This is a genomic window from Pacificibacter marinus, assembly GCF_018860665.1.
GTDB lineage: Bacteria > Pseudomonadota > Alphaproteobacteria > Rhodobacterales > Rhodobacteraceae > Celeribacter > Celeribacter marinus_A.
The window spans coordinates 115,071-171,431 of the sequence record NZ_JAHKPK010000017.1 but is presented as its reverse complement, the minus strand read 5'-3'; the positions used below and the strand labels follow the sequence as shown (position 1 = coordinate 171,431).

Below are 56,361 nucleotides of genomic sequence, written 5' to 3'. Positions count from 1 at the left end.
ATCCTGAGATCGTGCCGATGATCACATCCGCAAATTTGCGACCGCCATCGCTGATCGAAAACTTTTTGCCAGACAGCAAAACCAGCGCCAACAGAGTGATCGGAATACCTATGGTCAACATAATTGCATCATGAGACATCGCAGAGACCAATTGTGCGGTGATCACAATAACCACCAGTAACGTCCCGATGTAGAGCTTATACCGACTTGCCACAGTGACTGCCGCACCGACGCCCCCGCCGCGCAGAGCTTGCCAGACGTTCGACACCACAGTCGGCACAATCAATGCTGCGATTGCAACATCAGGGGGTAAAACTGTGGCCAACCCAGAGACCATGATCATCGGCAAAGCGAACCCCGTGGCCCCTTTTACAAAGCCCGCAAGCAGCGTGATACCAATCGCGAAAACAATCGCCATTGTTGAAAGGTTGTTGAAAATAAGGTCCATTTGCCATTCCCTGTGCCTTGGTTTGGGGCAAACTACTGCGCTCGAATGAAATCCGCACGACAAAAATCGTCGCGACATTTTAATTCGTATCTATGCTATTAGTTGAATTTTTGTTGCGCTGCGAATGCAAAGCGATTATAGCTACACCTGCCCCAGAGAGTAGGAGAGTCCCGATGGCCCTTGACGGACATGAAATGCAAACGAAACCCGCAGTTTTACCTGACCTGATGACATTGACCGCGACAGTCGTTCCCAAAATGGCGGCGCTCTATGATCGCGCCCGCGCGGCATTACGCGCCGAATTTCTAGTCGAAGGTCAGATTTCTAGTACAAAAATCGAAGCCAATCAAACCGCAGCGCATGGTCTTGCTTGGCTCGCCACCTATGTCGAGGCACTGCGCCAAATGCAGGCTTGGGCGGACAAACTGACCGAAGCCGGCACCTTTGGCGAAATGGAACAATTGATCCACCAAATCGCATTCGGCGAATACATCAGTCAGATTTATGGTGGCATTCCGATGAACCAGGGCGAGATGGCACGTCTATCAGACCTTGGGCTTGGACTGGTCCAACCCAGTCACCCAGAAGCGGCCAAACTGATGCTTGAGGGCAATACCGTTGCCGCCCGCACACGCCTTGTTGAACTGATGCAAGGCAACACTGGCCATGCGACTTTTGGCAACACTGGCCTTGATGACGACTTGGAAATGATCCGTGATCAGTTCCGCCGTTTCGCAGATGAACGTGTCGCCCCCTTTGCCCATGAGTGGCACCTTAAGGACGAGCTGATCCCGATGTCGATCATTGATGAGCTTGCTGAACTTGGCGTCTTTGGATTGACCATTCCCGAAGAATTCGGCGGCTTTGGCTTCTCGAAAGCGGCGATGGTTGTGGTGTCCGAAGAATTGTCACGCGGCTATATCGGCGTTGGATCGCTTGGAACGCGTTCTGAAATCGCGGCTGAGTTGATACTGTGTGGCGGCACGCAAGAACAAAAAGAACATTGGCTTCCGAAAATTTCCAGCGCAGAGGTTCTGCCTACAGCTGTGTTCACTGAACCGAACACAGGCTCCGATCTCGGCTCCTTGCGCACCCGTGGCATCAAAGACGGCGAAACCTACACGATTACGGGCAACAAAACGTGGATCACCCATGCGGCGCGCGCCAATGTGATGACCCTGCTCGCACGCACGGACCCGAACACGACAGATTACAAAGGTCTGTCGATGTTCTTGGCCGAAAAGGCGCCAAGTGATGACACCAATGATTTTCCAACGGCTGGCATATCTGGCGGCGAAATCGAAGTACTTGGTTACCGTGGCATGAAAGAATATGAGTTGGGCTTTGACGCTTTCAAAGTGGACGCTGCAAATCTTTTGGGTGGCATTGAGGGCCAAGGCTTTAAACAGCTGATGCAGACGTTTGAATCCGCACGCATCCAAACGGCCGCGCGTGCCATCGGTGTTGCACAGAACGCATTAGAAGTCGGCATGCAATACGCGATTGATCGCAAGCAGTTCAACAAATCACTCATCGACTTTCCCCGTGTGGCGGGCAAACTTGCCATGATGGCCGTTGAAATTATGGTGGCCCGTCAGCTCACATATTTCTCGGCTTGGGAAAAAGACAATGGGCGGCGCTGCGACGTGGAAGCGGGCATGGCCAAGCTGCTAGGCGCACGGGTGGCTTGGGCGGCAGCCGATAACGCCTTACAAATACACGGCGGCAACGGATTTGCGCTTGAATATCAGATCAGTCGCATTCTGTGTGATGCACGTATTCTCAATATCTTTGAGGGCGCGGGCGAAATTCAAGCACAGGTGATCACGCGTCGCTTGCTCAGCTAGCCTTCGAAACGTGGCGGTTCAAGCACTGCGGATTTTTGCAAACGATCCAAAAAACGATCCCGGGCGACAGGCACAGGCTTGTCGCCCATCTCATTCGCAAAGCGTGTCAAAAAATGCCCCGTCGTTGTAAGCCCACGCAGGACTTCACGATATTCCAGCGGCGCTTGCCCCAGCAAACATTGCGGCAATGGCAACATACGATCTGCCCATTCGCCTGCACCTTTGCGGCTGACTGCGCGACCAGATTTGGGTGACACATAAATCAAATCATCATGGGTGCCGGTGACTGCGCAAGACGACAAATCCAACCCGAACCCCAGCTCTTCAAGCATCGACAATTCCCATTGAAGATAATCCAAAGGCCAATTGGGATCGTTACCAAGCTTATCGAGCAGGCTCATACTGTCGACATATAAATACCCATGCGTTTCGCGTTCTGGCAGGGCAAAGGCCAGCATGGCAGTGATCGAATTAAGCGCCGACAGCGCCATCGGGTCGTTCATAACGGCGGCAGCGCGGCTTTTGATTGGCTCAAAAGTGAAACTGCCAAGTTGATCTTCAAGGCGCGCCTTCCACGTCAGTGACACCTGACTACCGGGTTGCAAATGCGGTGTCATTTTGCGCGAGATACCACCACGCACAACCCCTGCGTGACGCCCGTGATGTTCGGTGAATACATCGACGATTACAGAGGTTTCGCCGTATTTACGGACGGCCAAGACGGCACCTTGATCACGCCATTCAATCACGCGCGGCTTCCCTTTTTGGTTTGTCGTCTGAAGTCAATTTACTTAGGCTATCGTGCCTCGACGTTATCACAGCGTCAATCCGACAGGCCGACTTCGTCCAAAAGCGTGCGACCATCACGGTCTTCAACCTCAACAATCCACAGATCAGGGTCATAGCCGCGTTGCTTGTTTAGGGCCGCATCGACATCGCGCTCTGCTCCGCGGGCCAGTTCGACCCATTCGCGGCGATCTGCCATCAAATCGAATTGACGTTGATAGGCGACAGCTTGGCCATCCAGCGTGTTGAGCTTGATCATCACAGCACCAGCAGTCGCATCGCCTTTTTTGACGACAAAAACGGGGATATCCGCCAAACGCAGACGCGTCAAATAGGCGGACACCCAGATATCGGCAGTAAGCCGCGCCAAGTGCGCTTAGTTCCCGTCTTTAAAATCGAGACCCATTTCGCCATAGCGCTCAGATTCTTCCAACCAATTTGGACGCACTTTGACCTGCAAAAACAAGTGAACTTTGCGGTCCAAAAAGGTGTTGAGTTCTTCACGGGAGGCACGTGAAATGCGTTTGATCGTCTCGCCTTTGTGACCCAGCAAGATACCTTTGTGACCGTCACGGGCCACATAGATCACCTGATCAATACGCGCGGAGCCGTCTTTACGCTCTTCCCAGTTTTCGGTTTCAACCGTCAACTGATAAGGCAGTTCTTGGTGCAATTGCAGGGTCAATTTTTCACGCGTAATTTCAGCGGCGATCATACGCAGCGGCAGATCGGCGATTTGATCTTCGGGGTAAAGCCACGGCCCCACAGGCACTTCATCCGCCAACCATTCGCGCAGGTCGTCCACGCCGTGCCCTTTTTCCGCCGAGATCAAAAACGTCTTATTAAAGTTGAAACGTTCGTTCATTTTGCTGGTCAGTTCCAACAGAACATCGACAGGTACGCGGTCGATTTTGTTGATGGCCAACGAAATATTGCGCGTGTCTGTGCGCTCGGACAAGGCTTCCAAAATGGCCTCAACCCCTTTGGTCATGCCGCGATGCGCCTCGATCAACAGCACCACAACATCCGCATCCGCAGCACCACCCCAAGCCGCCGCCACCATGGCGCGGTCCAAGCGACGGGTCGGTTTAAAGATGCCCGGCGTGTCAACAAATACCAACTGGCTATCGCCCTCAATCGCCACACCACGAATACGCGCACGCGTGGTTTGAACCTTATGCGTCACGATAGAAACCTTGGCCCCCACCATGCGATTCAAAAGAGTGGACTTGCCCGCGTTGGGCTCACCGATAAGGGCGACAAAGCCCGCGCGTGTCGTCTTTTCGTCGGTCATTGTCCGCTCTCCAATTGATCTAAAAGCGCCTTGGCGGCGGCTTGCTCAGCGTTGCGTTTTGATGTTGCCTCGGCGCGCATGGTTTGCCCGCTTTGCAATTGTACTTCGATGGTAAAGACTGGCGCGTGATCGGGGCCAGAACGCTTTACCTCTTTGTATTTCGGTGGCTGCTGTTTGCGCGCCTGCGCCCATTCTTGCAGCGCCGTTTTCGGGTCGCGGCTGTCAGCGTCGACTGTTTTAATCCGCTTGCCCCAGAGCCTAAGCACAACGTCCTTGGCCACATCAAATCCAGCATCTTTGTAAACGGCAGCGATCACAGCTTCCATCGCATCGGCCAGCAGCGCCTCTTTACGACGACCACCCGACAACATTTCAGAGCGCCCAAGTTTCAAAACGGCCCCCAAATCAATATCGCGGGCGATGTCTGCGCAGGTCTCTTTGCGTACCAGCGCATTGAAACGCGGTGCCAACTGGCCCTCGGATGCGTCGGTATCAGCCTCGAACAGTGCTTCAGCCATGCTCAACCCCAAGACGCGGTCGCCTAAAAACTCAAGACGTTGGTTGTCAGGGCGTGTCGCAGACGAAAACGAGCTGTGCGTCACTGCGCGTGTCAGATGCTCTGGGTTTTTAAAGCTGTGGCCAAGGCGCGCTTCAAAGGCTTTGAGTTCGGCAGCTATTTTCACACGATTTCCTTAAAGAAACGGTCCAAACGCCATGTCCAAAAGTAAAACAGTCTTTTGCCAGCTGCCGAGAACATCACACGGTCGACACGGCCAAGCAAGAATTTCTCAGGCACAAAACCAACACCTGTTGGCTGTGCAATGCGACTGTCAGCGGAATTGTCACGATTGTCGCCCATAAAGAAATACTGCGCGTCGGGCACTGTAAACACAGGCGTGTCATCCACGCGCGATTGTCCGATGTTTAGAATGTGATGGCTTTCGCCATTCGGAAAAGTTTCGATAAAGCGTTCTTTAACACATTCGCCACCCAAACCAACGGCTTGGTTAGAACAGCGCGGCGTATTGCCTGCGGCCCCTTGTGGGGCGAATGTTTCGGAAAATACGCCATCAGGAGTTTGAACAGCTTCTTCACCATTGATGAACAAAACACCGTTTTTCATTTGGATTTTATCACCAGGCAACCCGATCAAACGCTTCACAAAAGCGCGGTGCTGTGTCGGGTGTTCAAACACGACAACGTCGCCGCGTTCAGGTGCGGACGCCAATATGCGGCCAGAGATCGGACAAAGGAACCGTACGAGGCTTGGGCAAGAATATTCAGAAAAGCCATAGCTCATCTTATTGACGAACAAAAAGTCGCCAACCAGAAGGGTGCTTTTCATCGAGCTGGACGGAATAAAGAAGGGCTGGAAAAACAAAGACCGAAAAATACCTGCAATGAGCAGAGCATAGACAACGGTTTTAACCGTTTCGGTTACAGAATCTTTTGCTTTGCTCATATCTTAATCTCACCTTTATCGGACATATGCGGGTTTGTGCCAAACCTGTTGGGGGTTTCATGCTCAGCGGCGCGGGTGCTGTCAAGCGCATCACGCAAAACACCGTGGTTTCGGCAAGAATTATGGGCTCTCACGGCTATTTCACGACAAAGGGCGCGCCTCGATCACCACAAAGGCCTGCGCCCAAGGATGATCATCAGTCAAGGTGACATGTATAACAGCCTCATGCCCTTCAGGCGTCATTGCTGCAAGCCGATCTTTGGCCCAACCTGTCACCTGCATTGTCGGCTGGCCGGTGTCCATATTTGTCACCGCCATATCTTTCCAAGAAATGCCCATGGCCAAGCCCGTGCCCAAAGCTTTGGAACAAGCCTCTTTCGCGGCCCAACGTTTTGCGTAGGTCCCTGCCACGTCTTTGCGGCTTTCGGCTTTGCTCCGCTCAAGCTCTGTGAACACACGGGTTTTGAACCGATCGCCAAAACGTTCAAGTGTGCCGGATATGCGTTCGATATTTGCGAGATCAGTGCCAATGCCTAGTATCATGTATATCTCAAACCAATTTTGATGTGACCACTTTAAGTGCCGCATAGCCAAAGAGTGTCGCGAAAGCGCCATCAAAGAGACGATGCATCCGCAGATATCCGTTTGAAATGATCCGTGTTGAGAACAGCAAAGCCATAAAAGACATCACCACAAGCGAGGTCAGCAAACACGACACAGCCACCTGCGCCACGGCAATCGGTGCCGCACCTTGCGGAATCACAACCGCGAAAAGTGCGCCCCAAAAAAAGGCTGCTTTCGGGTTCATAACGTGGATCAAAAATCCGCGTTGCCACGCCTTTTGCGTCGTGTCAGTGCTAGTTGCGATATGATCAATACCGCTGCGTAGCGCTGACTTTGCCGATTTAAAAGCGAGGTATAACAGATAGCCTGCACCAAGATAACGAAGCGTCTCGAACACCCATGTATTGGACACCATAACAGCCCCAAAACCAAGGGCGGCGATGCAGGCCCAAATCATCGAACCATTCCAGACACCGAACGCCAAAGCCAACCCGTTTTTTCGCCCAGACCCCATCGACGCGCCTGCGATGGCCAACACAGCCGGCCCCGGAGACCCCACCGCAATCGCCCATCCCAACAGAATGGGCCAAAGGTCGGAAAAGGGAATCACCCGCGCGCCTCATCCATCAAACGCCGCATCTCATGGATGGCAGGTTTGAGGCCGCGAAAAATAGATTCGCCAATTAAAAAGTGCCCGATGTTCAACTCAACGACCTGAGGTAAAGCCGCAATCGGTTGAACCGTGTCATAAGTCAAGCCATGGCCCGCATGCACTTCAAGCCCAAGATGATTGGCGAAATCCGCCATTTCAGTCAGGCGTTTTAATTCATCATCGCGTGCATCGAATTGCCCTTCGGCATGCAAATCGCAATAAGCGCCTGTGTGCAATTCGACCACAGCAGCACCAATGCGATGCGCCGCTTCAATTTGGGCACGGTCTGCAGCAATAAAAATCGACACGCGACTGCCCGCTTCACGCAGAGGAGCGATAAAATGCGCCAAGCTGTTTTCTTCACGTGCAACCTCTAAGCCGCCTTCCGTGGTGCGTTCTTCGCGCTTTTCGGGCACGATGCACACGGCATGCGGCTTATGACGCAGCGCAATCGCTTGCATCTCAGGCGTCGCTGCCATTTCAAAGTTCAAAGGCACACTTAGGTGTTCGACAAGGGCATCGATATCGGCGTCTGTGATATGGCGGCGATCTTCGCGCAGGTGCGCGGTAATGCCATCTGCGCCGGCCTCTTCGGCCAGTTTGGCAGCGCGTACGGGATCAGGATAGGCCGATCCGCGTGCATTGCGCACAGTCGCCACATGGTCGATGTTCATGCCCAAACGTAAAGGGTGTAATACAGTCATAGGATGCCTTTCTTACTGCGCCGCGTGAAGGCCATTCCACCGCAAACGCTCTGCTCTCTCTGAGTGCAAAATAGACGGACTGCTTCAAAAGGGAACCGACTATTTTTGATCGCCCCTATCAATAAAATTGTCACTGCTTATTGTTAGGTTTAAATGTTCCAGTCTTACGCCGCAGTTCTTCTAGTTTGGTTTTAATTCGCCCGCGCCGACGTTTTTGAAATGCAGTGATCATTGGTAAGCTCACATAATACGCGACACCGCCAACCAAGGTGCCAAGTACCACACCGCCAATCAAATAGGGATAGAACACATCGCTTGCAAACCGCAGAACTCCATCCCAATTCGCCACATCATGTGTTACAAGCGCCTTGAGATTATGTAGTAAATCATGGCTTGCATCATAGAACTTTCCGACGAATGACCGCTCACTATAGGTGTCAAATTCGGACCCCAGTATAAAGTGTCCCATTTTCAGCGAGATAACCGCAATGGGCACATAAGTCAGCGGGTTGCCTGCAAATGTCGCCAGTATGGCCGCCAAGACATTGCCACGCATTAATTTTGCAAGAATAGCAGCGATGACGAAATGCGCGCCAAAAAACGGTGTAAAAGCTGTAAACACTCCGACAAAGACACCACGTGCGATACTGTCGGGGGTTCCAGGTAAACGGTTGAGGCGTAGTTTCATATAACGCACAGCGCGGGACCAGCCCCCACGAGGCCAAACCCACTGCTGCACCCATTTGATGGGCGACAGCTTATCTCGGCGTTTGAAAACCACGTTTTCCCTCAAAGGCCCTTTTAGGGCTTTCTGTTCAAGTCTCTGTAGCGGCGCACACGCGCCACATCGCTTTCAGCCTCAAGTGCAAGCATCACAGCATGAAGATGCTCAATATCCCTCACATCTGCGTCGATGATCACTCTAAAGAAATCAGGTTTTCGATCGATGAATGTGAGATCGGAAATATTGGCTTTTTGCTCGCCAATCAAAGTACAAATACGCCCCAAAACACCGGTGTCATTAGAAATCGTGATATCCAAAGACACCGCATGGATCGCCCCATGCGGCCCTGAATGCCACTGCAGATCGACCCAACGATCTGTTTCAGCTTCAAGTTCTTCAAGTGCGGGACAATCAATTGCGTGCAGCATAACGCCTTTGCCGCGATAGGTGATCCCGACGATGCGTTCCCCCGGCACAGCTTGGCAGCATTGGGCACGGTTGTAGGTTTGATCTTCACTCAAGCCCAACACGGCACGTTTGGCATCCACATTGCCAGACGCACGCACCAATTCTGGGTAGACGGCCTTTATCACATCCGTCGCCGTCAACTCAGCAGATCCCATTCGGGACAGCAGTTCTTCGGTTGAGGACAAAGACAATTGTTTTGCCGCCGTTGCCAGTGCTTTTTCAGACGCTTTTTTGCCCACATGTTCAAAGGCCAATCGCGCCAATTCACGCCCCAATTTGACAAAGCGCTCGCGATCTTCTTCGCGCAACGATTTACGAATAGCCGCTTTCGCCCGCCCTGTGACAACGATATCCAGCCATGTCCCTTGAGGGCGCTGGCCTTCCGCTGTCAAAATTTCAACGGACTGACCATTCTTCAACCGCGTCCAAAGCGGCACACGAATGCCATCGACTTTGGCACCAACGCAGCTGTCACCAATACGGGTGTGAATGGAATAGGCGTAATCAAGCGGGGTCGCCCCTTTGGGTAATTTGATCACTTCCCCTTTGGGTGTGAAGCAAAACACCTGATCGGAATACATTTCCAACTTTACGTGTTCCAAAAACTCGCTGTGATCATCAGAGTTTTCGAACCGCTCTGTGAGCTTTGCCAACCACTTGGCTGGATCAACCGCAAATGGGTTATTGGCACGCACACCATCGCGATACGACCAATGTGCAGCCACACCACCTTCAGCGACCTCATGCATCTGGCGGGTGCGAATCTGCACTTCAACACGCTTGCCATCGCGCCCTGACACCGTGGTGTGGATCGAGCGATAGCCGTTGGTTTTAGGTTGCGAAATATAATCTTTGAAACGCGTTGGGACTGCCCGCCACCTTTGGTGGATCACGCCTAAGGTGCGGTAACAATCACCTTCAGACGTGGTGATGATTCGAAAGCCGTAAATATCGGACAGGCGTGAAAAGCTTTGCTGCTTTTCTTCCATTTTACGCCAGATAGAATAGGGCTTTTTGGCCCGTCCAAAAACATCCGCCTCGATGCCTTCGCGTTCCAACTCGGCACGGATGTCATTGGTGATTTTATGGATCACATCGCCCGTTTCGCGTTGCAGCATGATAAAGCGGCGGATGATCGAATGACGCGCCTCAGGGTTGATCACACGAAAGCTGAGATCCTCAAGCTCCTCGCGCATCCATTGCATCCCCATACGGCCTGCAAGTGGGGCAAAGATATCCATGGTTTCACGGGCTTTTTGCAACTGTTTTTCAGGGCGCATGGATTTGATCGTGCGCATATTATGCAGCCGATCCGCCAGCTTAACCAAAATCACCCGCAGATCTTTGGACATCGCCATAAACAGCTTGCGAAAATTCTCGGCCTGCTTGGTCTCAGAACTGGACAGCTGCAAATTGGTCAGCTTAGTAACGCCATCCACAAGCTCAGCCACATCCGTGCCAAACTTGCGCTCGACCTCTTTGTAAGTCGATTTCGTGTCTTCGATGGTGTCATGCAACAGAGCCGTGATGATGGTCGCATCATCAAGGGCTTGTTCGGTCAAAATCGCAGCGACTGCGATCGGGTGAGAAAAATACGGCTCACCAGAATGACGGAACTGCCCCTCATGCATTTCCTTTCCGTAAGCATAGGCTTCACGGATCAAATCTGCATTGGTTTTAGGATTGTAGTTGCGGACCAAGGCGATCAGGTCTTCGACGTCGATCATTCGGTCCGCACTCTTCTTACACTGGCCAGAACTAGGGGCTCGTGACGCAAAATTATTGTTGCCCTTGGGCTTCCATCAACGCCCGCAGAAGTTTTTCTTCGGACATGTCATCTTCAACAGGTTGATCTGTTTCTTGCCCCATAAGAAGCGCCATTTGGTCTTCTTCGGGTTCATCAACTTCGATCTGTGTCTGGTTGGACTCGATTTGACGCTCACGCAATGCGGAGGCCAATTGAGTTTCATCAGCGATCTCGCGCAGAGCAACAACAGGGTTTTTGTCGTTGTCACGGTCTACGGTCAAAGTTGACCCAGCCGAAATTTCGCGAGCGCGGTGCGATGCAAGCATTACAAGTTCGAAACGATTCGGAACTTTATCAACGCAATCTTCTACTGTGACGCGAGCCATGAGATCTCCAATTCCAACTTAGCGAGGGATACAAGCGACCTATTTAGGCGCTTGCCTTGCAATTGACAAGGCACCTTTGGCTGTCAAACCACGCCTTTTTCACTGTTTCACAAAGGTTTTATCCCCCTAGTTTCACTTATTGGCAAGCTATCGCAAAGCATCTGCGCTGTTTTACCTGAAACAGGGTGTGTCCATTCTGGCCAAACGTCGCACAAGGGAATCAGTACAAACCCCCTATCTTGGATACGTGGATGCGGCAGTATGAGGTTTTGAGGTGCCTCTTTCATTTGCACATCTAACGGCAAATCCACCCAATGCTGATAGGTGTCCAAATCCGGAATTATCAGGTTTTCATATGATAATATGTCTACATCTAGTGTGCGCCCTGCCCATCGACTGTCGCGTGCCCGTCCAAATTTCGCTTCAATCTCATGCAAGCGCTCCAACAGCGCCTTGGGGCTATGTGAGGTTGAGGTCACAGCAACCAAATTCACATAATCCGGCCCCGCCCCTGCGGGAAAACATGGCGTTTGGAAAAAGCGACTCTGATCAATCACCTCAACGCCATGCGTTCGCAACTCATCGAAAGCAGCAGAAATTGTCTCATTTACAGAGCCAATTTCTGACGGAAGATTTCCACCAAACGCAAAAACTGCGCGATTTCTCGCGAATGGCAAACATTTGTCTCGCAGCAATATCTTATCCCTATATATTTAGACATGTTCCACTCAGCTCGAAATCATACTACCCCTTGCAGGACCATACCATGCGCTTTTAACTTTTCGGGATGCGCACCCCAACTAAAAAAGGACCAATCGAATGTTCTATAGAGATGAACGTCTCGCTCTGTTCATCGACGGATCGAACCTCTACGCTGCGGCCAAAGCCCTCGGGTTTGATATCGATTATAAGTTGCTTCGCCAGGAATTCATGCGCCGCGGAAAACTTCTGCGTGCGTTTTACTACACTGCGTTGCTCGAGAATGATGACTATTCACCGATCCGCCCTCTGGTCGATTGGCTCAATTATAACGGCTTCACCATGGTGACCAAGCCCGCCAAAGAATTCACAGATTCCATGGGGCGCCGTAAAATTAAAGGCAACATGGACATCGAGTTGACCGTCAATGCGATGGAGCTGGCCCCACATGTGGACCACATTGTGATCTTCTCAGGCGACGGTGACTTTAGACCTTTGGTTGAAAGCTTGCAGCGCCAAGGTGTGCGCGTTTCGGTTGTGTCTACAATCCGGTCACAGCCTCCGATGATCGCAGATGAGTTGCGCCGCCAAGCGGATAACTTTATCGAACTGGAAGAACTCAAAGATGTTTTGGGACGTCCCTCTCGCGAACCCTATGAGCCGCCAGAGGCGCCTTTCACGCCAGAATAATTCGTTAAAATTTTTCTAGTTTTTAGCCCCCTTCGCTTAACCTGCGCGGGGGGCGATTCTATTTGTGCCATAATTCTTGTACCGCACCCATGGACGCGCCGCTGTAGGCAGCTTAGATATTGATCAAAGAATGGATGGGCCGATGATGCACACTTTGACCAAACCAGACCTCACGTTATATCTTGCTGCGCCGCGTGGTTTTTGCGCGGGCGTAGATCGCGCAATCAAAATTGTAGAACTCGCCATCGAAAAATGGGGCGCACCCGTTTATGTGCGCCACGAGATCGTACACAATAAATTTGTGGTGGATTCTCTGCGCGACAAAGGTGCCGTGTTTGTCGAAGAACTGGACGAGTGCCCCGATGATCGCCCTGTCATTTTTTCTGCGCATGGCGTGCCAAAAGCCATACCTGCAGAAGCCGCCAAGCGTGAAATGGTCTATGTCGATGCCACCTGCCCGCTTGTGTCCAAAGTCCATATTGAAGCCGAACGTCATTCTGAAGCGGGATTGCAGATGGTGATGATTGGCCACGCAGGACACCCCGAAACCATAGGCACCATGGGTCAACTGCCCGACGGCGAAGTGCTTTTGGTCGAGACCCCCGCAGACGTTGCAGACCTATCGGTGCGTGATCCAAATAAATTGGCCTTTATCACGCAAACCACGCTGTCGGTTGATGACACCATCGATATCATTGACGCGTTACGCACGCGCTTCCCAACCATCGTTGGGCCTCATAAAGAAGACATTTGTTACGCCACCACCAACCGCCAAGCTGCGGTCAAAGCCATCTCGAGCAAAATTGACGGACTTTTGGTGATCGGCGCGCCGAATTCATCCAACTCCAAACGCCTAGTTGAGGTCGGTTCCGCCAACGGCTGCGCCTATGCGCAATTGGTGCAGCGCGCGACAGATATCGATTGGCGTGCATTGACTGGCATCTCGTCCATCGGCATCACGGCTGGCGCGTCCGCCCCTGAGGTTTTGGTCAACGAGGTGATCGATGCCTTCCGTGCGCGTTTTGACGTGACGGTCGAATTGGTCGAAACCGCACAAGAAAACATCGAATTTAAAGTCCCACGCGTGTTGCGCGTGCCTGCATAACCCGTACAGAATTAACCCCTACAGAAAGTGACAGACATGCCCGAAATTCACGCTTGGACTGATGGTGCTTGCTCTGGAAATCCTGGCCCTGGCGGGTGGGGCGTTTTGATGCGCGCGATGGATGGCGCTGTTGTGTTGAAAGAACGCGAACTTAAAGGCGGCGAAGCGGACACCACCAACAACCGGATGGAGCTTTTGGCCGCGATCAGTGCGTTGGAAACTCTGACACGCTCGACAGACATCACCATCACCACCGACAGCGCCTATGTGAAAAACGGCGTAACAAATTGGATTCACGGCTGGAAACGCAACGGTTGGAAGACATCTAACAAAAAGCCCGTCAAAAACGTTGATCTTTGGCAGCGCATTGATGCGGCCCAAGCCACACATAAAGTGACGTGGAAATGGATCAAAGGCCATGCAGGCCACGCGGAAAACGAGCACGCTGATGAATTGGCGCGCGCGGGCATGGCCCCATATAAAAAGACACGCGCATGAGCCCTCTGGCGCTTTTGGATTATGCCTCCGTTTTGGTGTTCGCCCTGTCCGGCGCGCTGGTGGCATCGCGTCAACAGCTTGATCTGATCGGGTTTGCGTTTATCGCCTGCTTGACCGCCGTGGGCGGCGGGACCATTCGCGATGTTCTGCTCAATCGGGATGCCGTGTTTTGGATCGCGGAGCCCACATATATCATTGTGGCCGTCATAACCTCAGTGATTGTATTTCTAACCGCACACCGATTGGAAAGTCGGCTGAAAGCCGTTGTTTGGGCCGATGCAATCGCGCTTGCAGTGGCCGTTTCTGCTGGCTCAGGGGTTGCCTTAAAGCTCGGTCACTCCCCCGTTATCGTTGTTTTGATGGGAGTTGCGACAGGCAGTTTTGGTGGCTTGATGCGCGATGTTGTGTGCAACGAGGTGCCTTTGATTTTAAAGCAAGGCGAACTTTACGCGACAGCCGCTTTTGCCGGATCTGTGGCGATGGTTGTCGGATCACATTTTGAGCTACCAGCAGTTTACACCTATCTGGCTTGCGGCGTTTTGACCTTTGCATTGCGGGCAGGCAGCATTTTGCTGGGTTGGGCCTTGCCTACATACAAATCCCGTCCGCCACGCGCGTAAAAACCTAAAGATACCACGTGGCCGCAATGCCAAGACAGCAGACGACAAACCATCCACCGGGGCGAAACATCAGCCAGATGCACAGGCTGATGAGAATGCGCAGGGCCATGCCGGGGATTGCCATCAGTGAAAACATTTAGCGTCGGTCTTTCAGCGTCTTCCAAGCCCAGATCAAAATCAATGCCCCCAAAACTGCGCCGACAAACCCGCCCAAGGCACCCGCTAGAACGCTAACGGCGCGCAAAATCAGCCCGCCGATCAAGGCCCCTACGACACCAATCGCGACAGTCATCAAGATACTTGTGTCGAGCTTCATCATCCGCGTGGCCAAAAAACCGGCCGCTGCACCAATAATAATAAGCATAAGAACGGGCATGATTGGAATCCTATCTTCTTTTGCGCCAATGCGTCGGCACGATGATCAAAGCACCAAGCGACGAAACAATGGCGTTCACACCAGCAGGGCGCAGACCAATGCCAAACATAAGCTTGATGAAATAGGCCAAAAACGCGCCTCCGATGCAAATGATGATCGATTGCAGATAGCCGTTTCTGGTAAAGCCAGTTTTTTCTGTGATGTAACCGACGATTCCCGCGATCACCACCGTGCCGATCAGAACTGGAAACATTTTAGCTCCTCACTCAAACGTCGTGCCTATTGGCAAATCGAGACCTTTAAGGATCTCTGCTACAGGCATAGCACGTTTTCCTTCGCGCTGCGCAGTGAGAATTTCAACCGCGCCCTCCCCGCAAGCGATTGTGAACGGTCCAACGACTTCGCCGACGGACCCAGTCGCATCGCTGACTTTAGACATGTGGAACTTGATCCGCTCACCATTGTAGCTGCTCCAAGCGCCTGGGAAAGGCGACAGCCCGCGGATTTGGCGATCAACTTTTTGCGCCGGTTGCGACCAATCGATTTGCGCCTCGGCTTTGGTGACTTTCTTGGCGTAGGTGACACCCTCAAGCGGTTGCGCCTCAGGTGTTAATGCATCAAGCGCAAACAAAGCGTCAGTGATTGCTGCAGCCCCGATTTCAGATAGGCGATCATGCAGGGTTTCTGTGGTGTCTTCGGCCTCGATATCAGTTTCTATACGCATCAACACAGGGCCAGTATCAAGCCCCGCTTCCATCTGCATGATGCACACGCCGGTCTCAACATCGCCCTCTAATATAGCGCGATGAATAGGCGCGGCGCCCCGCCAGCGCGGCAACAAAGATGCGTGAATATTCAAACAGCCCTTAGCGGGCGCATCTAGCAAGGCTTGCGGCAACAACAAACCGTAAGCCACAACCACAGCAACATCCGCTTGTAAGGCTTCAAAGTCTGCCACATCAACAGGGTCTTTGAAATTAAGCGGATGGCGCACCATCAAACCAAGCTCTTCGGCGCGCGCATGAACCGACGTTGGGCGGTCCTTTTTGCCGCGTCCCGCAGGGCGTGGGGGTTGGCAATACACGCAAGCGATCTCGTGACCTGCCGCAAGCAGTTCGTCCAAAACTGGCACAGAAAACGCGGGCGATCCCATGAAAATCACTCTCATTTTATCGCTCCTGTCTTCTTGGCTTTTTTCAAAAACATCTGACGTTTGACCGACTTGAGATTGTCGAAATACATTTTACCGTTCAGGTGATCGATCTGGTGCTGCACCGATGTGGCCCAGAGATTCACAAAATCTCGTTCTTCCATCTCACCTTGAGCGTTCAAAAACTGAACGGTCACTGCCCGCGGACGCGAAATAACAGCAGACATGCCGGGTAAATTGGGAGAGGCCTCTTCGTGTTCGCGCGGCTGCGACGATGCGTGAAGCACTTTGGGGTTGGCCATCAACACAGCCTTGCCACGTTCCTCAGAACAATCCACAACAGCCAAGCGTTGCAGCACACCGATCTGTGGCCCCGCCAAACCATATCCGGGCATCGCATCCATCGTCTCGACCATGTCGGCCCAAATCTGGCGGATTTCATCGGTGATGGCCTCAACTGGCGGGCAAACCGTTTTAAGGCGTTTGTCGGGATAGGGAATAAAAGCGCGTGAGGTCATGGGGCACCGTTCAAATAAGGGCAGCGGATATCTTGTCGTCGTCGACGCGATGCCCACAACGCGGTTCAGTTTATTCGCGCGCCAATTCGCGTTTGTATTTTTGCATTTTACGCGTGATCATTTGGCGTCGCATTGGCTTTAGGTAATCGATGAACAACTTGCCATCCAAGTGATCGATTTCATGCTGCACACAGGTCGCCCACAACGCGTCGAACTCTTGTTCTTTTTCAGCGCCGGTCACATCTTGCCACGTCACCCGCACCATTTTGGGGCGTTCCACCTCGCCGTATTGACCAGGGATGGACAAGCAGCCTTCTTCGTAGACGTTTTGCTCTTCGCTTTCCCAGACCACTTTCGGGTTGACCAGCGCCATTGGCTCAGGCGTTCCACCCTCTTCCTTGACGCAATCCATGACGATCAGGCGATTCATTACACCAATCTGCGGTGCGGCCAAACCGATGCCCGGTGCGTCGTACATGGTTTCAAGCATATCATCTGTGAGGGCCGCCAGCTCTTTGTCAAAAGTGCTCACAGGATCACAGGCCTTTTTCAGGCGCGGGTCGGGATGGATCAAGATCGGTTTAAGTGTCATGCCCATGCATGTAATCTTTTGCACGCCTTGGTGCAATATCGCGCCATCACGCTATGCACGCGAACACTCAAAAAAGTGGTTTTTCTTTTCCAAAAGCAATGACTAGGGTCATTCCAAACAACGAGGACAGCCCATGACCAACACATCCCCCTTTGACGAGATCATCCCACGCTTTGGAACACATTGCGCCAAATGGGACATGATGGAGCCTATTTATGGCGTTCCTGCCGAGGATGGCATCGCGATGTGGGTGGCCGATATGGACTTTCGCCCTCCAAACTGTGTGCAAGACGCCGTCAAGAATATGTCTGCGCATGGAATATTTGGGTATTTCGGTGATGAGACCGCCTATAAAGATGCGATCCGATGGTGGATGAAAAACCGTCACGGTTGGGATGTTGAGGCTGATTGGATTTTCACCACCCACGGCTTGGTCAATGGCACAGGCATGTGCCTTGATGCTTTTACAAAACAAGGCGACGGCATCGTATTGTTGACGCCTGTGTATCACGCCTTTGCACGCACCATCAAAGCGGCCGACCGCGAGGTTGTCGAATGCCAGCTAGCCTTGGAAGATGGCAAATACGTGATGGATTTCAAAACTTGGGACACACAGATGAAAGGTCATGAGACCATGCTCATTTTGTGCTCACCGCACAATCCGGGCGGGCGCGTTTGGACCACGGATGAACTGCAAGGCGTGGCAGATTTTTGCAAACGCCATGACCTGATTTTGGTATCTGATGAAATTCACCATGATCTGGTGTTCTCAGGTGCCAAGCACACCCCGATGGCCGCTTTCAAAGACATCACAGACCGTTTGGTTATGATGACGGCCACCACAAAAACCTTTAACATCGCTGGCACACATTCTGGCAATGTGATCATCGAAGACGCCGCGCTGCGCAAACGCTTTGCCAAGCGCATGATGGGTCTTGGGATATCGCCAAATTCCTTTGGTCTGGCTATGGCCACCGCCGCTTATTCGCCAGAAGGTGCCGCATGGGTCGACGACCTTGTGACCTATCTAGCCGAGAACCACCGCCTGTTTGATGCCGCGATCAATGCCATTCCGGGTCTGAAATCCATGCCGCTAGAGGCAACCTATCTGGCATGGGTGGATTTCGCGGGCACAGGCATGAGCCGTGATGAGTTTACAAAACGCGTCCAAGATATTGCCAAAATCGCACCCAACCACGGGCCAACCTTTGGCACGGGCGGCGACACTTACCTGCGCTTCAACTTGGCGACACCACGCAATGTGGTCATTGAAGCGACTGAGCGTCTGGCGCAAGCCTTTGGCGACTCGCAGTAAACACCATCTACTGTCGCGTCACTCAGTGGCGCGGCAATAAAGCTATCGGTGCGTCCATGTCCTGATCATAGTCTAATGCAGGCCCGTCTGTGGCAGCTGTTGAACGTTTGAAATCAAAACTCATCGCGAAACCATCATCATGCGACGCAACAATCAACGCCTGATACAAATGGCGCGCACCGTCATAAATATCAACGAGGCCGCGCAAATTCTCTGCACTGTCGTGCGCAACCGTAAAGCCTTGGTCCCACAGCTTTATGATCGGATAGACATCCTGCTCTGTGCGCACCCGAAGACGTGAGCGACGTTTCAAATCACGTTTGCGCGCAAGCTCAAGCCCTTCAAGAACTTCCTTGGGTAAAAATTCGGACATATATTCGGACATGACGTCTCCAAAATGCTGAAGGGTGAGCTCCTCACATCATGGACGGAACATAGTTGAGGTCAAGTTAACCTTATATGACGCACATCGCCTAGACGCATTAAGGTTTCACCTTTGGACGCAAAACATGCGGCATTGCAGGATCATATAGCGCAGAATCTTTAAAATCAGCCACTTCGCCAAGCGCAGGCCCCACCAAAATCAAAGCGGTGCGTGTGATCTTTTCTGCACGAACTTTTTCACGAATATCGCTCAAGGTGCCGCGAATCATCATCTGGTCAGGCCAACCAACGCGGTAGGCCACGGCCACAGGGCAATCTGCGCCATAGTGCGGCACAAGTTGGCGTTCGATTTCACGCAAATTGCGCACGCCCAAATGGATCGCCAAAGTGGCCCCCGTTTTGGCAAAATTTTCCAAAGTTTCGCCCGCAGGCATTGACGTGGATTTCATCGAAACGCGGGTCAAAACGATAGACTGCGCAATCTCAGGAATGGTGAGTTCTTGTCCCAAAGCTGCAGCAGCTGCCGCATAGGCCGGCACACCGGGGATGATTTCATAGTCGATACCATCTGCACGCAAGCGGCGAATTTGTTCTGCAATGGCCCCATATAAAGACGGATCACCACTGTGCACCCGTGCAATATTTTGGCCTTTGTCATGCGCCAGTTTGATCTGTGCATGGGTGTCTTCCAATGTCATCGGTGCTGTATCCATCACCAGCGCGCCCGCAGGTGCGCCCGCAACAACCTCGGATGGCACAAGAGACCCCGCATATAGGCAGACAGGACATTCACCGATCAAGCGCTCAGCCTTTTTGGTCAGCAATTCAGGATCGCCCGGACCAGCGCCAATAAAGTAAACGGTCATGAGAGATCTCCATCAATTTTACGGGCATAGCCACGCGGCGTATACATGCGCGGCCCTTCGCCAAGTTGGGCCAAACGTGAATTGCTTGATCCGACCAACACAACCGTCAGCATATCGACCTCATCGACTTCCAACTCATCAAGGCGACGATAGCGCACATTCTCAGTCGGGCGCCCAAGATTCGAGGCAAGCATAACAGGCGTATCGGCGGGGCGATGTTTCAACAAAATGTCGCGCGCTTCGGCCAACAATGTCCGACGTTTCATCGACACCGGATTGTAAAACGCGATAACAAAATCGCCCTCGGCGGCGGCATTCAAACGACGCACGATATCAGCACGCGGTGTCAGCAAATCCGACAACGAAATGGCACAAAAATCATGTCCCAAAGGCGCGCCAGCGCGAGCCGCAGCACCTTGCAACGCGGACACACCAGGGGAACAGACAACCTCAACACGGTGCGCCGCATCTGATACGCCGTGCGCGTCAGGACCACGATCCAACAGTTCGAACACCAAAGCCGCCATGGCATAAATGCCAGCATCACCAGAGCACACAAGTGCGACGTTTTTACCAAGGGCCGCTTGCTCTAACGCGTAACGGCATCGATCCTCTTCGCCACCCAGTGGAAAATCGGACCGTGTCTTACCCGCCGCCAGCGGTCCAAGCAAATCGATGTATAGGCCATAGCCCACAAGTTCTTCGGCTTGTGACACCAGCTTCGACACCTCAGGCGTGCGCCAAGCGGCCTGCCCCGGTCCGATACCAACCACAGACAGTCGCCCACGCGCGCGGCCTGCAAATTCGGTGATTGGTGCATTGGCACGCGTTAAAGCACAGGTGGTATTGGCCGTTTTTTGCTTTTCAACACTCAGCGTCCCGCCAGCTGCCAAAGCCGCACCTTCGGACACTCCATGACAGCCCACTTCGGCAAACACCACTTCGGATGGGTTTGCCAAATCTGCGGCCTGCTCTTCCAATTCTGCGGCTGTAAACAAGCGCAACGGCACATCCAATCGCGCCGCCAATTGGTTCATCGCAGGCTCGTCCGCTTTCAGATCAATGGTGTTCACAGATGCAATCGCACCAGAGGCAATCCCGTTGTCGTACAATGTCTTTTGCACCAGATCCCACAATTCTTCAGGGTCCGCATTGCGTGCACATCCAACCCCCAAAGCATAGCGCTGTGGATGATAGACCAGCTTGTCCGCATTGCCTTTCATTGGCGCATCGGTGACGCATAGTTCGACAGCGCCATCCACGTCTTCAAGGCCAAAAATATTGTCGCCAACAAGACTGACACCTTCGCCAGACAGCAGCGTCGCCATGGCGTTTTTTGCGTCTTCAGGATTTGCCAAACGATAGCCCAAAGGCGGCTCGTCCAAAGCAATTCCAAGCCCGATATCGCCAGCGGTTGTCACCGCCGCTTGCGCGCCAATACCAACAGCAATCTCGCGTGCCATGCGATTTGCCCCGCGATGACCACCCAAAAGCGGGATCACAACAGCGCCATCGTCCGAGACAGACAACACCGGCGGCTCGCTGCGTTTGTCAGACAACAAGGGCGCCACAGCGCGGATCAAAATGCCCGAGGCACAAACCCCCACGATCGGCACACCAGCGGCGAACAAATCGCGCGCGTGATCAAGCGCGTTGGCAAAGGTCACATCGCAAGATGTACGATTTTCACGGCCATGAAGTTCGGCGCCAAGCAATGCGGCGACCTTGCGGGCCACCTCTTCGCCAGAGCGGTTCAGACATAGGACGACGGGTTTTACAGCCACGGATCGGCCCCTTTCACAATCAAAATCATAGAAAAATACGGCGCCACATCGGGCGCGTCTTTCAGCGGTTTCACAACTTCGTCCGCGCCGGTCGCACGTTCGATATAAACGGAATTTTCAGTCAGCCCTGCGGCCTCGATCAGTGCACGGACGCGGGGGAAATGTCGTCCCAGCTTCATCAACACCAAAGTGTCGCTGCTCGCGAGTTTCTCAGTCAAGGCAGCGTCCTCAAGGGGCGCGGGCAAAACCGTCATCACCTCGTTGCGCGCCACGAGCGGCAGACTGGCAACGGCAGCACAGGCGGTCACAGATGTCACGCCCGGTACGACTTCCACGTCAAATGTCGCATTAAGTCGAGCGAACAGGTACATGAACGAGCCATAAAAGAAAGGGTCACCTTCGCACAGAACCACAACATTCTGCCCTGCATTCAAGGTCTTAGAAATCTCGATCGCGCCCTGATCATAGGCAGCTTGGGCAGGACCACGCGCGACGGTCATTGGCACGTCCATGACAATCTCGCGTGTGTTGGGCGTGATGAAATTAGCTGCGATGGCACGCGCGAATGACGCGCCACCAGCCAGCGCAGGATAGGCAATCACATCTGCTTCACGTATAAGTCGTGCGGCTTTCAGTGTCATCAATTCGGGATCACCTGGCCCAAGGCCAATACCATAGACTTTACCCTTTTTTTCTGGGCCTGTTTTTCCTGAGCCGCTTTGTATCTTGGTCATAGCTTTACGATGCTCCACTGCGTGAGTGGCATGGCCGCACGCCAGCCGGTTAAGCGTCCAACAGGTTCGGCGCGACTGATGGCCATACGTGTCAGATCACCGCCATGCGTTTGGAACAGATCAAACAGCACGGCTTCGCCTTCTAACGTCACAGCATTGGCGACCAATCGCCCATGGGGTTTAAGCGCAGACCACGCCACTGCAAAACTGTCTTGCGACAGTCCTCCGCCGATAAAGATCGCATCGGGGGCATCCAAACCGCCTAATGCCTCAGGCACTTCGCCGTCCACAATGCGCAAATTGGGCGCGCCGAGCGTAATTGCATTCTCTAACGCCATTGCACGACGATCTGCCCGCCGCTCGATACCGATAGCACGCGCGTCTTTTGCCGCACGCATCCATTCAATCGCCACAGACCCCGATCCGCAACCGATGTCCCAAAGCAACGCGCCACGCATAGGCATCAGCTTGGCCAAGGTTACTGTGCGAATGTCACGTTTGGTCATGGTGCCATCAGAGACAAAAGCCTCATCAGGCAAACCAACGCGGGGCAAAGGCGCAACATCGGCATCCAAAACACAGTCAATTGCGAGACTGTGAAAGTCAGGCACCTCATGCCCCCAAGTGACCGCTGTGCCGTCAAATCTCGCTTCATTCATGCCGCCCATATGAGCCAGAACAGTCATCCGCGATCTGCCATAACCACCTGCGGTCAGCAGCGCTGCAATCTGCGCGGGGGTCTCGGCCCCGTTGGTGAGCAAAATGAGCTTTTGATCGGGAGCAAGAAACGGCACGACAGTCTCGGCAGGACGTCCGTGAACCGTGAGTGTTTCCACGCCAGACAAGCTCCACCCCATGCGTGCGGCGGCAAGTTGAAAGGCTGACACCTGCGGATGGAACAACACATCGGATGTCGCGAAGTGTTTCGCCACCATAGGCCCAACAGAATACCAAAGCGGATCGCCAGTGGCCAAAACTGCCACCTGTTTGCCCTGCAAGTTTTGAAGCGTCTTGGTCAGCGCGCTAAAGGGCGATGGCCAGTTGATACGTTCTGCACACAGTTCAGCCGTCAGCGCATGATGTCGCGCCCCACCGACAATGACATCGGCGGCTTGCAGCACCGCGCGGGTTGCAGGCGTCAGGCTGTCCAGCCCATTGTCGCCCATACCGATGATATGCAGCCAAGCGCTCATTCGCCGATTTCCGGCAGGCCGACGGCCAAGGCGTTTACGGCAGCAGAGGCAATGGCAGAGCCACCCCGACGCCCGCGCAAAGCAACAAAATCGCAGCCCCTTGGATTGGCAGCCAGTTCAGCTTTGGATTCTGCTGCTCCAACAAAGCCAACAGGAAAGCCAAGAATCACAGCAGGCTTTGGCGCACCTTGGTCGATCAACTCTAACAGATGAAACAAGGCCGTTGGCGCATTGCCAATCGCCACAACGGCCCCATCCAAATGATTTGCCCAAAAGTCCACAGCCGCAGCAGAGCGCGTGTTGCCGATGGCCTTGGCGTGATCCGGCGTGCGGGTGTCATTTAGCGTCACGATGACCTGATTGTCAGCGGGCAGATACCGGCGGATGATGCCCGCGCCCACCATTTCGCAATCGCACAGGATCGGAGCGCCGCCTGCCAACGCTTTGTGACCCGCAATATATGCGTTTTTTGAATAGGCCAAACGATCCGCCACTTCGATCATACCGCAAGCATGGATCAGGCGAATGGCAAGGCGCTCCATCCCCGCATCGAACCGATCCAACTTTGCCTCAGCACGGACAGTGGCAAAGGATTGCGCATAGATCGACTGCGGATCTTTATTGTAGGGACGCATGAAAGAACGCGGTTTTTTGATGGATGTCACGGGGGCATCAGCGGCCTTTTGCAATAAAGACTTGTGACCCAATCCAAGGATGCTTGCCTCGTGGTTTACCACATCCGCGTTGTTCTGTGGAGCACTTAGAACGGCGGACAGGTTTCCGTCCAGATCAAGCATGCGAAGTGCGCGTGCCAGCGTTTCGACCTGAGTTTTATCATGAGGCTGATCGCCGGATTTTGGAATATCGATCAAAGAAGGAAAAACCTCAGCCGCGACATGGCCCCGCCCCTCGCCAAAGGTTTGAAACGGCCAAATGGTCAGATCGTTGCGAGCCTGACGAAGCTGTTCAAGTCGCGCGATACCGGTCAAAGCCTGCCCGCCTACAGAACCCGTGCCTGACAGTTTCCACACCTCTTGAGCGTTCGAAACGCAAGCCTCGGCGCGACGTTTGTTTGCTGGCAGGGTATCCCCCCAGCCCATCGGCTTTTTACGCGGCAGACCTACGATGTCTCGTTTCAGCCCATTGCCCCAAAACGGACCATCTGTTTGAAACATCAAGTTGAGCTTGGCCGCAGCATCAAAGCGATTGTTGACGTTGTCATCAGTGTCGACGACTTCCTCCGCAATCAATGCCCAAACATCGCGCCAGTCAGCTTGTGGTCCCAGCGCTTTTGAAAACCCTTGCGGATACCCAAAGGCAAAGTCGAACCCCATAAAGACCCGCTGATCTTTCAGCGTGGCCGCATCAAGTATGGCAACAAGAGCCGCCATCGCGTCTGCCCGCGTCGCAGGATTGATCACCTTCGGTGCAGTATCGCTGTAAGCAGCGATCCAAATGCTATCTTTGCCCGTATTGGGTTGCCCCGCAGAGGACCAATCCACGACCACATGGACGTCAAAAAGGGCGCGCGTCATGATTTGCGCGCACTTTCTGGCCCATGGGGATGTTTGGCATGTGGGTATTCGGGGTGACTGTGGTCATGGTCGTGGTGGTCGTGATGATGGTCATGCGAATGGCCATGTGCGTGATCACCATGATCGTGGTGGTGATGATGGTGGTGATGTCCATGACCATCATCTGCTTGCTGCAAGCGACACACCCCCGTGCAAAAATGTTCGCACAGCGTACAGTCAGACACGTTAGATCCCGGCGCAGAGGCCCCTTGGCCTTCGACATGGTGGTGGTGGCTCTCTTGCACAGAGCCAACTTCGGATTCAAAGCCCAAAATCTGCGTTCGATATTTGCACATCACGCAAGTCGGCGGCGGCACATCACCAAAGGCCGGATGCCCCTTACCATTGGCTTTGAGTGCCGCGCGCTCTTCGGCGGTGATCATCTTGGTCTCTTGACCCTCAATGGCCAAAACTTGGGTGCGATAGGCACAGATGCCGCAATTGGGTACGGGCACATCGCCTTGTTGTTCCAAAATGCGCTCAGCGAACGTTTCTAGGACTTTCGGATGATCGTTCAAATAACCTGCTTTGACGAACTGAATGTCAGGATGCTGCGCGGCGACTTGGTCGGTGAAGCCATAAATACGGTCGATCAGAATGCCCGTAAACAAGAAATACGGGAAGACAATGACACGCTTGTATCCAAGTTTTGCGACATGTTCCAAGCAGGGTTCAACCAGCGGAAATGTCACGCCAGAATAGCCCACTTCGCACCAACCAAAACCGATGCCTTCCCATAGCATCCGCGCGATTTTTGACACGTTGCCATTGGCGTCAGGATCAGAAGCCCCGCGTCCGATCACGACCAAAGCCGTCTCGTGCAAGGGCAACTCGCCATATTCGGCGTTGGCGGCGGCAACGGCATCTTTGATCCGCGCGCCAGCGGCTGCGATCATCTTGGGATCGACGCCAAGTTCGCGACCATATTTCACATCGATGCCGTGCTTTGCGGCATAGGTATTAAGCACCGTGGGTATATCGTTTTTGGAATGCATTGCGGCAAACAGCATCCCGGGGACAGCCAAGATGCGTTCACAGCCTGCGTCTCGCAGACGATCCAAACCATCGCGGATCACAGGGTTTGCGAATTCAAGATAGCCGTAGTCGACCATCCAATCACTTGGCAGCAATGCTGGCAATTTTTCTGCCAAGACAGCAAATTCGTCCACGGCAGATTGACTGCGGGACCCGTGGCCGCAGATCATCACTCCAGTTTTCATGATGTTCACGCTTCCTGTGGTTCTGCGTCGGACTCTAGGTCTGCCTCGGCTTCACTGTTTGCGTCGTCTTCTTTTTTACCTCTAATCGCGCCCCATATGGCAATGCCAACGGCAGCGCCCAGCGCGATGCCCGCGACCACATGATCATGGCCAGCCAACTCACCAACGTGGCCGACATGCGCCAAAGCAGGCGCTGCGATTACAGTAAAAAGAACAGTCACTAAGTGCCGCATAGTATTTCCTTGTCTCAAGCGCCGAGTATGTCCCCGCGCAGTCACCCCGTAAGGCTGTTTCAATTCAAGGAGGCTGGGAAAATCCCGACGATGCTATTTTGGATCCCCTGTTTGGGTCAATCCAGCCTAGCCAACCTCTCTGGCCCTCAAGATTGAGAGCGTCGTCATGGTCTTTCTATAAGTTCGCAAGCCGCGCGGTGCAATTGGTTTAGCGCAATCACATGGTCGCAGGCCATCACAATGTGCGAATTTGCACCATGCCTGCGCCCCAATCCCTGTTTGCGCACAAAACATCTTGGCTTAACTATGGCTGAGAAAAGGAGATTCCCATGGGCTTTTTGCAAGACGGTAAATGGAACACAGCTTGGTACGATACCAAATCCAGCGGCGGACAATTTCAACGCACCACCGCAGGGTTTCGCAATTGGGTCACGCCTGACGGTGCCGCAGGCCCGACGGGTAAAGGCGGTTTTAAAGCCGAAGCAGGGCGCTATCATTTGTATGTGTCTTATGCCTGCCCTTGGGCGCATCGCACTTTGATCTTTCGTGCTCTCAAAGGTTTAGAAGATCTGATCACGGTGTCTGCGGTACATCCAGACATGCTAGAGGACGGCTGGACCTTTGCGTCAGATTTTGACAGCTGCACAGGCGACGATTTATATGGGGCGAAATTCCTGCGCGACATATACACTCGCGCAGTACCAGATGTGTCGGGCCGCGTAACTGTCCCGATCTTGTGGGACAAAACACTGAACACCATCGTGTCCAATGAATCCTCCGAAATCATTCGCATGTTCAACTCTGCCTTTGACGGTCTGACAGGCAATAGTATGGATTTTTGGCCCTTGCCACAACGCGACGACATCGAAACCGTGAATGCCCGTATTTATGACACGCTCAACAACGGTGTTTACAAAGCGGGTTTCGCGACCACGCAATCCGCTTATGACGCTGCCGTTGTACCGCTGTTTGAGACGATGGATTGGCTTGAAGAGCGCTTGTGCCGCCAACGTTATCTGATGGGCGATCAGATCACCGAGTCAGATTGGCGGTTGTTCACCACCTTGGTACGATTTGATTTGGTCTATCATGGGCATTTCAAATGCAACAAACACATGCTGAAAGATTACCCGAATCTATGGGACTATACGCGCGAGCTGTATCAATGGGATGGCATCGCCGAGACCACAAAATTCGATCACTTTGTGCGCCATTACTATTACAGTCACGCGACCATCAATCCGAACCGGATTATCCCGATCACGCCAGACTTAGATTGGAATGCGCCGCACGGGCGCGGCTGATCGCGACACAGATTGAATGATCACAGAGCGATACGCGTAGGGCGGCCATAATGTTCGACCATCGCCGTTAAGTCGGCGGGGTCGACTTCGGATGTTATAAATGCGCGAGCGTTGGCCATGTGTTGAAAAATGGACCCGTCCGAAAAAAACGTCGAATTGGTCACAAAAATCACAGGCGTGTCGGGGTATCGGTAGTTGGCGTAATCTGCGACAGCGAAAGCCGATCCGTCTTCCAGAACCAAATCAAGAACAATCAAATCAACTGAATTCAGTTGCAAATACTCAATCGCGCTGGCTTGGCCAAGAGTGCACTCCACGCTCACGCCATGGCGCTCTAGGTGTCGTTGCCAAACGATACCCAAATCTGGATTACTTTCTACGATTAGAACTTGCATAGTCACCCCTGGACCCAATGTCCTGCATCTCACCCTCAAAGCTTTCCTTTGAAGGATTCGATACTCTAAAGTAACGAATGCTTAAGACTATGGTCAATGCACCTGAACCTGTCTTAAAGAACAGATAAAGATTGTATTTTAACTTGCACTCATCACGACAGGCGGCAAAAGAGACACCATGAAGACATGGATCACAATATGCGAAGGCTGCAAACGCAGCGACTGGAACGACCGCCAAGTGGTTGAAACAGACGGAGATATGCTGGCACAGGCGATTGAAACATGCCCGCAAACGGCGCAAGTGGAAACCCGCCGCGTGTCTTGCACGATGGGTTGCGAACGCGCCTGTAACGTCATCATTCAAGGCTTAGATGACGCAGGCCGCGCCAAAATTGGCTATTCTTTGGGCAGTTTTGACGGCACGCCCGAGGACGCACAGGCGATCACCGACTTTGCGGAACTTCATGCGCAATCAGCCACAGGCCAAGTTCCCTTTCGCACATGGCCCGTCGGCGTAAAGGGCCATTTCGTATCCCGCCACTTGCCACTTCCGGTTGAGCCTACCCCTTCACAGGCTGACAAAGCATGAGCAAGCACCGCGACCACGGGGGCGGCCTCGACGCCGCAGCCACGCGGTTTGGCGGTGAACGTGTCGACTGGTTGGATCTATCAACGGGCATCAACCCCGTGCCCTATCCCATTGGGGCCTTCCCCGCCGATGCTTGGACGGCCTTGCCCGACGCTGCCGCCACAGATGCGCTGATCCAAACCGCCCGTACATTTTGGAATGTGCCCAAAGAGGCCGCGATTTTACCTGCGCCCGGCGCATCCAGCCTGATCGCGCGCATCCCGTCTTTGTGGCCCCGCGGAAATGTCTCGATCCAAAAGCCGACCTATAATGAACATGCTGGTGCTTTTGATGCGCACGGCTGGCAAGTTGGCCGTGACATAGGCTCTGTTCAAGTCGTGGTGCATCCTAACAATCCCACAGGGCGGCTCTGGTCCGCTGACGAGATGACTGCGCCCTTTACGGTAATTGATGAAAGCTTTTGCGATATCGCGCCTGACCAAAGCCACATCGCGCGGGCCGCACAAAACGATACCATAGTGCTTAAAAGTTTTGGTAAATTTTGGGGCTTGGCTGGCTTACGTCTTGGCTTTGCTATCGCGCATCCCGACATCATTCATAAATTGTCGACCATGATCGGCCCTTGGGCCGTGTCGGGGCCCGCGTTGCATATCGGTGCCGCTGCATTGAACGATCAGGCTTGGGCCAAGATTACGCGAATGCGTTTGGCGCAAGACGCGTATCGGTTGGATGCTTTGATGACAGGACAAGGCGCCAAAGCCCTTGGTGGTACTTCCCTGTTTCGCCTGTATGAAGTTGATGAAGCACGGGCATGGCAAGAACGCTTGGCGCAGGGCAAAGTCTGGACGCGGATATTCCCATACTCGGACAAATGGCTTCGCCTGGGCCTGCCAGCCCCTGATAGATGGAACCAATTAGAGGCAGCCCTTTGACGACGGCTTTTACATTGTTTTGCGCCTTGATACTGGACGCTATTTTTGGCGAACCCAAATGGCTTTGGTCGCGCCTGCCGCATCCCGCCGTACTAATGGGCCGCTTGATTGGCTGGGCCGATCTACGGTTTAATACCGGTGTGCTGCGCAAAACCAAGGGCGTACTCGTACTCATTACGCTTATCATTTTGAGCGGCGCGATAGGCGCGTTAATCGCCACCGTCCCCTATCTAGACATCCTAATAGCTGCAATCTTGGTCGCACATAAATCTTTGATCCAACATGTCAAAGCTGTCGCAACAGGTTTGGAAACTTCGTTGCAAGACGGGCGTGACGCCGTGGCCATGATTGTCGGACGCGACACCAAAGATATGGATGCTGGCGCCGTGGCACGCGCTGCGATTGAATCCGCCGCCGAGAACTTTTCTGACGGCATTGTCGCCCCTGTGTTTTGGTTTTTGGTCGGCGGACTGCCCGGCCTGATGATCTACAAAATGGTCAACACGGCCGATAGCATGATCGGGTATTTGACGCCCAAACATTCAGACTTTGGCTGGGCCTCCGCGCGGTTTGACGATCTGCTCAACCTTATTCCAGCGCGCCTGACGATGCTTTTGTTGCTACCTTTGGGCGGGCAATCCTTTGCAACGCTCCGCGCCGTGGCCAAAGACGCATCCAAACACCGATCCCCCAACGCTGGCTGGCCCGAAGCCGCACTGTCGCGTTCTCTCGATGTCGCACTTTCTGGCCCGCGCGCCTATCATGGCGAGATGCAGCACTATGATTGGGTCAACGAAACGGGCCGCAAACAAGCCCAAGCTTCTGACATCCGTGCTGCGTGTCAGCGTTTGTGGTTTGCATGGGGCGTGCTGCTTTTGGCCAGCTTACTCTTATCGTTCTGGAGCGTTTTCTTGCTCGCCTAACCCATCGCATTTGCGCCTGTCACATTCCGCCGTTAGGGTGAGCCAAATTGGTGAATGGTCCAAATTGATAACAGGTGATCTTATGCGTTTTCTCCCTCTCGTTCTTGCGCTGACATGCGCCTCGCCCGCTTTGGCAAACGTGCCTTGCGGCGGGTCTTTTTCCAGCTTTGTAAACAACGTCAAAGCCGAAGCTGTGCGCATGGGGCACGATAGAAGCACCGTCAATAAGTTCTTTGCCAACGCCGCCCATAGCCCCGCCGTGATCAAGGCCGATCGGTCGCAAGGCGTGTTCAAAAAAGACTTCATCGACTTTTCACGCGCTGTGATTAGTCAAAACCGGATGAGCAACGGCGCCTCTTACCGTGGCAAGTACAAAGCCGTCTTCGACAGAATTGAACAACAATACGGCGTTTCGCGTGGCGTTCTGTTGGCATTTTGGGCGTTGGAAACCGATTACGGCCAAGTACAAGGCAATTTCAACACACTCAATTCGTTGCTAACGTTAGGCCATGACTGTCGCCGCCCTGACCTATTCCAGCCGCAGATTTTCGCCGCACTCGAACTTTATGAACACGGAGATTTTGACCCTGTACGCACCCAAGGCGCTTGGGCTGGCGAAATTGGAATGGTGCAAATGCTGCCCGAGGACATCTTGCGAAATGGTGTCGATGGCGATGGCGACGGCCATGTAAGCCTCAAAACCTCCGCCCCTGATGCGCTGATGTCAGGCGGCAAGATGCTCAAGGGTCTGGGCTGGCGTGCGGGCGAACCATGGCTGCAAGAGATCACAGTGCCAAGCAATCTCGACTGGTCCAAGACCGGATTGAATCATAAAATTTCCGTGGGCGACTGGGCCAAAATGGGCGTCTCTGCCCGCACAGGCAGCCTTGGGAAATCCAACCTCAAAGCGTCAGTTCTATTGCCCATGGGCCGCAAGGGGCCTGCCTTCTTGGCCTATCCAAATTTCGATGTCTACTTTGAGTGGAACAAAAGCTTTGTCTACGTGACCACTGCTGCCTATTTTGCCACCCGTCTGGAAGGGGCCCCTGCATATAAGGCGGGAAATCCTGATGCGGGACTTTCTGATGCGCAGATGAAAAACCTGCAAACCAAGCTCAAAAAACACGGGCATGATGTGGGCAAAGTCGACGGCATCTTGGGCGCAAAAACCCGTGCCGCCGTGCAGGCAGAGCAACAACGTTTGGGCCTACCTGCCGATGCGTGGCCAACAGCAGCTTTGCTAGGAGCATTGTGATGATGACCATGGACGGCCTTGACGCCGCACTGCCACATATTTTGTCCGCCCCCAAAGACAACGTGGCCATCGATATTTTATGCACACGCCCAAGTTTTGGAAAACGTGAGTACCCTGAGCACATCGAAGTATCGCCTGAGGGCGGCATCAAAGATGAACGTTGGCTCAAACATCCTTGGTCCCGGCTAGAAGACGGCAGCCCCAATCCGCGTATCCAAGTCTCGATCCTGCCCAAGCGCGTCTTTGAGTTGGTGGTTCAAGACAGGCTGCATCCCGGCGATACGATCATCGCGGATATCGACACGTCTGCAGAAAACCTCGCCGTTGGACAACAGCTTCAAATTGGCTCAGCTGTGGTTGAAGTAACGGATTTGTTCAATGACGCCTGCGTCAAATGGAAGGTCCGCTATGGTGCGGACGCCAAAGACTGGATCGTAAAGCCAGAAAACATCGACCTACGCCTGCGCGGCGTTTTGTGTAAGATCACGCAAGCGGGTATCATCAATAAAACAGACCGCATCCAAAAGCTTTAAGGCGATTAAGCAACCAGCGCTTCGGCCTTTTTCAAATCGACCGAGACCAATTGCGACACACCTTGTTCTTGCATCGTCACCCCAAACAAGCGATCCATGCGCGCCATGGTGACCGCGTGGTGGGTGATGATCAAAAAGCGTGTATCAGTTTGGCGCGTCATTTCGTCAAGCATATCGCAAAAACGCGTGACATTGGCATCATCCAACGGCGCATCGACCTCGTCTAGCACACAGATTGGCGCTGGATTGGCCAAGAACACGGCAAAGATCAGCGCCATAGCCGTCAAAGTTTGTTCGCCGCCAGACAGCAACGACAGGGTCGATAGTTTTTTGCCGGGCGGCTGACACATGATCTCAAGCCCCGCATCCAACGGATCGTCACTTTCAACCAGCATCAGCTTGGCCTCACCGCCACCAAACAGGTGTCGGAACAGGCTTGAAAAGCTTGTGTTCACTTCTTCAAAGGCGGTCAAAAGGCGCTCACGTCCTTCTTTGTTCAACGATGCGATACCACTGCGCAATGTCTTGATCGCCTCTTCCAAATCAAGCTTTTCGGCCTGTAAACTGTCATGCTCTTCGCGCACTTCTTTGGAATCTTCCTCGGCCCGCAGATTCACGGCGCCCAAGCTGTCACGCAGACGTTTCAGGCGGTTCACATCCACCTCAATCGCCTCGCCCGTGGGCAGGGTGTCAGGATCAATCGCCAGCTCTTCGAGCAGCTTTTCAGGCGTGCTGTCCAGCTCTTCGCGGATGCGTTCAACGGCGGCCATTGTGGTTTCGCGTGCTGCATCACGACGCGCCTCAGACGCTGCACGCGCTTCGCGGGCTTCAGAGGCCAAACGCTCAGCTTCACGTTCTGCTGTAACCGCCGCACGCAATGCATCTTCGCCCTCGGCCAGCATGTCGGCAGATTTGGCGCGGCGCATCTCGGCTTCGTCCATGTCATCCATCAAGATGGCACGTTTTTCGGCGATCTCGTCTGGTTTACCGATGGCATCTTCCAATTCAAGCTCAGACGCGTCTTTGCGATTGTTTAGCTCTGAGACACGCTTTTCTGCGGTCTCCAAACGATGACGCCAGCCAGACAATTCCTTGGTGACCTCTTGGGATCTGCGGGTGCGCGCTTCGCCTTCACGACGAATTTCATCATAAGACGACCGCTTGGACATCATCGTGATACGCGCCGCTTCCACCGCCATTTTCACGCTTTCAATCGCATCACGCGCAGCCTGCAAGTCAGGCAATTCACGTTGTGAGCTCTCTGCTTCACGTAAACGCGAATCGGCACTCAGCGCTTCTTCATCGTGGCGCGCCACGGCCAGCCCAAGATTTTCGACCTTGCCCTGTGCCAAAGTGCGATCATTTTCAGCCCGCGACAAGGCTCGCGCGGCATCTGACAATGCCCGATCCGCATTGCGGCGAGCTTCGCGAGCAATGCGATCCGCCTCGGACAATCGTTGCAACTCAGCTTTCAAATGCTCATGCGCCTGCAAGGCTCCAGCAGCTTTTGCTTCGCCCGCGGCGGTTTCTTGTTTCAGATTTTCCAAGCGGTTGAGCTGTTGCAATCGCAAAGCGGCTGTTGATGGCGCATCCTCGGCACCCGCGCGGAACCCGTCCCAGCGCCACAGATCGCCCTCAATGGACACAAGCCGCTGACCAGGTTCCAGATCAGCCTGCAGCCGCGCACCGTCTTCGGCTTTGACCAAGCCGATCTGACCTATACGGCGTTCCAAAACGGCTGGAACAGTGACATAATCTGACAACAGCTCTGCACCCATGGGCAAGTCTTGCTCGTCAGGGTAATCGGGCAAAGTGACCCAACCAGAGGCCTGATAGGCTTCAATGGTTGGTTGGCGCAGATCGTCCGCAAGGGCCGCGCCCAAGGCTTTCTCATACCCTGCCTGAACCTTGACCAAATCCAACACTTGCGTGCCTGCAATCTGATCGCGGTCGAGCATTTTAGACAGGGCTGCAAGCTCGGCTTTCAAGGCCCCAAGCTCGCCTTCGGCCTCTGAACGCGCTGCACGGGCTGAGGCTTCGCGGGTTTGCGCATCAGCGCGCGCCTCGTCAGTTTCAATCAGGGCCGCATCTGCCTCTTCGGCCAGATATGTCGCCTCTTCTTGCGCTGTCGTCGCCGCCGTCAAAGCCTCAGCGGAACTGGCTAAGGTGGCTTCTGCCTCGGCCACTGACGCGCGGGCGCGATCCGATTCACTGCGCGCGCGATCAAGTGTTTTGCGGTTGTCCTCGACAAGACGCATCGCAGATTGATGCCGTGCCGCCAAACGCGCCACGTCTTCAGTCATCTCAGAAAGCTGTGCTTCGCGATCTTGCAGAATTTCGTTGGCCTCTGCGGCGCTGAGTGACGCTTCATCCAATTTAGGCTCGTGACCTTCAGCGGCCTTTGACAGCTCGCGCTTTTCCCATTCCAAGCGTTCAATCGTTTCGCCTGCGTCACGGTTAAGCTGTTCTTCGCGGGTCATGTCAGCGACGAGTTGATCGATGCGCCGCGTCAATGTGTCGATAGAGGCCCGCGCGCGCTTTTCTTCATCAGACAGTTGATCACGCGCCACGGTAAGTCGCTGCAACACCGCGGCGGCTATGGCCTCTTCTTCGCGCAAGGACGGCAGAATCTCTTCTTTCTCAGCACGTTGTTTGGCAGCGCCAAGTGTAAGTTTTTCCGCCTCGGCGGCTTGCTTCAAACGACTGCGCAGAATCTCTTCGGCCTCGGCCCGTGCGAGGTCTGCATCCCGCCAGCGACGGTAAAACAGTGTACCTTCGGCTTGACGCAGCTCAGTGCCGATCTCGCGATATCGCGCGGCTTGACGGGCTTGACGCGCAAGCGACGCGATTTGGGACGCGAGCTGTTCCAGCACATCATCAACACGGGCCAAATTGGTCTCGGCCCCTTTGAGTTTCAACTCGGCCTCGTGGCGGCGTTGATAGAGACCGGAAATACCGGCTGCCTCTTCCAGAATACGACGCCGCGCCTTGGGTTTGGCGTTGATCAACTCAGAGATTTGCCCCTGACGCACCAGCGCTGGCGAATGCGCACCGGTGGAGGCATCGGCAAACAACATAGATACATCGCGCGCCCGCACATCTTTGGCATTCACCTTGTAGGCAGAGCCCGCGTCACGGGTGATGCGGCGGGTGATTTCGACGGTATCGGCCTCGTTAAAGCCAGCGGGCGCAAGACGTTCAGAATTGTCGATGGTCAACGCAACTTCGGCAAAGTTGCGTGCGGGGCGCGACGAGGCCCCAGCGAAGATCACGTCTTCCATCCCGCCGCCACGCATGGCTTTGGGACGGTTTTCCCCCATAACCCAGCGCAGTGCTTCGAGCAGGTTTGACTTGCCACAGCCATTCGGCCCAACCACGCCCGTTAACCCCTCAGCGATCACAAGATCGGTGGGGTCTACAAAGCTTTTAAAGCCATTGAGGCGAAGTCGGTTGAAGCGCACGTGGGGCCTTATCTGGGTCTGTATTTGATTCTGTTGATAAAAACTGTCCTAGCGCTGCCTGAGCCTGTCAACAGGAATGCGCCAAAATATAGAGTTTTGGCGCAAGTTATCCACAAGATATTGCGATGCACAAGGGGCACAGCGTGAAGTCATCCAAAAGTATCAGGGGAATCGCCTTGACCCAAGGGGGGAGTTTGCGTCAAATAAGCGGGCTATGGTTCCCCTATCGTCACGCCAAGCGTGCTGGGGAGAAATGGGAATGTGGTAAGAGTGACCCAAGTCGGGGCTCGAATCCACAGCCGCCCCCGCGACTGTATGCGGTGAGTGCACGCCAACACTGCCACTGGACCTTACGGGTTTGGGAAGGCGGCGAGCGCACATTGACCCGCAAGCCAGGAGACCAGCCGTGGCCTTATATCAACCAGCCGTCGGGGATGACGGCTAAGGAAGGACTGTACTATGCATATCGAGCCAGGTCTCGTCACAGGCGCAAAACTCGCGCTTTCTGTTGTAACAGCTGTTGGCACTGCGGGTTTTACCGCCAAACACGCCGCCCAAGCGATCCGCGAAACTGGCGTTATGTCCTTTGCCGCGCGCACTTTGGTCGCCTCCATCGCCGTTTTCATCTTTTTCCAAGTGCTACCACATCACGCTGTGGGTGTGTCTGAAGTGCACTTCATCTTTGGGTCTACGATCTTTTTGATCCTTGGCGCAGCGCCCGCTGCGATTGGTTTGGCGCTGGGTCTTTTGATCCAAGGTCTTTTGTTCGCTCAAATCGATTTGCCACAATACGGCATGAACGTCACAACTTTGGTCGTGCCTTTGTTGGCGATCAAAATGGTTGCAGATCGCATCATCGCACCGGGCACTGCCTATGCAGACGTGAGCTATAAACAAGCCTTGGCGCTGTCCACAACATACCAAGCTGGTGTTGTTGCATGGGTTGGTTTCTGGGTCACATACGGTCAAGGTTTTGGGTCCGAAGTTTTGGCATCCGTCGGCACGTTTGGTGCGGCTTATATGCTCGTCATCGCGCTTGAGCCTTTCGTTGATCTGGCTGCCCTCGCTGGAGCCAAAGCGATCAAGAAGCACCTGAGCACGTCGGGCCTTGCTGCCCCACGCCTGTTCAACGCCGCTTAATCTCACATCGTAATCATGCATACGCCGGGGCCTCATCGCCTCGGCGTTTTCATGAATGGAGGCACATATGCCCGCTAAAATTCCTGCCACTGTTGTCACTGGCTTTCTTGGCGCTGGGAAAACCACGCTGATCCGTCACATGCTTGCCAATGCCAACGGTAAACGCATCGCTTTGATCATCAACGAATTTGGTGATTTGGGTGTGGATGGCGATATTTTGAAAGGCTGTGGGGACGAAACCTGCACCGAAGACGATATCATGGAGCTGTCGAACGGCTGCATTTGCTGCACTGTCGCTGATGACTTCATCCCGACGATGGAAAAGCTTTTGGCTCGTGAAAACGCGCCAGATCATATCGTGATTGAGACCTCTGGCTTGGCTTTGCCGCAGCCGCTTGTGCGCGCGTTCAACTGGCCCGAGATTTCCATGCGCGTCACTGTAGATGGCGTCGTCACCGTGGTTGACGGCAAAGCTGTAAACGAGGGTCTGTTTGCCCATAACGTTGCCGCCGTCGATGCGCAGCGCACGCTGGACGAGAATCTAGATCACGAGACCCCCTTGTCCGAGCTGTTCGAAGATCAGATCGCCTGCGCCGATATGATTGTCGTGAACAAAGCCGATCTTTTAGGGGACGCTCAAGCCGATGCTTTGGTTGCTAAACTCAAATCTGAAGCCCGCAAAGGCGTGCAAGTCGTGCGCGCCACCCATGGCGCTTTGCCGATTGATGTCTTGTTGGGTCAAGGCATCGGTGCTGAAGCGGATTTGTCGAGCCGCCATGAGGTGCATCACCACCATCATGACCACGACGATCATCACGAACATGAAAACGATCAAGCAGAAAATCATGACCATCATCACCACGATCACGACCATGATGCTTTTGAAAGCTTCATCGTATCGCGCAACGAGGTGACCGATCCGAAAGGTTTTGCCGCTCAGGTGTCATCCGTGATAGCGGCCCATGGTATCTTGCGCCTCAAAGGTTTTGCTGCGGTTTCTGGGAAACCGATGCGCTTGACCATTCAGGCAGTTGGCCCACGGGTGGATCACTACTTTGATCAGCCTTTTGGCGATGCGCCGCGTGACACCCGCCTTGTTGTGATTGGTCACGCAGGCCTTGACCGTGCGGCGATTGAAGCCGCCCTTTGCGCATAGAGGTACATCTGTGATTATCGTTGAACTTGGCAACCCGCTTGATCCTCAGCCCTCAGCCCTTTTGGCTGAGGCGCAGGCTTTGCAGGCGGAAATTTATGATGAAGAACACAATCACGCCCTGCCGACGGATGCCTTAGCAGCCGAGGACGTGCGTTTTTTTACAGCGCGCGAAGGGGATGTTGTTTTAGGTGTAGGGGCCTTCAAAATCTGTCGCGACGATGCTGGCGGTTACGGCGAAGTGAAATCTATGTTCACCTCACCAGCGGGTCGCGGCAAAGGCATCGCAGCGGCCATCGTGCGCGCGATTGAGGACACGGCAAAAAAGGAAGGCCTTGTGTCACTCAAGCTTGAAACCGGTGACGAACTTGAGGCTGCGGTGCGCCTTTATGAGCGCTTTGGTTTTGAGCGCTCAGGTGCCTTTGGCGACTACGCGGACAATGGCGTGAGCGTTTTCATGCAAAAAACGCTCACCTAATTCATTGCGCCTTTTTGGCCTCAGCAGCTGCTTTCATTCTGGCCAAAAGTTCGGCCTTGGTTTCTTTAACGCTAAAAGGGTTTTTAGACGTCCCTTTGGCGTTATGCTCGTTATGTTTCGGTGAATTCTTGCGCACTTTGGCTGCTCCAGTTTTACCGTAATCCATGAAAATACCTCTTTGATTTGTCCCGCTGATGCCGCAAAGCGGCGCATGAAACAAGAGAATACGACAAAGGACGTCCAAGATGCACCTTCTTGCTGCCACCGCTGGTTCCGTCGATGACGGCACCGAGGCTGTCGATCTCAGCCAAACTCCTGCCGATTTGGTGGTCATCTCGGCTGCCGATACCGAACTGGCGATGTTATCTTTGGCGCATAGCAATCTGCCCGACGGGCCCAGTCTGCGGTTGGCCTCGATGATGCATTTGCGTCACCCGATGTCGGTCGATCTGCATCTTGATGACTGCGCCACGAAATCCCGCATGGTGATCGCGCGGGTCTTGGGCGGCACGGGCTATTGGAAATACGGCGTCGAACAATACGCCGCGCGATTGCATGAGGCCGGCGTGACCTTTGTTGCTCTGCCCGGCGATGACAAACCCGATGCGGAACTCGCGGCCCTGTCGACCATCCCGTCCGAACACTACCATGCGCTATGGTCCTATTTGACCGAAGGTGGCACAGACAATGCTCGTCATTTTTTGCGCTATGCACAGGCACTTATCGAGGGGGGCGCACTGCCAGAACCTGCCAAGCCATTGTTGCGCGCCGGTCTGTATTGGCCCGCCCAAGGCTTGACTGACTTAGATAAAATCAAAGCAGACTGGACGCCTGATGCCCCCGTCGTGCCAATCGTGTTTTACCGCGCCCTTGTTCAAGGTGCAGGGCTTGCGCCTATCGACGGTTTGGTCAAAAGCTTGGCATTGCGCGGCCTCAACCCATTGCCTGTCTTTGTGGCCTCGCTCAAAGATCCAATTTCTGTCGCCACGCTGGAAACTCTTTTCACTGACGCCGCCCCAAGTGCTATCTTAAACTGCACGTCTTTCGCCGTTGGAACGCCAGAAGGCACCAGCGCGGCCAATCCGCTGGCCGCAGAGTTTGCCAATGGCGCGCCAGTGTTTCAGGTGGTTCTATCCTCATCTTCCGAACAAGCATGGAGCGAAGGAACAACAGGCTTATCAGCCCGCGATATCGCGATGAATGTGGCCTTGCCAGAAGTCGATGGACGTGTGCTCACCCGCGCTGTGTCGTTCAAAGGCGAAGCCTATTTTGATGAGGCCACGCAATGTCCGATTGCGACTTACAAAGCCAACGAGAACCGGATCGATTTTGTTGCAGATTTAACGGCCAACTGGTGCCGCCTGCGTCATACGCCAGCGATCAATCGCAAGGTTGCTCTGATCCTTGCCAACTATCCAAACAAAGACGGGCGCCTTGCCAATGGTGTCGGCCTTGATACACCAGCGGCCACTATTGGCACTTTGACTGCCCTCAAACAAGCTGGCTACATGGTGGATAACATTCCCACCGACAGCGATGCTTTGATGCAAAGTATTCTTGCGGGACCGACCAATTGGTTGACGGATCGTGCTGAGCGCACAGGCGGCGAAAAGCTTGCACTTGCAGACTATCTAAGTGCCTATCATGCTCTGCCCCAAACCGTCCGCGATCAAATCGAAGCGCGTTGGGGCGCGCCGGAAACGGACCCGTTTTTCGCGGATGGAGCTTTCGCGCTGTCCATCTTGACCTTTGGCAACGCAGTCGTCGGCATCCAGCCCGCGCGGGGCTATAACATCGACCCAACCGAAACCTATCACGCGCCAGATTTGGTGCCGCCGCATAACTACCTCGCGTTCTATTTCTACTTGCGCAACGCCTTTGGAGCGCACGCTTTGGTGCATATGGGCAAGCATGGCAATCTTGAATGGCTGCCCGGCAAGGCCACGTCTTTGTCCAAAGACTGTATGCCCGAAGCCGTGATGGGACCGATGCCGCATCTTTATCCGTTTATCGTCAATGACCCCGGAGAAGGCACCCAAGCCAAACGCCGCGCGCAGGCCGTTATCATCGACCACCTTACGCCGCCTTTGACGCGTGCGGAAACCTACGGACCCTTGCGAGATTTAGAAGCCTTGGTCGATGAATACTTTGAGGCCGCTGGCGTCGATCCGCGCCGCATTGGCGAATTGCGCAAAGAAATTTTGTCATTGTCATCTGTGACAGGGCTGGACCGTGATGTCGGCATGACAGGCGACGAAGACGGTGATCTGGCCAAGCTAGACGCGTACTTATGTGAGCTGAAAGAAGCGCAAATCCGCGATGGCTTGCATATCTTTGGCCAAGCGCCAAAAGGCCGCCTTGCGCGCGATTTGGCTTTGGCTTTGGTGCGTGTGCCGCGTGGGGACGGTAAAGGCCAAGATGCGTCTTTCATACGCGCAATGGCGGCTGATTTTGGCTTTGGTTTTGATCCTTTGGATTGTGACATGGCGGCCCCTTGGACAGGGCCTAAACCAGATGTTCTGGCAAGATTAGACACGGATACGTGGCGCAGCACTGGCGATACAGTTGAGCGCCTTGAGCTATACGCCGCACATCTTTTAGACGAAGAATTGGACGCCTTTGGTCCAGCTTCCCAGCTGGTTTTGGATCATTTGCATGGCAATGTTTTGCCAATGGTAACGGCGTGCGGTCCTGCAGAAATCAATGGGCTTTTGACTGGTCTTGAAGGTCGCTTTGTACCACCTGGATCAAGTGGTGCGCCAACGCGTGGACGGTTGGATGTGCTGCCGACAGGGCGGAACTTCTTTTCTGTCGATGCACGCGCTGTGCCCACACAAACAGCGTGGAAGCTCGGCTGGAAATCCGCCAATATGTTGATTGAGCGTCACCTGCAAGATCACGGTGATTGGCCCCGCGCGATGCTGGTGACCGCATGGGGCACGGCCAATATGCGCACCGGCGGCGACGACATTGCGCAGGCTTTGGCGTTGATGGGCGTGAAGCCGAAATGGGATATGATGTCGCGTCGCGTGACAGGATTTGAAATCTTGCCAGCAGGCGTTTTGGGGCGTCCACGCGTCGATGTGACCCTACGCGTGTCGGGATTTTTCCGTGACGCCTTTCCACAATTGATCGCCTTGGTCGACAGTGCTGCACGCGCTGTGCAAGCCCTTGATGAAGACGCAGATCAAAACCCTGCGGCCGCACGCGCACGTGATGGAGAAAGCACAGCACGGGTGTTCGGGTCCAAACCAGGGGCGTATGGCGCGGGACTTCAAGCGATGATTGACGAGCGCCTTTGGGAAGGCCGAGATGACCTTGGTGATGCCTATTTGGAATGGGGGGGCTATGCCTATGGCGCAGGGCGCGAAGGCGTCAAAGATCGAACCGGATTTGAGGCTCGCTTGAGCCAAGTCGAAGCCATTGTGCACAACCAAGACAACCGCGAACACGACCTTTTGGACAGTGACGATTACTACCAATTCGAAGGCGGCGCTGCGGCTGCTGTGGCACGTTTGCAAGGCCAAGATCGCCCTATCTATCACAACGACCATTCACGACCTGAACGTCCCGTCATTCGCACCTTGGACGAAGAAATAGGGCGTGTTGTGCGATCACGTGTGGTGAACCCGAAATGGATCGATGGTGTCAAACGGCATGGTTACAAAGGCGCGTTTGAGATTGCAGCAACTGTGGATTATTTGTTTGCCTTTTCGGCCACAACCCATGCGGTGAAAGATCACCATTTCGATATGGTTCATGCGGCGTTTATTGAAAATGACGACACACGCGACTTTATTGAGAAGCACAACGCACCAGCGCTTAAAGAAATCGCGGAACGGATGATTGAAGCCATGGATCGCGGGCTATGGCGTCCAAAATCGAATTCGGCACGCAGACTGTTGGAAACGCTTATCTAGGCGGATGGACAGATCAGAATAGCTTTGACCATCGCCTGATCACCAATAAGCGATCCTTTTTTAATATCACAGGAGGTGACTTGAACAATTGCCTCATGAGCTTGCTGTAAAATCATCAAGCGCGAAGGCGGCGGGAAAATAACATTTACCCTATGGGCTTCGACTCGATTGCCATTGAGTTCTGTGTAGACCCTAAAGGTATTACCACCCACCTCGACAATTTGCGCGCCAGCGCGGCCATAGCCCAAGGTGGGACTGTCCACCGCACATCCATTTAAGACTGCGAGAACGAAGAATAGCCTTATTGTACGATGAACAAATCCCATAATGAGACTGTCGCGCGATATGCTTAAGGCTTCGTTAAAATTGAACAGGCTATATCAGATTGGAGGTCCCGCTTTCCAAAACCTCGACTTCATCACCAAGCTTCATTGCGCCCTCAACCTCGACCACTGCGTTTTGTCCAAAAATGATTTTACCATTTGAAGCACGATGCAGGCGCCGTAGCGTGGCCAAGGGCTCATAGGCATCCGGTTGAATACCTGTAGAGGGATCTTGCGTGACCATGATACAGCGTTCGCATGGCTTGACGATACGCAGCACTGTCGAGCCAATGCGGATCAAACGCCATTCATCTTCAGCCCAAGGTTCAAAATCACCATCGATCACGACATTTGATCGAAAACGGCGCATTTCGACAGGTGACGCCAATTCAGCATTCAAAGCCTGCAAAGACGGCGCTGTGGTGATTAAGATTGGAAATCCGTCAGAAAATCCCGTGAAATGTGGCGTCTTCACATAGGCACCAGATACCGCACGCACGCTGTCGTCCGGCATATAAACCAAGCGAACTTCACGCTCGAGCGCAGAGGACAGAAAGTGGGAAGCGTAATTCCCAGCATCTTGCACATTTTTGATTTCTGTTGAAAACACGAACGCATTGGTCGGTGCATCGCTGGGCCAAGGTACGTCAATACGCTCGCCGTCAAAAGATAAGCTAATCCCTAAGTCAGTACAGACTGCATGAAGATTGGCCAAGGCTGGCAATTCGCGGCGCGTGGCCGCGATGCCCGAGCTATAAATCACAGCCCAGCGGCGATCTTGGTCGATTCCGAACGGCCCTACGGTCGCCATGGCGAGATCGTAACCCGTCATGCTTTTGACTGGGTATTTCGTAAGTCGGGCGAGCTTCATATATTTCTCAAACGTATATTTGGTTCCTATTCGAAATTCTTATGTGATTCGCAGCAACATTGGCAGTTGTCGCATTAGACAGGTTGCCACTGACCTAGAGGTCACTTTTCGTAATACTCCAGTCGCGTGACGGATAAAGCCATGCCCTTTAAAGCCACATCGGGACACATCTGAACATTACAGTTTAAGCATTGATGGCAAGTCATCCATATGCGCCAAATGTTCTGCACCGATGGCGGTCAAATGCGTGCCATCGCCGTTCGGGTCAAACCCAAGCGTTCGCATTCCAGCGCGCAAACCTGCCGTGGCCCCAGCAACGCTGTCATCGATCACGGCACAATCCTTTGGCTCAATCCCCATAAAGGCGGCCGCTTTTAAAAACAACTCAGGATCAGGTTTCCCCGCCTTGCAATCATGTGCAGAAAAAATGCGCCCTTTAAGGCGATCAAACAGCGCAGGGTGCGCGCCGAGTGTGATGTCCATTTTCGCCATAGGCCCGTTGGACCCTACAGCATAGGGAATGCCTGCGGCGTCCAAAGCGTCCAAGGTACGCTCAATCCCTGCGATCAAGGGCACGCCTTGTTTGAGCCGCTCAAACATCTTGGTATAGATTGCAGCCACCCAGTCGTCTGGCAAATCCGCCCCGTTGGCGCGTGCCTTTTTAGCAATATCGACCATCGCAACGCCCATGTAGTCCTCATCCACCTGCGCCATTGTTAGCGTCAAACCGTAGAGTTCCAGATCATCACGAAGCAATGCCAATGTAGGCGGTTCGCTGTCGACAAGAACGCCATCGCAGTCAAAAATGACCAATTTCGGTTGTTTCATTTTGGCTCCAGAAAGTTGATTTTGGTGTCACCATATGTTCGTGTGTCCAACAAGTTGAGCGCATCGGGGACAGTGATAGGTGCGGAATCTTCCCAAACCACAAGTGCGCGTGCTGTGAGCCAATTGCCTGCCAGCGCAGCAGCCATCGCTTTTTCGCCCATGGCTTTCGCATAAGGCGGATCAAGAAACACAAGATCATAGGGCGCATCAGGATTTCGAGGCAAGCGCGTGGCATCGGCACGGATGAGTTTGCATTTCGGTCCCGCTTTGCAAATCGCAATATTCTGTTCGATCAGGCTTTGGGCTTTACGTCCATCATCGACAAAGGTGACACATTCACCGTCCCGTGACAGGGCCTCAAGGCCAAGCGCGCCCGTGCCTGCAAACAAATCAAGCGTGCGCGCATCGGTCAAAGCATCACCAAATTTACCACCTGCCAAGACATTAAACAGGCTCTCACGCACACGGTCAGTTGTGGGCCGCAGGTGCGCCCCCGTATCGCCTTTTCCCAAAGCGGCCAAAGCAAGCCCGCGATATGTTCCAGCAACGATCCGCATTAGGCTTTGAGTAGCGCTTTAAGATCAGACGCAGGATCTGCAACAAAGCTTGGGTCAGCAGACTTGCCGCTCTCGATCAAACGTTTGGCGACCATATAGCCACGCGGATCATTCATGGCATCAATCGCAATCAAAGCCCCGTCTTTATAGTACCAATGCGACCGCATGGCACCACCATCGCGCACAACAACTTGGTCATGCCCAGCAGACAGACCCGCAATCTGCAATTTCACATCATATTGATCTGACCAAAACCAAGGTTTCGGCGCATATTCCACATTCAGACCAAGCATGTTTTTCGCAGCAATAGCCCCTTGATCGATAGCATTGCCCACGCTCTCTAACCGCACCTGCGTTCCATTTTCAGGATAAGAGGCACAATCACCCGCTGCATAGATCGATGGATCAGAAGTGCGTGCGAACAGATCGGTTTTGATACCATTATCGACTACGACACCTGCGGCCTCAGCCAGCTGCGTGCCCGGAATAATGCCGACGCCAACGATAACAAAATCGACGTCCAAGGTGCTGCCATCTGATAGTTCTGCGCTGCTAACGCGACCCGCGCCCGTCAAGCGATTGAGACCTATGCCTTCAAGAATGCGCACGCCATGGCCCTCGTGCAATGCGCGGAAATAATCCGAGGTTTCTTTGGAGGCGACGCGTTGTAAAATGCGCTCAGACATTTCCACCAAGGTCACTTTGAGGCCTTTCTTAGCCGCCACAGCTGCGGCTTCCAAACCGATATACCCCCCACCAACAATCAGCACGGATGCGCCAGCGACAAATTCAGGCGCGATCGCATCGGCGTCAGCCAAACTGCGCATGGTATAAACCCCGTCCAAATCCCCGCCGATTTTGGCAGGCAAACGACGCGGTGCAGACCCCGTCGTTAAGGCCAAAGCGTCATAGGTCAGCGTTTCACTCATGCCATCTTTGGTAACCGTGATCGTTTTCATGGCGGCATCAATATCAGTCACCTGCGTTGATGTGCGCAACGTGATATTCTCATCGGCGTAATACGCTTCGGGACGCAAATACAGTCGATCAAGCTCCATCTCGCCAAGCAAATACGCCTTAGACAAAGGCGGGCGTTGATAGGGAATGGCCCTCTCATCGCCGATCAAAGTAATTTGGCCATCGAATCCCTGCCCCCGCAATGTGGTCACGATGGATTGACCGGCTTGGCCTGCGCCGACAACGATATAATGGGACATGTGATTTCTCTTCTGGTCTAATGTTGTAGGAACCTTATATCTTTAGACAAGAAATGAAAACGCATAGAGGACATGTCATGACAATCTCGATCGGTGATAAACTGCCAGACGCCACACTGCTGCAAATGGGTGCGAATGGCCCAGAAGCCGTTGAATTGGGCACCAAAACCAAGGGCCGTAAAGTCGTTATTTTTGGCCTGCCCGGCGCATACACAGGCGTGTGCTCAACAGCACATGTGCCAAGCTTCATTCGCACAAAGAATGCTCTCTCAGCCAAAGGCGTAGATGAAGTGATCTGCATCTCGGTCAACGACCCTTTCGTGATGGGCGCGTGGGGCGAGGCGACGGGTGCGACAGCCGCTGGCATCGCGATGCTTGGCGATGCAGAATCTACTTTGACCAAAGCACTTGGTCTTGAGTTCTCTGCACCACCTGCAGGCTTGATTGACCGCTCTAAACGTTACGCCCTTGTGGCCGAGGACGGTGTCGTGACCGTGCTGCAAGTGGAAGACAATGCCGGCGAATGCAATATCTCTGCTGGCGAAAGCGTCGTCGACGCGTTGTAAGCTATCGAACAAAAGCACAGGCGCCCGTCACTTTTGTCGGGCGCCTATTGAGGTATTGATCCCCTATTTTGAGGTGTTGAACACAGACCGCGTCGGGAATGGAATTTCTATACCAGTCGCGTCTAAAGCTTCTTTTACATTACGTTTCATATCAGCTTGATACTGAAAATAATCCGCCGATGGCACCCAAACGCGCACCAAGAAATCCACCGAAAAATCGCCCAAGTTGTTCACTTGGATAAACGGCTCGGGGTCTGTCAGCGACCGTGGGTCTGCCATGATAGTATCACGAATTGCCTTTTCTGCGACTTTCAGGTTGGCCCCATATGAAACCCCAAAAACCCATTCCGCACGTCGGGTATTGTTGGTCGAATAATTTGTGATGATATTGCCCCAAGCTTGGGCGTTAGGAACAATGATTTGCACATTTGACAGATCGGCCAGCTCAGTAAAATTGAGCGTGATGTCTTTAACTGTCCCAGCAGTGCCAGCGATATCGACAAAGTCACCGATTTTAAACGGACGGAAAAAGACGATCATCACACCAGCCGCAACATTCGACAACGTGCCTTGCAACGCCAAACCAATCGCCAAACCACCTGCACCGATCAAGGCCACAATCGAGGTCGTCTGAATGCCAAAGGTGTTGAGCACAAACATCACAGTAAATAGCAAAATCAAGTAACGCGCGATGTTGCCCAAAAAATTAAACAACGTCACATCCAACGCCGCATACCGTAGCCCAATACCACGTACACGGCGCGACACGGCCCGCGACACGACAAGGCCAGCCAAGAGCATAAGCAACGCCCCTAAAACTGAGCTACCTAAGCTGATCAAAGCATCAACCGACATAAGGTCGCCAATCGTGGTGTCTTGGTAAATCGTATAGGAAAGAATCGTATCAAGCATTGCCTGCTGCCTCGTTCATTTTCTGTGCCAAAGCGATGTCTTTTGCGGTCACCCCGCCGACATCATGGGTCGTCAAAGTGACCTCAACCGTACGGTAGACATTACGCCACTCTGGGTGGTGGTTCATTTTCTCTGCGATCATCGCCATCTGTGTCATCCAGCCGAATGCGGATATGAAATTCGCAAACTGAAAAGTTTTGGTCAGGGCATCGCCCACCTCGGCCAGCTGCCAACCCGCTGGAATTTTCGCATGTATTTCAGTCGTCTCCATAAGGTCAGTCATGGTCGTCCTCTGTATTTGTGCGCTTAAACGGACCGTAGCTTGTCAAGACTTCCGTGTCTTGATCTACGGCCTCGCGTTCCGCATCGACATAGTCTTGAACCGCGCGCGCAAATCCAGCATCCGCAATCCAGTGCAGTGAATGCGTTGTCTTTGGCAGATACCCGCGCGCCAACTTATGTTCGCCCTGCGCACCGGCTTCGACCCGCGCCAATCCATGGGTGATCGCATAATCGATGGCTTGGTAGTAGCACAACTCAAAATGCAAACAGGCGTGATGTTCCGTGCAGCCCCAATAGCGCCCAAACAAGGTATCGCCACCGATGAAATTGAGCGCACCGGCGATGGCAACGCCGTCTCGCATGGCCAACACCAAAAGCACATCGTCGCGCATGGTCTCTTGCAAGCAATCGAAAAAGGCTCGCGTCAAATAAGGCGTGCCCCATTTACGTGCGCCTGTGTTTTGGTAAAACTCCCAAAAGGCATCCCAGTGCTCGGATTGAATCGCATCGCCTGTCAGCGAGACAATCTCGCCACCAAAGCCCTGCGCTTGCTTGCGCTCTTTGCGAATGGATTTGCGTTTGCGCGCAGACAGGTCAGCTAAAAAGGCGTCAAAGTCAGCGTAGTCTTTATTCTCCCAATGAAACTGCTGACCGATCCGGTGCAAAAGCCCCATCTCGCGACCAACACGGGCCTCATCTTCAGTACAAAAGGTAATATGCAACGATGACAAGTTTTGCTCTGATGCCACATGTACAGCACCTTGCACCAAGCCCGCTTGGCCTACTGCGTCATAACCTGCGCGACACAGAAACCTGCGGCCAGTGGCAGGCGTAAACGGCACAGCAATTTGCAGTTTTGGATAATAATCTCCACCCGCATTTTCATAGGCCTGTGCCCAGGCGTGATCGAACACGTATTCACCTTGAGAATGCCCTTTCGCATAAAGGGGCGCCACCGCAATAAGCTGACCGTTTTGGCGCGCGCCCAGATAGCGTGGTGCCCATCCCGTGCCCATCCCAACAGAGCCAGACTCCTCAAGCGCCGTCAAAAAACGGTGGGTGGTGAAAGGATCAAGAGGTTGCGGTGACCCTTGGGCAAGACGCACAGCACAAGCATCCCAATCGCTTGGGTCAAATTCGGCGATACTACCGCTAACAAAAATCTCAATCTGATCACTCATAGCGCACTCCTGCGCCTATAACCTGTACCGTATAGGGCCATCGTCAAGCGGGAACGTAGCCTTCAAAGGTAATATTCTCGGCATAACGTGCTGCATCAGTCGCCTCGCTTGCGGAACGAATGGTCCAACACAAAATATGAGCACCGGCCGCCTTCAAGTCTTGAATACGTTCCGAGGCCAGATCCGTCCATTGATGCGACACGAAACTTGCCCCGACCCTGTCAAAATCAGGGATTTCACGCAAGCGGACCCGCGTCGCCTCGCTCAGCAACGTCCAATCTTGGGGCGGATAACCACATGTGGTTAGGCCCCGCGGAATACCCGGTGCTACCTCGGCCAACACCGCGACCGCATGAGGATTGAACGACATCACCGCAACCGCACCAGCGTAGCTTTGCAACAAGCGCGCCACCTCGCGTTCTAGCGGTCCAACTTTGGGGCCCATGACACCATCTTGATCTTTTATTTCAATCAAAAGCGGCGCACGGCCAGCAACATGATTCAAAACAGCAGCCAATGTCGGCACTCCGACCTCGCCAGATCGGAAACGTACTTGGCCAAGCTCAGCTGCTGTGTGTTGCGCGAACGGCCCTGTGGCTTCGGTCAAGCGATCTAGGTGATAGTCGTGGAACACCATCGCTTGACCGTCTTTGCTTTGCTGAATGTCGATCTCAATGCCAAAGCCGCCTTCAATCGCCGCCTCAATCGCTGCCAAATTATTTTCTGCACGTCCTTTGGTCTCATCATGCAAAGCACGATGCGCGATTGGTGATTTTAGAAAGGCATCTGGAAGAGATATCTTCATTTAAACAACTTCGAAAATTGCTTCGATTTCAACGGCAACACCGAAAGGAAGTGAACCAGCGGACACAGCAGAGCGCGCATGGCGGCCAGCATCTCCCATCAACTCAACCATCAAATCAGACGCGCCGTTGATGACCTTAGGCTGATCGATAAAGTCAGGCGTCGAATTGACGAAACCAACCAATTTCACAAGGCGTTTGATCTTGGACAAGTCGCCGCCTGTGGCTGCTTTGGCTTGGGCTAAAAGTGACAAGGCACATATTTGTGCCGCAGCGGCCCCCTGTTCAACGTCGAGATCAGCGCCAAGTTTACCGGTGATCAAACCATCTGGTCCGTTGGATATCTGACCAGAAATATGTACCAAATTACCGACCTGTACAAAAGGAACGTAGTTCGCAGCGGGCGCAGGCGCGTTTGGCAGCGACAGGCCAAGCTCAGTCAATTTTGCTTCGATGGGATGGGTCATAGTCTTGGTCCTAACTCTAATAGTGTTTTTAGTCTTCGCGGAACGCGCGCACAAAGTAATCAGTGAGCGGTTTTGTCAAATAAGCCAAGGGCGAACGTTCGCCCGTTGACATATATGTTTCTACTGGCATGCCCGGAATAAGAACAGAACCTGCAGGCAGCAGACTTCTTTGATCTTCATTGATACGGATTTCCACCAAATAGTAGCTTGTGCGTGTGGCATCATCGATGAAAGCATCAGCGGATATTTTGGTCACAGATCCGTTTATTTCAGGCGTGGTGCGACTGTCAAAGGTGGAAAAGCGCAAACGTACCGGTTGCCCGGGGTAGACTTTATCAACATGGATAGGACTTACCCGCGCAGCAACAACCAAAGGACGATCTTGAGGCACAATGAACAATAACGGCTGGGCTGACGTCACCACTGCGCCAGCACCAAAGACCGACAAATCATACACAACACCGGATAGTGGCGCGCGCACATCAAGCCGCTTAAGACGCTCTTGCAGGTTTTCGCGCTGCTGACGCAATTCCAAACTGCGCGCTTGGATATCTCGCAACGCGGTGATGGCGCTTTCGCGGCGGTCAGAACTCAGCTTAAGAATTTGCAATTCTGTCTCAGTGCCTTGAGATTCAGCCTGTGCCATCGCCGCGGTCAGCGACCCGATTTGCCCTGCGGTGCCAACCTGTTCGCGACGCAAGGCATTTACGCTGCTTTGCTGCGTGAGGCCGCGCTTCAACAATGCTTCCTGAGACACCAAATCTTCGTCAATCAAGGCCAGTTGCTGTTCCAAAGCCGAGCGCTGCGCCATAAACCCTGCAATTTGTGCTGTGATTTGCGCTCTGCGCTTGCCAAGCTGTTCAATTTCTTTTTGAGCCGTAAGGCGGCGTGCTGTAAACAAGTCAAGCTGGCCAGCAATCAACCGCGCCACGTCGTTGTCGGTTTGCGCCCGATCCAACAACTCGGGTGCAAAAACAATCTCATCTGTCCCATCCCGTTCGGCTTGCAATCGCGCGGCACGGGCCATTGCCTCAAACAATTGCCCTTCAGTGATAGCCAATGTACTAACGAGTTCGCGGCCGCTGATTTGCAGCAAAAGTTGCCCCGCCTCGACAAGGTCACCTTCGGAGACTTTAACAGAAGCCACTTCACCACCATCGCGATGCGCCACAACTTGACGATTCTGTTCAACTTGCACTTGTCCTGAAACGACAATAGCCCCGTCGATACGTGCCAAAACGGCCCAAAGCCCGAAGCCGCCAAACAGCACCAAAATACATATAAACCCAACGATCAAAGGTCCACGCACGGACCATTGATCAGGTTCAGGCACGGCGGCGCTGGCGGCATTCAAGACATCTGCAGCGGACAGTTTTTCGGTCTCAATTTCGGTTGGAAGGTTCTGGGTCATCGTACGCCCCCCGGACCCGGCTTGCGCATAATATCCTTACTGTTTTTGACCATTTCATTGAGCACGGCATCACGCGGACCGAACGCGCGTAATGCGCCGTTTTCAAGCACCAATAGCTTATCGCATTCTTGAATCGCAGAGGGACGATGCGCCATGATCATAACCGTACCGCCTTCTTCTTTGTGCCGTCTGATGGCCACGTTCAGCGCAACCGATCCATCGTTATCCAGATTTGAGTTTGGTTCATCCAAAATCACCAAAACCGGATTGCCATAAAAGGCACGCGCAAGGCCGATACGCTGCAATTGGCCGCCTGACAGCAAGCCCCCGACTGAAGATACTGGCGTATCGTACCCTTTGGGCAAAGACAGAATCATGGCGTGCGCATCGGCTTTTTGAGCGGAGGCGACCACAGACGCTCCATCAGGTTGAAAGGCAAGTTTGGCGATATTTTCGGCAATGGTGCCATCAAACAGCTGAACGCGTTGCGGCAAGTACCCAATATAGCTGCCCAGAACATCTGGATCGTATTGATCGAGCTTAGCACCATCCAAACGGATCGCCCCGCCAGTGGGAGACCACACACTTGTCATAGCGCGCGCCAACGTGGACTTGCCAGCGCCTGAGGGACCAATCACACCAACGGCTTCGCCCGGCTCAACTTTGAAAGACACCATCCGCAACGATGCTTGTGCTTGACCGGGGGGGATCACGGTTAGATTCAGTACATGCAAATTGGCATTTGGACGTGGCAATTCTGTGCGCGCCGGCTCTTTACCAACAGAGCCAAGCAATTCGGATAGGTTTGACCAGCCCAGATTGGCACGCTGCACCGCACTCCACTGGCCGACCATCAAATCGATAGGCTGCAAGGTCCGTCCGAGCAAGATCGAACTGGCGATCATCGCGCCTGCAGAGATTTCCTGTTGCAGCACCAGCCATGCGCCCAATGCGAGCATCGCCGATTGTAAAAACAAACGCAGAGCTCTGGACATCGCCGAGAAACTCATCGTCAGGTCAGAGGCTTGGACAGCATGGCTCATCGCCACTTTGCGAGATTTGAACCAACGATCATAAGCAGCACGTTCCATACCCAGCGACCGAACAGCTTCGGCTTCAGAACCAAGGCGGTTTGCCATCTGTGACGATGCGGCCTCGGCGCGGGTGGCAATGCTTTGTGGATGCTTTGACGTTGCGCGGTTGATTAAGGTGACGAGCACCAGAACAAAACCACCGCCCACAGCAAGATATCCCAAATAGGGGTGGAACAGAGCGATGCCGAACAAAAACAGCGGCACAAACGGCAAATCGAATACCGCAGCCATCACGGGGGATGCCAAAAACCGCTGGATGGCTGTCAAATCATCCATGGGATTGGCTCTGCCTGGCTGTTGTTGCTCGATAGCAGATCGACGCAGGGAGGCTCTGAAAACGCGTTGTTCAAGATCAGACTGGAATAGTGCCCCGATCCGCGTCAGCACGCGCGAACGCACCCCGTCAAGCAGACCCATCATCACATACAAAAAGCCGACAATCACAATAAGCGCGACCAGCGTTGCCTCAGAACCAGACCCCAACACGCGATCGTATACCTGCAACATGAACAGCGGGCCTGTTAACATCAACGCATTCAAGCAAATCGAAAAAATGCCTGTTGCGACAAAAAGACTGCGAGATCGATTACAGACCTGAGCGAGTTCTTCCTTACCTTGGCGCATACTGTCTTGAGACATTGGGTGTTTTTAGCCCACTTTTGTAACTTTGTGCGGAAAGTTGCTGTAAAACGAATAATATCTCGCCGCACATTGTTGATTCTGTGTCACAGGAGTTTATTGCGAAACATGTTAATATTGGGCTTCTGCCAAATAAGGACTATCTGGCAACTGTACTCAGCAGCTTTTGTGCTGCCAACGCATTAAACTGGATTATCAATCAGTGAAAAAGCTTGCCCTTATTTTTGTCGCCGCGCTCACCTTGTCTGCCTGTGCATCCCACACGCCGGCAACGGGCATAAACGACCCGCATGAAGCGCAAAACCGCGCGACATATGAGTCTAACATTCAGTTAGATCGTGGTGTGATCAAACCTGTCGCGGTCGCCTACGGAACGGTCGTGCCTGATCCTGTGCGCAAAGGCCTGAGCAATGTTTCTGACACCTTGAGCTTGCCTGGAACTGTGGTCAACAATCTGCTTCAGTTCAAACTTGTGGATGCGCTTCACAACACGGCACGCTTCGCTGTGAATGCGACACTTGGGTTTGCTGGGCTTTTCGATCCAGCCTCCGAAGTTGGGCTTGATAAACGCGACAGCGATTTCGGTGAAACTTTGCATGTCTGGGGCTTTGGCGAAGGGGAATACATTGTTCTGCCTGTTTATGGCCCCTCGACCAACCGCGATATGGTCGGGCTAATCGTCGACATCGCGCTTGATCCACTAGGCACGGTGCTGGCCCCCAAAGCATCAAACATCAAAACCGGTCTTAAAGTAGCGGACATCGTTGACACGCGGTATCGTTACTCTGATCTCTACGAGTCTGTGATATATGACAGTGCAGATGGCTATGCGCAGTTGCGTTTGTCATATCTCGATAGACGCCGCTTCGAACTTGGCACACCAGTTTCGCAAGATGACTCTGCACCTGTGGATAACCCCTCCTACGATCTTTACGAGGATTTTTATGAATAACCTATTTCCTTCCCGCCCCTCCGATCTTGGCCGCCGTCGCTTTTTGACTGGTGCAGTTTCTGGTTTAACATTGCTTATCGCCATGCCACACGCGGCGTTTGCGTTCTCAAGCTCTCAGGCTGAAGCACTGATCACCAAGGCTGTGAGCGATATCAATACGATCATCAACTCAGGCAAATCCGAGTCTGGCATGTTCGCTGACTTTGAGCGTGTCTTGGTCAACTACGCTGACACCCCGAACATCGCCCGCTCGGTGCTTGGGCCCTCTGCACGCTCAGCGTCAGCAGCGCAATTGAGTGCGTTTACAAGTGCGTTTCAAGGCTACATTTCGCGCAAATATGGATCGCGTTTTCGCGAGTTCATCGGCGGCAAGATTGAAGTGAACAAGACACAAAAGATCAATTCGATCTACGAGGTGTCCTGCACAGCTATTTTGCGTGGCGAATCGCCCTTTGCGATCTCATTCATCGTGGCTGACAAAACGGGTAAATTCATTGACCTGACGATCGAAGGCATTTCACTTCTGAAATCTGAGCGCGCTGAAATCGGTGCAATGTTGGATAAAGCCGGTGGCAGCATCGATAGACTGACAGCAGCTCTTAAATAAGCTCAGCCAAGGTTAATGCATTTCAAACGGCGCACCCCTACCTAAGGGCGCGCCGTTTTTCATTTTAGACCGCGTGCATCACGGATGCGTCAATTCTTTTTGCCAAATATAGACGACAGAATATCGCCCAACACATTCTGAGCCTTGTCGTTATTTTGACGGGCGCCACTATTGGATACACTCTGGCTGGAATTCGCTGGAATCTGCGGCGGCACAGAGGGGCGTAACATTGGCAGAGGCTTTCCAGGCCGATCTTGCTGCACACGCTTCATGGTTTCGTGCCAGATATCAGCAGGCAAGCCACCGCCTGTGACCCCAGTCAAAGGCGAATTGTCGTCATACCCCATCCAGACGCCCACAACGTAATCTGCAGTGAACCCCATGAACCACGCATCGCGCGCAGCCTGGGTTGTGCCGGTTTTACCTGCGGCCTCGACACCATCAAGACGGGCGCGGGTGCCAGTGCCATTTTGAACCACGTTGTACATCATATAAATGAGTTGCTCAGCCGCAGCCGGCGTGATGACGCGTTCACCCAGACCGCCATCTTGCCCCATGATCTCGTCCGATGTGCCTTTCAGACGCAAAGAGCGCAATCCATAGGGGGTTACAGACGACCCACCATTCAAAATACCCGCATATGCACCGGTCATTTCCAGCAGTGTCGATTCTGATGCGCCGAGCGCCAAAGCTGGCCCCTGTGCGAGATCGCTTTCAATACCGAACATCTGCGCCACGGTGCGCACATTCTCAAGTCCCACATCCATCGCCAGTTTTACCGCTGGAATGTTAAAGCTTTTTTGCAGCGCCTCAGTCACAGTCACCATGCCGTGAAATTTACGATCATAGTTTTGTGGCGACCAAGGACCAGAGCCGGGGATGTTCACCGTAATAGGTTCGTCTAAGATCGGGCTGTCGTATGACCAGCCCATATC

62 protein-coding genes and 1 riboswitch (2 of these 63 running past the window's edge) are annotated in these 56,361 nt (G+C 53.6%); of the genes, 19 read left to right on the top strand and 43 right to left on the bottom strand.

All coding sequences use genetic code 11. From position 1 onward, the window contains the following. Nucleotides 1-448, bottom strand: partial view of a sulfite exporter TauE/SafE family protein gene (locus KO497_RS04430; RefSeq protein ID WP_215942751.1) — the 5' portion only. The gene continues 323 nt to the left of window position 1, outside the view; the window shows 448 of its 771 coding nt (coding positions 1-448); it begins with the start codon at nt 446-448; its stop codon lies off the left edge, out of view. A gap of 173 nt (nt 449-621) precedes the next feature. Between KO497_RS04430 and KO497_RS04425 the strand changes: the two genes are divergently transcribed. Continuing rightward, entirely contained in the window at nt 622-2,295 is a 1,674-nt protein-coding gene (locus KO497_RS04425; RefSeq protein ID WP_215942750.1) for an acyl-CoA dehydrogenase family protein, read from the top strand. Here the strand turns inward: KO497_RS04425 and recO are convergent. The 12 genes from recO to folK form a co-directional block, all read right to left on the bottom strand. After that, nucleotides 2,292-3,041, bottom strand: a complete 750-nt coding sequence (gene recO, locus KO497_RS04420; RefSeq protein ID WP_215942781.1) for a DNA repair protein RecO — start codon at nt 3,039-3,041, stop codon at nt 2,292-2,294. The genes KO497_RS04425 and recO overlap by 4 nt on opposite strands. Nucleotides 3,042-3,118: 77 nt before the next feature. Further along, on the bottom strand, nt 3,119-3,451 hold the full coding sequence (locus KO497_RS04415; RefSeq protein WP_215942749.1) for a DUF1491 family protein: 333 nt from the start codon (nt 3,449-3,451) through the stop codon (nt 3,119-3,121). A 6-nt stretch (nt 3,452-3,457) separates the two neighbouring features. Continuing rightward, nucleotides 3,458-4,375 (bottom strand): GTPase Era, encoded by a 918-nt coding sequence (gene era, locus KO497_RS04410; protein WP_215942748.1) that lies wholly within the window; start codon nt 4,373-4,375, stop codon nt 3,458-3,460. Next, the gene (rnc, locus tag KO497_RS04405) at nt 4,372-5,058 is read right to left on the bottom strand and encodes a ribonuclease III (protein WP_215942747.1); all 687 of its coding nucleotides are present in this window, start codon (nt 5,056-5,058) and stop codon (nt 4,372-4,374) included. The genes era and rnc overlap by 4 nt, the downstream gene beginning before the upstream one ends. Further along, on the bottom strand, nt 5,055-5,837 hold the full coding sequence (gene lepB, locus KO497_RS04400; RefSeq protein WP_215942746.1) for a signal peptidase I: 783 nt from the start codon (nt 5,835-5,837) through the stop codon (nt 5,055-5,057). Before lepB ends, rnc begins: the two co-directional genes overlap by 4 nt. A gap of 141 nt (nt 5,838-5,978) precedes the next feature. Beyond that, entirely contained in the window at nt 5,979-6,380 is a 402-nt protein-coding gene (gene acpS, locus KO497_RS04395; RefSeq protein ID WP_215942745.1) for a holo-ACP synthase, read from the bottom strand. A gap of 7 nt (nt 6,381-6,387) precedes the next feature. After that, on the bottom strand, nt 6,388-7,011 hold the full coding sequence (locus tag KO497_RS04390; protein ID WP_354668087.1) for a LysE family translocator: 624 nt from the start codon (nt 7,009-7,011) through the stop codon (nt 6,388-6,390). Further along, entirely contained in the window at nt 7,008-7,757 is a 750-nt protein-coding gene (locus KO497_RS04385; protein WP_215942744.1) for a pyridoxine 5'-phosphate synthase, read from the bottom strand. The genes KO497_RS04390 and KO497_RS04385 overlap by 4 nt, the downstream gene beginning before the upstream one ends. Before the next feature lie 130 nt (nt 7,758-7,887). Next, entirely contained in the window at nt 7,888-8,496 is a 609-nt protein-coding gene (locus KO497_RS04380; protein WP_354668088.1) for a DUF2062 domain-containing protein, read from the bottom strand. A 62-nt stretch (nt 8,497-8,558) separates the two neighbouring features. After that, nucleotides 8,559-10,676 carry a RelA/SpoT family protein gene (locus KO497_RS04375; protein WP_215942742.1) on the bottom strand — a complete coding sequence of 706 codons (2,118 nt, stop codon included), beginning with the start codon at nt 10,674-10,676 and terminating at the stop codon, nt 8,559-8,561. Between the two features lie 52 nt (nt 10,677-10,728). Then, nucleotides 10,729-11,082, bottom strand: coding sequence for a DNA-directed RNA polymerase subunit omega (rpoZ, locus tag KO497_RS04370; RefSeq protein ID WP_215942741.1), 354 nt, complete (start codon nt 11,080-11,082; stop codon nt 10,729-10,731). Between the two features lie 107 nt (nt 11,083-11,189). Next, nucleotides 11,190-11,759 carry a 2-amino-4-hydroxy-6-hydroxymethyldihydropteridine diphosphokinase gene (folK, locus tag KO497_RS04365; protein WP_215942779.1) on the bottom strand — a complete coding sequence of 190 codons (570 nt, stop codon included), beginning with the start codon at nt 11,757-11,759 and terminating at the stop codon, nt 11,190-11,192. Between the two features lie 142 nt (nt 11,760-11,901). Here folK and KO497_RS04360 point away from each other — a divergent pair, with 142 nt between their 5' ends. The 4 genes from KO497_RS04360 to KO497_RS04345 all read left to right on the top strand — a co-directional run bounded on the left by KO497_RS04360 (nt 11,902) and on the right by KO497_RS04345 (nt 14,694). After that, complete coding sequence (locus KO497_RS04360; RefSeq protein ID WP_215942740.1) at nt 11,902-12,471, top strand: LabA-like NYN domain-containing protein; 570 nt, start codon at nt 11,902-11,904, stop codon at nt 12,469-12,471. Nucleotides 12,472-12,625: 154 nt separating this feature from the next. Beyond that, nucleotides 12,626-13,576, top strand: a complete 951-nt coding sequence (gene ispH / locus KO497_RS04355) for a 4-hydroxy-3-methylbut-2-enyl diphosphate reductase (protein WP_215942778.1) — start codon at nt 12,626-12,628, stop codon at nt 13,574-13,576. A 36-nt stretch (nt 13,577-13,612) separates the two neighbouring features. Beyond that, entirely contained in the window at nt 13,613-14,074 is a 462-nt protein-coding gene (rnhA, locus tag KO497_RS04350; RefSeq protein WP_215942739.1) for a ribonuclease HI, read from the top strand. Beyond that, nucleotides 14,071-14,694 carry a trimeric intracellular cation channel family protein gene (locus KO497_RS04345; RefSeq protein ID WP_215942738.1) on the top strand — a complete coding sequence of 208 codons (624 nt, stop codon included), beginning with the start codon at nt 14,071-14,073 and terminating at the stop codon, nt 14,692-14,694. Before rnhA ends, KO497_RS04345 begins: the two co-directional genes overlap by 4 nt. A 4-nt stretch (nt 14,695-14,698) precedes the next feature. Here KO497_RS04345 and KO497_RS19255 read toward each other — a convergent pair whose 3' ends face one another. From KO497_RS19255 to def (KO497_RS04320), 6 genes are all read right to left on the bottom strand, one after another. Continuing rightward, nucleotides 14,699-14,830: a hypothetical protein gene (locus tag KO497_RS19255; RefSeq protein ID WP_289846654.1), complete on the bottom strand. Its 132-nt coding sequence runs from the start codon at nt 14,828-14,830 to the stop codon at nt 14,699-14,701. Further along, the gene (locus tag KO497_RS04340) at nt 14,831-15,070 is read right to left on the bottom strand and encodes a GlsB/YeaQ/YmgE family stress response membrane protein (protein ID WP_215942737.1); all 240 of its coding nucleotides are present in this window, start codon (nt 15,068-15,070) and stop codon (nt 14,831-14,833) included. It lies immediately after the preceding gene. A gap of 10 nt (nt 15,071-15,080) precedes the next feature. Further along, the gene (locus KO497_RS04335) at nt 15,081-15,323 is read right to left on the bottom strand and encodes a hypothetical protein (RefSeq protein ID WP_215942736.1); all 243 of its coding nucleotides are present in this window, start codon (nt 15,321-15,323) and stop codon (nt 15,081-15,083) included. A gap of 9 nt (nt 15,324-15,332) precedes the next feature. Further along, entirely contained in the window at nt 15,333-16,238 is a 906-nt protein-coding gene (gene fmt, locus KO497_RS04330; RefSeq protein WP_215942735.1) for a methionyl-tRNA formyltransferase, read from the bottom strand. Further along, on the bottom strand, nt 16,235-16,738 hold the full coding sequence (def, locus tag KO497_RS04325; RefSeq protein WP_215942734.1) for a peptide deformylase: 504 nt from the start codon (nt 16,736-16,738) through the stop codon (nt 16,235-16,237). The genes fmt and def (KO497_RS04325) overlap by 4 nt, the downstream gene beginning before the upstream one ends. Nucleotides 16,739-16,808: 70 nt before the next feature. Further along, entirely contained in the window at nt 16,809-17,330 is a 522-nt protein-coding gene (gene def / locus KO497_RS04320; RefSeq protein ID WP_215942777.1) for a peptide deformylase, read from the bottom strand. Between the two features lie 133 nt (nt 17,331-17,463). Between def (KO497_RS04320) and KO497_RS04315 the strand changes: the two genes are divergently transcribed. Next, the gene (locus tag KO497_RS04315) at nt 17,464-18,645 is read left to right on the top strand and encodes a MalY/PatB family protein (RefSeq protein WP_215942733.1); all 1,182 of its coding nucleotides are present in this window, start codon (nt 17,464-17,466) and stop codon (nt 18,643-18,645) included. Nucleotides 18,646-18,667: 22 nt separating this feature from the next. Here the strand turns inward: KO497_RS04315 and KO497_RS04310 are convergent, their stop codons facing one another. The 8 genes from KO497_RS04310 to KO497_RS04275 all read right to left on the bottom strand — a co-directional run bounded on the left by KO497_RS04310 (nt 18,668) and on the right by KO497_RS04275 (nt 26,633). Further along, nucleotides 18,668-19,030 (bottom strand): hypothetical protein, encoded by a 363-nt coding sequence (locus tag KO497_RS04310; protein WP_252729509.1) that lies wholly within the window; start codon nt 19,028-19,030, stop codon nt 18,668-18,670. A gap of 97 nt (nt 19,031-19,127) precedes the next feature. Further along, nucleotides 19,128-19,895: a precorrin-4 C(11)-methyltransferase gene (cobM, locus tag KO497_RS04305; RefSeq protein WP_215942732.1), complete on the bottom strand. Its 768-nt coding sequence runs from the start codon at nt 19,893-19,895 to the stop codon at nt 19,128-19,130. Beyond that, the gene (cobJ, locus tag KO497_RS04300) at nt 19,892-21,679 is read right to left on the bottom strand and encodes a precorrin-3B C(17)-methyltransferase (protein ID WP_215942731.1); all 1,788 of its coding nucleotides are present in this window, start codon (nt 21,677-21,679) and stop codon (nt 19,892-19,894) included. The genes cobM and cobJ overlap by 4 nt, the downstream gene beginning before the upstream one ends. Continuing rightward, the gene (cobI, locus tag KO497_RS04295; protein ID WP_215942730.1) at nt 21,670-22,413 is read right to left on the bottom strand and encodes a precorrin-2 C(20)-methyltransferase; all 744 of its coding nucleotides are present in this window, start codon (nt 22,411-22,413) and stop codon (nt 21,670-21,672) included. The genes cobJ and cobI overlap by 10 nt, the downstream gene beginning before the upstream one ends. Further along, nucleotides 22,410-23,606 (bottom strand): precorrin-6y C5,15-methyltransferase (decarboxylating) subunit CbiE, encoded by a 1,197-nt coding sequence (cbiE, locus tag KO497_RS04290; RefSeq protein WP_215942729.1) that lies wholly within the window; start codon nt 23,604-23,606, stop codon nt 22,410-22,412. The genes cobI and cbiE overlap by 4 nt, the downstream gene beginning before the upstream one ends. Continuing rightward, a complete protein-coding gene (locus KO497_RS04285; RefSeq protein WP_215942775.1) occupies nt 23,603-24,241 on the bottom strand; it encodes a precorrin-8X methylmutase in 639 nt (212 codons plus the stop codon). Before KO497_RS04285 ends, cbiE begins: the two co-directional genes overlap by 4 nt. 896 nt (nt 24,242-25,137) lie before the next feature. Then, nucleotides 25,138-26,400, bottom strand: coding sequence for a sirohydrochlorin chelatase (locus tag KO497_RS04280; RefSeq protein WP_215942728.1), 1,263 nt, complete (start codon nt 26,398-26,400; stop codon nt 25,138-25,140). Between the two features lie 5 nt (nt 26,401-26,405). After that, entirely contained in the window at nt 26,406-26,633 is a 228-nt protein-coding gene (locus KO497_RS04275) for a DUF6732 family protein (protein ID WP_215942727.1), read from the bottom strand. A 329-nt stretch (nt 26,634-26,962) separates the two neighbouring features. Between KO497_RS04275 and KO497_RS04270 the strand changes: the two genes are divergently transcribed. Next, on the top strand, nt 26,963-27,937 hold the full coding sequence (locus tag KO497_RS04270; protein ID WP_215942726.1) for a glutathione S-transferase family protein: 975 nt from the start codon (nt 26,963-26,965) through the stop codon (nt 27,935-27,937). Between the two features lie 20 nt (nt 27,938-27,957). Here the strand turns inward: KO497_RS04270 and KO497_RS04265 are convergent, their stop codons facing one another. Continuing rightward, nucleotides 27,958-28,332 carry a response regulator gene (locus KO497_RS04265; RefSeq protein ID WP_215942725.1) on the bottom strand — a complete coding sequence of 125 codons (375 nt, stop codon included), beginning with the start codon at nt 28,330-28,332 and terminating at the stop codon, nt 27,958-27,960. A 178-nt stretch (nt 28,333-28,510) separates the two neighbouring features. On the opposite strand from KO497_RS04265, the gene KO497_RS04260 reads away from it, so the two are divergent. The 5 genes from KO497_RS04260 (at nt 28,511) to KO497_RS04240 (ending at nt 32,564) form a co-directional block, all read left to right on the top strand. Further along, nucleotides 28,511-28,921 carry a DUF1636 family protein gene (locus tag KO497_RS04260; protein WP_215942724.1) on the top strand — a complete coding sequence of 137 codons (411 nt, stop codon included), beginning with the start codon at nt 28,511-28,513 and terminating at the stop codon, nt 28,919-28,921. Next, a complete protein-coding gene (locus KO497_RS04255) occupies nt 28,918-29,853 on the top strand; it encodes a threonine-phosphate decarboxylase (RefSeq protein WP_215942723.1) in 936 nt (311 codons plus the stop codon). The genes KO497_RS04260 and KO497_RS04255 overlap by 4 nt, the downstream gene beginning before the upstream one ends. Beyond that, entirely contained in the window at nt 29,850-30,776 is a 927-nt protein-coding gene (gene cbiB, locus KO497_RS04250; RefSeq protein ID WP_215942722.1) for an adenosylcobinamide-phosphate synthase CbiB, read from the top strand. The genes KO497_RS04255 and cbiB overlap by 4 nt, the downstream gene beginning before the upstream one ends. Before the next feature lie 82 nt (nt 30,777-30,858). Continuing rightward, on the top strand, nt 30,859-32,031 hold the full coding sequence (locus KO497_RS04245) for a lytic murein transglycosylase (protein ID WP_215942721.1): 1,173 nt from the start codon (nt 30,859-30,861) through the stop codon (nt 32,029-32,031). Next, nucleotides 32,031-32,564, top strand: a complete 534-nt coding sequence (locus KO497_RS04240; protein ID WP_215942720.1) for a hypothetical protein — start codon at nt 32,031-32,033, stop codon at nt 32,562-32,564. The genes KO497_RS04245 and KO497_RS04240 overlap by 1 nt, the downstream gene beginning before the upstream one ends. A 5-nt stretch (nt 32,565-32,569) precedes the next feature. On the opposite strand, the gene smc is transcribed toward KO497_RS04240, so the two are convergent. Continuing rightward, complete coding sequence (smc, locus tag KO497_RS04235; RefSeq protein ID WP_215942719.1) at nt 32,570-36,025, bottom strand: chromosome segregation protein SMC; 3,456 nt, start codon at nt 36,023-36,025, stop codon at nt 32,570-32,572. A gap of 198 nt (nt 36,026-36,223) precedes the next feature. Further along, nucleotides 36,224-36,448, top strand: a riboswitch (cobalamin riboswitch). A 36-nt stretch (nt 36,449-36,484) separates the two neighbouring features. Here smc and KO497_RS04230 point away from each other — a divergent pair. From KO497_RS04230 to KO497_RS04220, 3 genes are all read left to right on the top strand, one after another. Beyond that, the gene (locus KO497_RS04230) at nt 36,485-37,165 is read left to right on the top strand and encodes an energy-coupling factor ABC transporter permease (protein ID WP_215942718.1); all 681 of its coding nucleotides are present in this window, start codon (nt 36,485-36,487) and stop codon (nt 37,163-37,165) included. A 67-nt stretch (nt 37,166-37,232) separates the two neighbouring features. Further along, complete coding sequence (gene cobW / locus KO497_RS04225) at nt 37,233-38,321, top strand: cobalamin biosynthesis protein CobW (protein WP_215942717.1); 1,089 nt, start codon at nt 37,233-37,235, stop codon at nt 38,319-38,321. Nucleotides 38,322-38,331: 10 nt separating this feature from the next. Further along, nucleotides 38,332-38,796, top strand: coding sequence for a GNAT family N-acetyltransferase (locus KO497_RS04220; RefSeq protein WP_215942716.1), 465 nt, complete (start codon nt 38,332-38,334; stop codon nt 38,794-38,796). A 1-nt stretch (nt 38,797) separates the two neighbouring features. Here KO497_RS04220 and KO497_RS04215 read toward each other — a convergent pair whose 3' ends face one another. After that, complete coding sequence (locus KO497_RS04215) at nt 38,798-38,962, bottom strand: hypothetical protein (protein ID WP_215942715.1); 165 nt, start codon at nt 38,960-38,962, stop codon at nt 38,798-38,800. A 79-nt stretch (nt 38,963-39,041) separates the two neighbouring features. Between KO497_RS04215 and cobN the strand changes: the two genes are divergently transcribed. Then, a complete protein-coding gene (cobN, locus tag KO497_RS04210; RefSeq protein ID WP_215942714.1) occupies nt 39,042-42,716 on the top strand; it encodes a cobaltochelatase subunit CobN in 3,675 nt (1,224 codons plus the stop codon). Here the strand turns inward: cobN and KO497_RS04205 are convergent. The 5 genes from KO497_RS04205 to KO497_RS04185 all read right to left on the bottom strand — a co-directional run bounded on the left by KO497_RS04205 (nt 42,713) and on the right by KO497_RS04185 (nt 46,512). Then, nucleotides 42,713-42,979, bottom strand: coding sequence for a hypothetical protein (locus tag KO497_RS04205; RefSeq protein ID WP_215942713.1), 267 nt, complete (start codon nt 42,977-42,979; stop codon nt 42,713-42,715). The genes cobN and KO497_RS04205 overlap by 4 nt on opposite strands. Before the next feature lie 112 nt (nt 42,980-43,091). After that, nucleotides 43,092-43,910, bottom strand: a complete 819-nt coding sequence (locus KO497_RS04200) for an MOSC domain-containing protein (RefSeq protein ID WP_215942712.1) — start codon at nt 43,908-43,910, stop codon at nt 43,092-43,094. Between the two features lie 177 nt (nt 43,911-44,087). Next, entirely contained in the window at nt 44,088-44,738 is a 651-nt protein-coding gene (locus KO497_RS04195; RefSeq protein ID WP_215942711.1) for an HAD family hydrolase, read from the bottom strand. Then, nucleotides 44,735-45,295, bottom strand: coding sequence for a 16S rRNA (guanine(966)-N(2))-methyltransferase RsmD (gene rsmD / locus KO497_RS04190; RefSeq protein WP_215942710.1), 561 nt, complete (start codon nt 45,293-45,295; stop codon nt 44,735-44,737). The genes KO497_RS04195 and rsmD overlap by 4 nt, the downstream gene beginning before the upstream one ends. Beyond that, nucleotides 45,295-46,512, bottom strand: a complete 1,218-nt coding sequence (locus tag KO497_RS04185; RefSeq protein WP_215942709.1) for an NAD(P)/FAD-dependent oxidoreductase — start codon at nt 46,510-46,512, stop codon at nt 45,295-45,297. The genes rsmD and KO497_RS04185 overlap by 1 nt, the downstream gene beginning before the upstream one ends. A 77-nt stretch (nt 46,513-46,589) precedes the next feature. On the opposite strand from KO497_RS04185, the gene KO497_RS04180 reads away from it, so the two are divergent. Continuing rightward, complete coding sequence (locus KO497_RS04180) at nt 46,590-47,078, top strand: peroxiredoxin (RefSeq protein ID WP_215942708.1); 489 nt, start codon at nt 46,590-46,592, stop codon at nt 47,076-47,078. Nucleotides 47,079-47,141: 63 nt separating this feature from the next. Here KO497_RS04180 and KO497_RS04175 read toward each other — a convergent pair whose 3' ends face one another. From KO497_RS04175 to KO497_RS04145, 7 genes are read right to left on the bottom strand one after another with little or no spacing between them, the layout of a single operon-like run. Next, nucleotides 47,142-47,990 carry a mechanosensitive ion channel family protein gene (locus tag KO497_RS04175; RefSeq protein WP_215942707.1) on the bottom strand — a complete coding sequence of 283 codons (849 nt, stop codon included), beginning with the start codon at nt 47,988-47,990 and terminating at the stop codon, nt 47,142-47,144. Next, a complete protein-coding gene (locus KO497_RS04170) occupies nt 47,983-48,273 on the bottom strand; it encodes a 4a-hydroxytetrahydrobiopterin dehydratase (protein WP_215942706.1) in 291 nt (96 codons plus the stop codon). The genes KO497_RS04175 and KO497_RS04170 overlap by 8 nt, the downstream gene beginning before the upstream one ends. Next, nucleotides 48,266-49,453, bottom strand: a complete 1,188-nt coding sequence (locus KO497_RS04165; protein ID WP_215942705.1) for a GNAT family N-acetyltransferase — start codon at nt 49,451-49,453, stop codon at nt 48,266-48,268. Before KO497_RS04165 ends, KO497_RS04170 begins: the two co-directional genes overlap by 8 nt. 43 nt (nt 49,454-49,496) lie before the next feature. Next, on the bottom strand, nt 49,497-50,258 hold the full coding sequence (locus tag KO497_RS04160; protein WP_215942704.1) for a glycerophosphodiester phosphodiesterase family protein: 762 nt from the start codon (nt 50,256-50,258) through the stop codon (nt 49,497-49,499). After that, nucleotides 50,259-50,723, bottom strand: a complete 465-nt coding sequence (locus tag KO497_RS04155) for a RidA family protein (RefSeq protein WP_215942703.1) — start codon at nt 50,721-50,723, stop codon at nt 50,259-50,261. Nucleotides 50,724-50,751: 28 nt separating this feature from the next. Then, on the bottom strand, nt 50,752-52,134 hold the full coding sequence (locus KO497_RS04150; RefSeq protein ID WP_215942702.1) for an HlyD family type I secretion periplasmic adaptor subunit: 1,383 nt from the start codon (nt 52,132-52,134) through the stop codon (nt 50,752-50,754). Beyond that, entirely contained in the window at nt 52,131-53,867 is a 1,737-nt protein-coding gene (locus KO497_RS04145) for a type I secretion system permease/ATPase (protein WP_215942701.1), read from the bottom strand. Before KO497_RS04145 ends, KO497_RS04150 begins: the two co-directional genes overlap by 4 nt. Nucleotides 53,868-54,069: 202 nt before the next feature. Between KO497_RS04145 and KO497_RS04140 the strand changes: the two genes are divergently transcribed. Beyond that, nucleotides 54,070-54,819 (top strand): MlaA family lipoprotein, encoded by a 750-nt coding sequence (locus KO497_RS04140; protein ID WP_354668086.1) that lies wholly within the window; start codon nt 54,070-54,072, stop codon nt 54,817-54,819. Beyond that, complete coding sequence (locus KO497_RS04135) at nt 54,812-55,426, top strand: MlaC/ttg2D family ABC transporter substrate-binding protein (protein ID WP_215942700.1); 615 nt, start codon at nt 54,812-54,814, stop codon at nt 55,424-55,426. Before KO497_RS04140 ends, KO497_RS04135 begins: the two co-directional genes overlap by 8 nt. 89 nt (nt 55,427-55,515) lie before the next feature. On the opposite strand, the gene KO497_RS04130 is transcribed toward KO497_RS04135, so the two are convergent. Beyond that, nucleotides 55,516-56,361, bottom strand: partial view of a transglycosylase domain-containing protein gene (locus tag KO497_RS04130; protein WP_215942699.1) — the 3' portion only. 1,353 nt of this gene lie beyond the right edge of the window; the window shows 846 of its 2,199 coding nt (coding positions 1,354-2,199); the start codon falls outside the window, past its right edge; the stop codon is at nt 55,516-55,518.

What these genes read in the sequence shown, in the direction of transcription:
- acpS (WP_215942745.1), bottom strand. Translation starts at nt 6,380, where the DNA reads ATGATACTAGGCATTGGCACTGATCTCGCAAATATCGAACGCATATCC.
- KO497_RS04135 (WP_215942700.1), top strand. Translation starts at nt 54,812, where the DNA reads ATGAATAACCTATTTCCTTCCCGCCCCTCCGATCTTGGCCGCCGTCGC.
- KO497_RS04145 (WP_215942701.1), bottom strand. Translation starts at nt 53,867, where the DNA reads ATGTCTCAAGACAGTATGCGCCAAGGTAAGGAAGAACTCGCTCAGGTC.
- KO497_RS04310 (WP_252729509.1), bottom strand. Translation starts at nt 19,030, where the DNA reads ATGTCCGAATATATGTCCGAATTTTTACCCAAGGAAGTTCTTGAAGGG.
- KO497_RS04260 (WP_215942724.1), top strand. Translation starts at nt 28,511, where the DNA reads ATGAAGACATGGATCACAATATGCGAAGGCTGCAAACGCAGCGACTGG.
- KO497_RS04180 (WP_215942708.1), top strand. Translation starts at nt 46,590, where the DNA reads ATGACAATCTCGATCGGTGATAAACTGCCAGACGCCACACTGCTGCAA.
- KO497_RS04160 (WP_215942704.1), bottom strand. Translation starts at nt 50,258, where the DNA reads ATGAAGATATCTCTTCCAGATGCCTTTCTAAAATCACCAATCGCGCAT.
- cobM (WP_215942732.1), bottom strand. Translation starts at nt 19,895, where the DNA reads ATGACCGTTTACTTTATTGGCGCTGGTCCGGGCGATCCTGAATTGCTG.
- KO497_RS04425 (WP_215942750.1), top strand. Translation starts at nt 622, where the DNA reads ATGGCCCTTGACGGACATGAAATGCAAACGAAACCCGCAGTTTTACCT.
- KO497_RS04185 (WP_215942709.1), bottom strand. Translation starts at nt 46,512, where the DNA reads ATGTCCCATTATATCGTTGTCGGCGCAGGCCAAGCCGGTCAATCCATC.
- fmt (WP_215942735.1), bottom strand. Translation starts at nt 16,238, where the DNA reads ATGAGAGTGATTTTCATGGGATCGCCCGCGTTTTCTGTGCCAGTTTTG.
- KO497_RS04285 (WP_215942775.1), bottom strand. Translation starts at nt 24,241, where the DNA reads ATGCGTCCCTACAATAAAGATCCGCAGTCGATCTATGCGCAATCCTTT.
- rnhA (WP_215942739.1), top strand. Translation starts at nt 13,613, where the DNA reads ATGCCCGAAATTCACGCTTGGACTGATGGTGCTTGCTCTGGAAATCCT.
- KO497_RS04375 (WP_215942742.1), bottom strand. Translation starts at nt 10,676, where the DNA reads ATGATCGACGTCGAAGACCTGATCGCCTTGGTCCGCAACTACAATCCT.
- cobI (WP_215942730.1), bottom strand. Translation starts at nt 22,413, where the DNA reads ATGACCAAGATACAAAGCGGCTCAGGAAAAACAGGCCCAGAAAAAAAG.
- cobN (WP_215942714.1), top strand. Translation starts at nt 39,042, where the DNA reads ATGCACCTTCTTGCTGCCACCGCTGGTTCCGTCGATGACGGCACCGAG.
- KO497_RS04340 (WP_215942737.1), bottom strand. Translation starts at nt 15,070, where the DNA reads ATGCCCGTTCTTATGCTTATTATTATTGGTGCAGCGGCCGGTTTTTTG.
- KO497_RS04150 (WP_215942702.1), bottom strand. Translation starts at nt 52,134, where the DNA reads ATGACCCAGAACCTTCCAACCGAAATTGAGACCGAAAAACTGTCCGCT.
- KO497_RS04165 (WP_215942705.1), bottom strand. Translation starts at nt 49,453, where the DNA reads ATGAGTGATCAGATTGAGATTTTTGTTAGCGGTAGTATCGCCGAATTT.
- KO497_RS04275 (WP_215942727.1), bottom strand. Translation starts at nt 26,633, where the DNA reads ATGCGGCACTTAGTGACTGTTCTTTTTACTGTAATCGCAGCGCCTGCT.
- KO497_RS04265 (WP_215942725.1), bottom strand. Translation starts at nt 28,332, where the DNA reads ATGCAAGTTCTAATCGTAGAAAGTAATCCAGATTTGGGTATCGTTTGG.
- KO497_RS04385 (WP_215942744.1), bottom strand. Translation starts at nt 7,757, where the DNA reads ATGACTGTATTACACCCTTTACGTTTGGGCATGAACATCGACCATGTG.
- KO497_RS04170 (WP_215942706.1), bottom strand. Translation starts at nt 48,273, where the DNA reads ATGACTGACCTTATGGAGACGACTGAAATACATGCGAAAATTCCAGCG.
- KO497_RS04195 (WP_215942711.1), bottom strand. Translation starts at nt 44,738, where the DNA reads ATGAAACAACCGAAATTGGTCATTTTTGACTGCGATGGCGTTCTTGTC.
- KO497_RS04155 (WP_215942703.1), bottom strand. Translation starts at nt 50,723, where the DNA reads ATGACCCATCCCATCGAAGCAAAATTGACTGAGCTTGGCCTGTCGCTG.
- cbiE (WP_215942729.1), bottom strand. Translation starts at nt 23,606, where the DNA reads ATGAGCGCTTGGCTGCATATCATCGGTATGGGCGACAATGGGCTGGAC.
- def (WP_215942734.1), bottom strand. Translation starts at nt 16,738, where the DNA reads ATGACCTCACGCGCTTTTATTCCCTATCCCGACAAACGCCTTAAAACG.
- rpoZ (WP_215942741.1), bottom strand. Translation starts at nt 11,082, where the DNA reads ATGGCTCGCGTCACAGTAGAAGATTGCGTTGATAAAGTTCCGAATCGT.
- KO497_RS04360 (WP_215942740.1), top strand. Translation starts at nt 11,902, where the DNA reads ATGTTCTATAGAGATGAACGTCTCGCTCTGTTCATCGACGGATCGAAC.
- lepB (WP_215942746.1), bottom strand. Translation starts at nt 5,837, where the DNA reads ATGAGCAAAGCAAAAGATTCTGTAACCGAAACGGTTAAAACCGTTGTC.
- KO497_RS04280 (WP_215942728.1), bottom strand. Translation starts at nt 26,400, where the DNA reads ATGAAAACTGGAGTGATGATCTGCGGCCACGGGTCCCGCAGTCAATCT.
- era (WP_215942748.1), bottom strand. Translation starts at nt 4,375, where the DNA reads ATGACCGACGAAAAGACGACACGCGCGGGCTTTGTCGCCCTTATCGGT.
- KO497_RS04315 (WP_215942733.1), top strand. Translation starts at nt 17,464, where the DNA reads ATGACCAACACATCCCCCTTTGACGAGATCATCCCACGCTTTGGAACA.
- KO497_RS04215 (WP_215942715.1), bottom strand. Translation starts at nt 38,962, where the DNA reads ATGGATTACGGTAAAACTGGAGCAGCCAAAGTGCGCAAGAATTCACCG.
- KO497_RS04200 (WP_215942712.1), bottom strand. Translation starts at nt 43,910, where the DNA reads ATGAAGCTCGCCCGACTTACGAAATACCCAGTCAAAAGCATGACGGGT.
- KO497_RS04335 (WP_215942736.1), bottom strand. Translation starts at nt 15,323, where the DNA reads ATGTTTCCAGTTCTGATCGGCACGGTGGTGATCGCGGGAATCGTCGGT.
- KO497_RS04345 (WP_215942738.1), top strand. Translation starts at nt 14,071, where the DNA reads ATGAGCCCTCTGGCGCTTTTGGATTATGCCTCCGTTTTGGTGTTCGCC.
- KO497_RS04240 (WP_215942720.1), top strand. Translation starts at nt 32,031, where the DNA reads ATGATGACCATGGACGGCCTTGACGCCGCACTGCCACATATTTTGTCC.
- KO497_RS04270 (WP_215942726.1), top strand. Translation starts at nt 26,963, where the DNA reads ATGGGCTTTTTGCAAGACGGTAAATGGAACACAGCTTGGTACGATACC.
- KO497_RS04175 (WP_215942707.1), bottom strand. Translation starts at nt 47,990, where the DNA reads ATGCTTGATACGATTCTTTCCTATACGATTTACCAAGACACCACGATT.
- def (WP_215942777.1), bottom strand. Translation starts at nt 17,330, where the DNA reads ATGACACTTAAACCGATCTTGATCCATCCCGACCCGCGCCTGAAAAAG.
- KO497_RS04255 (WP_215942723.1), top strand. Translation starts at nt 28,918, where the DNA reads ATGAGCAAGCACCGCGACCACGGGGGCGGCCTCGACGCCGCAGCCACG.
- KO497_RS04245 (WP_215942721.1), top strand. Translation starts at nt 30,859, where the DNA reads ATGCGTTTTCTCCCTCTCGTTCTTGCGCTGACATGCGCCTCGCCCGCT.
- KO497_RS04230 (WP_215942718.1), top strand. Translation starts at nt 36,485, where the DNA reads ATGCATATCGAGCCAGGTCTCGTCACAGGCGCAAAACTCGCGCTTTCT.
- rsmD (WP_215942710.1), bottom strand. Translation starts at nt 45,295, where the DNA reads ATGCGGATCGTTGCTGGAACATATCGCGGGCTTGCTTTGGCCGCTTTG.
- KO497_RS19255 (WP_289846654.1), bottom strand. Translation starts at nt 14,830, where the DNA reads ATGTTTTCACTGATGGCAATCCCCGGCATGGCCCTGCGCATTCTCATC.
- cobW (WP_215942717.1), top strand. Translation starts at nt 37,233, where the DNA reads ATGCCCGCTAAAATTCCTGCCACTGTTGTCACTGGCTTTCTTGGCGCT.